Genomic DNA, 56454 nt, shown 5'->3' on the forward strand with positions numbered 1-56454 from the left:
CGCCAGCCCCGCCCCCAGCAGCGCCAACGCCTGCTCCCGCTGAGCCAACGAGTACGTCCCCGGGATTCCGCCCATGCCTGCCTCCACGCAATTCGTGTTGCGCAGACGATCTGAAGCCAAGAGGGGTGCGCGTCGGGAAGTGGGCACTCGACCGGGGGGGGTCATCAGGTCCGCGGTCGGCGGCCGGGCCGCGGCAGCGACGAGTGGACGGTCCCCGCGAGCGCCACGACGAGCGGCACGAACGCGAAGAGGTAGCGCGACCGCCCCTGCAGCACGAGGGTGAAGGCTGCGATCCCGAGCACCGAGACGGCGAGGAGGAGGGTCTCGCGCCGGTAGGGGGCGCGCAGCAGCCCGACACCTGCCACGAGCAGCACCGCCAGCCACAAGGCCTGCGTGAGGTCTACCCGCAACGGATACCCAGATCCGTGGAAACCGTTGAGCTCGTGGACGGCTCCCGTGAGGCCGGTCGCCGGCGCCAGGGCTCCCGGCAGGGAGTCCGGCCCCTCGCCCCACGCCCAGAACATCCCGTCGCCCCAGTTCCAGGCCGCCTTGTTGCCGTAGAAGGCGAGCGTGCCACCGAGACCGCGCTCGGCCCAGCGGTCGCCGAGGAAGCCCGCCGCATACGCCCTCATCTGCTCCTGGTCGCTGTGGGTCACGGCGTCGACCATCTGTCGGGAGTAGGCGCCGTAGTTCACGACCCCGCCGGGAGTGCGCTGCCCGTCGGCGCCGAGGGCGACCCACCAGAGGATCGGCGGTGTCGCGGTGGCGTCGATGCGCGACGAGTCGACCCCCGAGACCGTCGTGGCGGCGGCCGACAGGCCCAGACCGACCCCCGCGAAGGCGGCCATCGAGACGGCACACGCCGCGATGACACCCGCCCGTCGGCCGGGCAGCAGGTCGTGGTCGAAGATCGCGACCACTGCCGTCAGGACGCCGGCGATGGCGACGACCACCGGCGTCGTCTTGATCGCGTACGCGACCGCCACACAGACGACCGACAGGGACCACAGCACGATGCGGGACACCCGCGGGCCGGGAGCGAGTGCCTTCACGGCCAGGGCCACCCCACCGGCCACGAAGGGCATGGCGTAGAAGTCGGTGTAGGGCACGGCCAGCCACGGGCTCGTGCCGACGAGGACGAGCGTCGTGAGCTGGGCCGCGAAGGCCGGGCCCCGACCGGCCACGCGCACGACGACCAGGTGGACGGCATACAGGGTGACGCCGACGCAAGCGGCGTTGAGCGGAACGAGGATGGCATCAGGTGACAGTGAGAAGGCTTGTCCCACAGCGACGCCCACGCGGTCAATGGCAAGGAGGGGGACGTTGTTGGGGTACAGCGAGAGGTAGTCGTAGTCGTCGGTGGTCAGCGGGCGCCCGGCCTGCAACGCCCTCGCCATGTCCATCACGACGCGGGCGTCCCAGCCGTAGCGGTAGCCCGTCATCATCCCCACGGCACCTGCCACCACCGCCCCGCCGACGGCCGTTGCCGCCGGCAACCACCGGCTCTTCGCCCACCCGGGCACGCGGGCGAGCACTGCGAGCGCCAGCAGGCCCAGGGTGGCCGGGACGACGACGAGCGGACGGTGCGCCACGTTGACCGCGCGTGGGGCCACCACGCCCACGATCGCGACGGCGACGAGCGACACCCCGGTCAGCCTGAGCAGGGCTCGGCCGACCGGGGTGTCCATGGGGCGTGACGCTACCTCAGCGGTTCGTGTCGGCGGCAGCCGCCTCGTCGGCGACGCGGTCGCGGTAGGCACGGTTGCACGCCGACACGACGGCCTTGAGCGAGGCCGTGACGATGGACGAGTCGACCCCGACGCCCCAGAGCACCCGGGGGCCGATGGCGCACTCGACGTAGGCCGCGGCGCGGGCGTCGCCGCCGGCCGACAGCGCGTGCTCGGCGTAGTCGAGGACGCGCATGTCGGGGGCGCCCTCGATCGTCATGAAGGCGTCGAGGAAGGCCGCGATCGGGCCGTTCCCGCGGCCGGTGATGGTGACCGGCTCGCCGTTGTCGGTGATCGTCGCCTCGATCGTGGAGTCGCCGTCGACGGTCGAGTCGGTGACGACGTTGACGAGCTCGAAGCGACCCCACGGCTTCGCCGGGTCGGGCAGGTACTCGTCCTGGAAACGCGACCACAGCTCGGACGGGGCCACCTCGCCGCCGTCCTGGTCGACGCCGCGCTGCACGACCCCGGAGAACTCGATCTGGAGCCGGCGCGGCAGGTCCATCTGGTGCTCGGACTTCATGATGTAGGAGACGCCGCCCTTGCCCGACTGGCTGTTCACGCGGACGACGGCCTCGTAGGAGCGGCCCAGGTCGTGCGGGTCGACGGGCAGGTAGGGCACGCCCCAGACGAGGTCGTCGACGCTCGTCCCCTTGTCCTTGGCCTCGACCTCCATCGCCTCGAAGCCCTTCTTGATGGCGTCCTGGTGCGAGCCGCTGAAGGCGGTGAAGACGAGGTCGCCGCCGTAGGGGTGGCGCTCTCCGACGGGCAGCTGGTTGCAGTACTCGACGGTGCGGCGGATCTCGTCGATGTCGCTGAAGTCGATCTGCGGGTCGATGCCCTGGCTGAAGAGGTTCATGCCGAGGGTGACGAGGTCGACGTTGCCGGTGCGCTCGCCGTTGCCGAAGAGGCACCCCTCGATGCGGTCGGCGCCGGCGAGGTAGCCGAGCTCGGCGGCGGCGACGCCGGTGCCCCGGTCGTTGTGCGGGTGCAGGCTCACGACGAGGGACTCGCGCCGGTCGAGGTGGCGCACCATCCACTCGATCGAGTCGGCGTAGACGTTCGGCGTGATCATCTCGACGGTCGCGGGCAGGTTGACGATCATCTTGTGGTCGGGCGTCGGGTCGATGACGTCGATGACCGCGTTGCAGATGCGCATCGCGAAGTCGAGCTCGGTGCCGGTGTAGGACTCGGGCGAGTACTCGTAGTAGATCGTCGTGTCGGGGATCGTCTCCTCGAGCTTCTTGATGAGCCGTGCGCCCTGGACTGCGATGTCGATGATGCCGTCCTGGTCGAGGCCGAAGACGACGCGGCGCTGCAGGATCGAGGTCGAGTTGTAGAAGTGGACGATCGCCTCCTTCGCGCCCCGGATGGCGTCGAAGGTGCGCTCGATGAGGTGGTCGCGGCACTGGGTCAGCACCTGGATCGTCACGTCGTCGGGGATGTGGCCCCCGTCGATGAGCTCGCGGCAGAAGTCGAAGTCGGTCTGGCTGGCCGACGGGAACCCGATCTCGATCTCCTTGTAGCCCATCTTGACGAGCAGTTGGAACATGCGCAGCTTGCGCTCGGAGTTCATCGGGTCGATGAGGGCCTGGTTGCCGTCACGCAGGTCGACGGCGCACCAGCGCGGCGCACGCTCGATGCGCTTGGTCGGCCACGTGCGGTCGGGCAGGTCGAAGGGGATCTGCTCGTGGAACGGCACGTACTTCTGGAACGGCATTCCCGACGTCTGCTGCGGGTGGATCATCGTGCACTCTCTCTCATCTGCGTTTCGCTCGGTGTCCGGCCGGACACGGGAAACTCCGCGACGAGGAGGGCCGGGATCAGGCCTCGTCGCGGCAGAGAAGGAGGAGGCTCGCCGCACGCACGGCATCACCGTATGCCGCCGGGATCGCTCCCGTCCACAGGCTGGGCCGGGACGCCCGGATCCTGAGACCGGGTCCGGGCGGCCCTGCTGCGGTGGCGGCGCGGCCGGTTCGCGTCAGCCCTGTCCGTCGGCCGTCTCGGCACTCTGCGACGTGCCGGAGCCGTGCGCGTCGCCCCCGAGGAGCAGCATGCCGTCGGCAGCCACCCCGACGAGCGTCACGGCCACCATCGCCGCGATCACGAGGCCGGTGCGGTGGGCGCTCACCGTCCGGATCCGCACGGCGTCCTGGTCGTCCTGGTCGTCCTGGGCGCCCTCGCCGTCCCCTTCGGTGCTCTCGGTGGAACGGAGCGCCAGCGCGAAGGCGACCGCTGCCGCCTCCAGCGCGGCGCACGCGAGGTCGCTCATGCCCAGTGCCTCGGGCACGCCCGGCTCGGGCCCCAGCGGCAGGCCCACCGTCCTGCTCACGACCCAGAGGGCGATCGGCCCGGCCGCGGCCACGACGGCCGCGGCGCGCACCGCGCCCGTCGGCCGCACGAGCACGGCGACCCCGACGAGGAGCTGGGCCGCGGCGAGGGCGATGAAGAACAGGCCGGCGGCCGCCCACTCGGTGAGGTGCTCGGGCACGACCGCCACGTGGATGGCCGCGGCGCCGACGAGCGCTCCCACCAGCCCGAGGACCCGGTCGTCCGCGCGCCAGGCCCTGACTGCCCTCGGTGAGGTGACGCGGAGGCGCCCACCACGCATGGCGACCATCCAGCCCACGACGAGCACGTTGGTCAGGAGCACGAGGCCCGCGCCGTAGCCCACGGCGTGGGCCTGCAGCCAGAAGCTGTCGGACTGCAGGCGGGCGATGCAGTCGACACCGCACGTGGTGCTCATCGAGCCCATGTGCTCGATGAGGCCGGACTGGAGTCGGAAGTCCACCGCGGCGCTGACGAACAGGTGGGCCGCACCGACGAGCGAGGCGGCCAGCGTGACGAGCCAGGCGGACGCGACGACCGCGCGTGCGCCGCGCAGCACCGGCCCGAAGCGGCGCTTGGCCACGGTGAGGGCGGCGAGCACCCCCACGACGTAGAGCGGTGTCATGACGGCCGACTCGCGCAGCCACGTCGCGAACGGCTCTCCGGTGCGCTCGATCGCGCCGACCGCTCCGCGCACGGAGATGACCCAGAACCCGTCGGCGAAGGCGAGCACGACGGCGAGCGAGACGACGGTGAACCACGGGACGGCGGACGACGGCTCGGGCGAAGGAGCCGCCGGCCGTGCGGACGCCGCACCGGTCGACGTCGACGGCACCGGAGTCGGGCGCGTGCCCGCGCCGCCGGAGTGCGCCCGGAAGGGGTGGATGGGTTGAACGGAACGAGTCGCCATCGGGACCAGCCTCGAGTCTGCAGTGAAAAGGTAAGGGCTTCACGGCGATCGGGGTGGCCGCCCCGAAGGGCGACCACCCGCGGTCGGTGGTCCGGGCTACGTGATCTCCCAGCCGAACATCATGGCGTGGTCCTCGTGGGCGAGGTTGTGGCAGTGCGCCACGTACGGCCCGTGGAAGTCGCGGAAGCCGCGGTAGACGATCACGGACTCGCTCGGGTCGAGCGCCACGAGGTCCTCTCGCGACACGTCCTCCGGGTGTCCCGTGTCGGCCTTGAGCGACACGTCCTTGCCGTTTCGCATGACGGTGCGGTGCTCCTCCATGTGCAGGTGGAAGGGGTGCACCCAGCCGCCTCCGCCGTTGCGGATCTCCCACAGGTTGAAGCTGTTCATCTTCTGCGACGCCAGGGACGTCTTGCCGGCCGGGTTCTTCAGGCTGGTGGCGACGGTGCCCGGCTCGAACGGCTTGCCGTTGATGAGCCATTCGACGTCCGCGCCGGCGCTGCCCCGCTGGACCTCGAAGATCAGACGGTTGTCCATCATCGACTGCCAGTTGCTCGGCAGCGGCGGCAGGGCCCGCATGAGCCGGTTCGGCGGCGGCATGATGCTGTTGTCGGGCACGGTGTCACCGATGACGAACTTCAGCATCGGCACCTTGTAGTTGGGGTCGGACGAGAACCGCGAGGAGCTCGCCCACTTGCGGCCGTCGGGCATCTTCATGACGTTCGTCAGGTAGATGACGTCACCCTTCGTCGTGGGCGTGCCGTCCGCGTACTTTGTGAAGTCGATGATGACCTCGCGACGCTTGGCCGGCCACAGCTCGAACGAGCTCCGCGTGATCGGGAAGGGCAGGAGGCCGCCGTCGGAGGCGATCTGCACGAACTTCATGCACTCCTGGCCGTCCGGGATGCGGTACTGCCCCTGCAGCTCGTCACCCGAGTAGCCCAGCGACACAGAGGACTTCGGCCCCTTGGTCGAGCTCATGAGCTTGAACTCGTAGATGCGCGACACCGAGGCGTCGAGGAACCGGAACCGGTACTTACGGCGCTTGACGTTGAGCACCGGGTACGCCGTGCCGTTGACGGTGAAGATGTCACCGACGAAGCCGTGCGACGGGAAGTGCTTGAAGAACGTCTTGCCCCACCACTCGGGATGCGTCTTCGGGTTGTTGGCCGCCGGGAACTCCCCGAGGCCGTCGTGCACGTCCTTGTGGGTCGTCACGCCGTCGTCGAGACGCGTGTCGTAGAACGCCAGCGGGATGTCGTAGTCCACGTCGAACGAGCCGTCGTCGTGGTTGCGACGGACACCGGGCAGGCGCAGGCCGTAGCGCTCGTCGCCCATGTCGAGGTTGTTCTTCGGGTCGTAGATCGGGTAGAGGCCGACCATGCCCTTGTAGACGTTGGCGCCGGTGTGGTCCATGCGGTGGTCGTGGAACCAGAAGAAGCTCTGCTTCTCGCGGTCGTCGTTGCCCGCCGGCCAGTTGAGGTAGAGGTTGTCGCACCACGTCTGCGGGAGGTACCCGTGGGTCTTCGGCCCGTAGTTCATCGTGTAGTGCGGGTTGCCGTCGCTCTCGGGCGCGGTGTGACCGTTGTGCAGGTGGGTCAGGAACGACCAGTCCGGAGCACCGAAGTCCTGCCGGTCCAGGCCCAGCTCGTTCTCGTCGAGCCTGTTGATGAACCGCACGAGCGCGGGCTTGCCGTACTCGGCGTTGATCATCGGGCCCGGGAACGTCCCGTTGAAGCCGTAGATCGTGCTGGGCGGCAGGTCGCGGATCGTCCCCGCGGCGTACGTCTTGCCGGTCGAGTCGAACGAGACCGTCGGCTTGCCGCCGGCGTCGATGGGCAGCACCTTCGACGTCGTGAACGAGTGAGGCCGCACCTGCAGCTCGATCCGGTAGACGATCGGGTCCGGGCAGTTGATGGTCTTCGACCAGATCTGGTGCTGCTCGTTGCTCAGCGAGTTCTGCTGTCCCACGCCTGGTCCCGGCGGTGATGCCCACCCGCTGAACTCGGTCACCGGGATCGGGCGAAGTGCCTGCGGCACGATCAGCGCGTCCTTGAACGGTGACATGATGAGCGGGCTCGTCGGATAGGTCTCGATGTAGAACAGCAGGTCGCTGAGCGCTGTCGACGTGCCGGCGAATGCGCCGTCGGCGTTGAGCAGCCCACCCTTCTCGAGCCCCGGGACGGCGAAGACCTTGGCCCCGACCACCGCCGCTGTCAGCCCCCCGGCCGCCCCCATCCTCAGCAACGTCCGGCGCCCCAGTCCCCCTGGTTCTGCAGTTGTTTGCGTGTCCATGACACAGATCCCCTCTTACCTGGTCGTGCGGTGGAACCTCCCCGCGCACAACGATGAACCCCAGACCTAGGGGTCTTCTGGGGTTCCCGAAAAGTGGGCGCTCAGCGCGTCACGATTGTCCGGATGCGCGCAGAATGTCGTCCGAATTGCGTAGTGACACAAAGGGCCCCGTGGGGGTATGTCAAACCCCCGGGGGTGTCGCCCACCGCCCACCGGGCGGTGGGTCAGGCCGACGGCGTACCGGCGGGGTCGGCAGCAGCGGTTGTGGCCTCGGGCGCATCAGTGCGCGTCGAGGCGTCGGCGATCTCCTCCTCGGGGCGCGGTGGAACCGTCTGGTCGTCCTCGAGAACCTCGAACTCGTGGTCGTGTGCCGCAGTCTCGGACATCAGGGCCTCCTCGACCCGAGTCTAGGACCGGACGCGGGCCGCTCAGAAGCCCAGGCGCTGGAGCTGCTTCGGGTCGCGCTGCCAGTCCTTGGCGACCTTGACGTGGAGGTCGAGGAAGACCTTCTGGCCCAGGAGCGCCTCGATGCCTCGCCGCGCATTCGTGCCGACCTCGCGCAGGCGCGACCCGCCACGGCCGATGACGATCGCCTTCTGGCTCGAGCGCTCCACGAAGACGTTGACGCGAACGTCGAGCAGGGGCCGGTCCTCCGGGCGACCCTCGCGCGGCACCATCTCCTCGACCACGACGGCGAGCGAGTGCGGCAGCTCGTCGCGCACGCCCTCGAGGGCGGCCTCGCGCACGAGCTCGGCGATCATCACCATCTCGGGCTCGTCGGTGAGCACGCCGTCGGGGTAGAGCTGCGGCGACCGTGGCAGGAACGACGCGAGCACGTCGCGCACCTGCTCGACCTGCTCGCCGGAGACGGCGGAGCACGGGATGATGGCGTCCCAGGAGCCGAGCTGGTCGATGGCGATGAGGTGCTCGGCGAGGCGTTCCCGGTCGACCGCGTCGGCCTTGGTCGCGATGGCCACGACGGGCCGACGACGAACCGACCGCAGCTCGGTGAGCTCGTTGGCGATGAAGGTGTCACCAGGGCCGATGCGCTGGTCGGACGGCAGGCAGAACCCGATGACGTCGACCTCGAGGAGCGTCTCGCGCACGAGGTCGTTGAGCCGCTCGCCGAGCAGGGTGCGGGGCTTGTGCAGCCCCGGGGTGTCGACGAGGATCACCTGTGCCGTGGGCGTGGTCGCCACGCCCCGGATCGTGTGCCGGGTGGTCTGCGGCTTCGAGCTCGTGATCGCCACCTTCTGCCCCACGAGGGCGTTGGTGAGGGTCGACTTGCCGGCGTTGGGCCGGCCCACGAGACAGACGAACCCGGCGCGGTAGTCGTCACCGGCAGCACTCGCGCCGGCTGTCTCCGCCCCGTCGGGTCGACCCGGGTCAGCGTCCTGGGTGCCCATGGGCGTCCTCCGTCTCGGTGTGCTGTGGAGCGGGTTCTGGTTCTGCGGCGCGGTGCACGATGACGGACGCGACGCGGTGCCGGCGTCCGGCCATCCGCTCGGCCGTCAGCTCCAGTCCAGCGACGGTACCGGACGAACCGACGATGGGCACCCGGCCGATGACCTTCGTCAGGAGACCGCCGACCGTGTCGACGTCCTCCTCGTCGATGGTCACGTCGAAGAGCTCGGCGAGGTCGTCGATGTCCATCGTCGCCGGGACCCTCAGCGTGCCGTCCTCGAGCTGCTCGACGCCGGGACCCTCACGGTCGTGCTCGTCGGCGATCTCGCCGACGATCTCCTCGATGATGTCCTCGATGGTGATGAGCCCCGCGGTGCCGCCGTACTCGTCGACGACGATGGCGAAGTGGGTCTGGTCGCGCTGCATCTCCCGCAGCAGGTCGTCCACCGGCTTGCTCTCGGGCACGAAGTGCATCGGCCGCATCACCTCGGTGGCCGGGTGGCGCCCGTCCTCCGGGGCGGCGTTGAGCCGCCGAGCGACGTCCTTGAAGTAGAGCAGGCCGCGCACGTCGTCGCTGTCCTCGCCGACGACCGGGATGCGGGAGAAGCCCGAGCGCAGGAACAGCGACATCGCGCTGCGCAGCGTCTTGTCGGCGTCGAGGACGACCATGTCGGTGCGCGGCACCATCACGGCTCGCGCCACGGTGTCGCCGAGCTCGAAGACGGAGTGGATCATCTCGCGCTCGTCGGCCTCGATGACGTCGGACTCGCCGGCCATGTCGACGAGGTCACGCAGCTCGGACTCGGTCTGGAACGGTCCGTCGGTGTAGCCCTTGCCGGGCGTGACGGCGTTGCCGAGCACGACGAGCAGCTTGGCGACGGGCCCGAGGACCCGGCGCAGGCCGACCGCGAACGGGGCGCTCCACAGCGCGACCGTGTCGTAGTTCTGCCGCCCGAGCGTGCGCGGTGACACGCCGACGACGACGAACGAGACGACCGCCATGATCGCGATGCTGATGAGGGCTCGGCTCCACGTCGACTCGACCTGGCCGGCGACGGCCAGCGTCACGAGCACCGCGGCCGTGGCCTCGGCGACGACGCGCAGGAACGCGATCACCGACAGGTAGGCGGGTGAGTCGCCGACGACGGTCGTCAGCGACTTGGCGCCGGACCGCCCCTCGTCGAAGAGCTCCTGGGCGCGCACCCGTGACATGCGGAAGATGGCCGCCTCGGCGGCCGAGAGCAGGAACGCGACGACGATGCTGACGAGGGCCGGGAGGGCGAACTGCGGGAACATCTCGGTCTCTCGCCCTCGCTCAGGCGCTGGGTCGGTTGCGGGTGGCGAGGAAGGTGAGCAGGAGCTGTCGTTGCAGCTCGAACATCTCGCGTTCCTCGTCGGGCTCCGCGTGGTCGTAGCCGAGCAGGTGCAGGATGCCGTGCGTCGTCAGCAGCAGCATCTCCTCGATCGGCGCGTGCCCGGCCTCGAGCGCCTGCTTCGTCGCGACGGACGGGCACAGCACGATGTCGCCGAGGGTGCCCTCCTCGGGCTCCTGGCCCTCGCGACCGGGGCGCAGCTCGTCCATCGGGAAGCTCATGACGTCGGTCGGCCCGGGCAGGTCCATCCACTGCACGTGGAGCACCTCCATCGCCGCCTCGTCGACGAGCTTGATGCACAGGTCGGCCTGCGGATGGACCCGCATCTGCTCCATGACGTAGGCGGCGCAGGCGAGCAGCTCGAGCTCGTCGACGTCGTGGTCGGTCTCGTTGAGGACGTCGATGCTCACGCCGGGTCCTCCTGTGCCACGGTCGAGTCCACCGAGGGCGTATGCCGTGTGGCCGACCTGGGCGACCGCGTGGGCCCCGCGCCCGAGTCCTTGCCGGCCGCGCTGCGAGCGCGGCGCTGGGCCCGGTGGTCGTCGCGGTCGTAGGCGTCGACGATGGCGCTCACGAGACGGTGGCGCACGACGTCGTGCGAGGTCAGCTCGGCGAAGTGGATGTCGTCGACGTCGCCGAGGATGTCGCGCACGATCTTGAGGCCCGAGCGGGTGCCGCCCGGCAGGTCGACCTGGGTGATGTCGCCCGTCACCACCATCTTCGAGCCGAAGCCGAGGCGGGTGAGGAACATCTTCATCTGCTCGCTCGAGGTGTTCTGGGCCTCGTCGAGGATGATGAACGCGTCGTTGAGCGAGCGGCCGCGCATGTACGCCAGCGGCGCCACCTCGATCGTGCCGGCGGCCATGAGCTTGGGGATCGTCTCGGGCGACACCATGTCGTGCAGCGCGTCGTAGAGCGGCCGCAGGTAGGGGTCGATCTTGTCGTTGAGCGTGCCGGGCAGGAAGCCGAGGCGCTCGCCCGCCTCCACGGCAGGACGGGTGAGGATGATGCGGTTGACCTGCTTGGCCTGCAGCGCGGCGACGGCCTTCGCCATGGCGAGGTAGGTCTTGCCCGTGCCTGCCGGGCCGATGCCGAAGACGATCGTGTGCTGGTCGATGGCGTCGACGTAGCGCTTCTGGTTGAGCGTCTTCGGGCGGATGGTGCGCCCGCGGTTGCTGACGATGTTCATCGTCAGCACGTCGGCGGGCCGCTCGATGGTCTGGCTGCGCAGCATGGAGATGGAGCGCTCGACGGCGTCGCGGTTGAGCGGCTGCCCGGTCTCGACGATGACGAGCAGCTCGTCGATGAGCGAGTCGATGATCTCGAGCTCGCCCGCCGGGCCGGCGAAGGTCATCTCGTTGCCGCGCACGTGCGTGTCGACGAGCGGGAACTGCCGTTCCATCGTGCGCAGCAGCTCGTCGCGCGGACCGAGGAGCGTGACCATCTCGATCGGGGGCGGGATCTGCCGGGTCAGGACCGGCGCGTCCTCGGCGGAGCGGGCTCCGCGGGAGCGCTCGGGCCGTTCGGAGGTGGCGGGGCCGTCGGACTCGGATGGTCGGGGTTGCGCGTCATTCATCGTGCTGTCGAGTCTACGTGTCGCGACGCGAGCTCCTCACCACGAATTCCGCGAGGTCCTTGCTCTGCTGCACGCGGGACGGCTCGTGGACGTACATCATGTGTCCGGCCTCGTAGTAGGCGTGCTCGATGTTGGCGAGGAGCGCCTCGGGCAGCTGGAGGTGCGCGACGACGTCCTCGGCGGCGAAGTGCGGGGTGGCACCGTCGTAGTAGCCGTAGGCGATGTGGACCTTGAGGTGGGGGTTCTGCCGCATCGCGCGCTCGAGCTTCGGCGACACGTCGATCGGCCGTCCCTCGAAGTCCTTGAACGACCAGGGGTGCACGAGGCGCGAGATCTGCTCGTAGTGCAGGTCGCTGCCGTAGCCGAGCTCGTCGCGCACGTAGTGGTTCCAGGCGGCGGCATACGGGCCGGTGATGGCGTCGTGCGACGGGTCGGCGTCCATGTTCTCGGCGAAGGCGGCGGCTGCCGGGCCGGTGAACCGGGAGTCGAGCCGGCCCACGGACAGGCGCTGGTCGCGCAGCAGCTCGGTGAAGTAGCGCCAGTGCTCGATGCGCAGGTCGACGCGGTCGACGTAGTCCTCGGTGAGGCCCGAGAGCCGGGCCAGGGTCGTGACCGCCTCGGCGCGCTCGCCCTCGGTGAGTCGGTTGCCACGCGAGAGCACCCACGGGTAGTCGCGGGCGGCATATGCCTCGGCCTCCTCGAGGACGGTCCGCAGCGACCTCCGGCCGTGCTTGCCGTGGTAGTGGGCCACGGCGGCATACGTCGGCAGGTAGAGCGCGTGCGCTCGGTCGTTGCGCTGGTTCTCGAAGTCGACCGAGCTGAGGTCGAGCACGCTCGAGATGAGGACGAGCCCGTTGAGGTACATGCCGTAGCGCGACTGGAGGTGCTCGGCGAGCGCCGCACCGCGCAGCGTGCCGTACGACTCGCCGGCGACGAACTTCGGCGACATCCACCGCCCGTTGCGCGAGGTCCAGAGGCGGATCAGCTCGCCGACGGACTCGATGTCCTTCTGGTAGCCGTGGTAGTCCCCCGGCTTGCCGCCCTCCACGGCCCGCGAGTAGCCCGTCGACATCGGGTCGATGAAGACGAGGTCGCTCACGGCGAGGAGGGACTCGGGGTTGTCGACGAGGGCGTACGGCGGCGGTTCGAGGGCGCCGACGTCGCCGCTCACGACGCGCCGCGGGCCGAGGAGGCCGAGGTGCAGCCAGACGCTCGAGCTGCCCGGACCGCCGTTGAAGGCGAACGTGACCGGCCGGGTGCGCGCGTCGGCGTCGTCGAGCACGTAGCTCGTCATCGACAGCTCGGCGCGGGCCTTGTGGCCGCCGAAGGTGCCGTCCTTGTGCTCCTCCTCGCGCAGCACGACCCGGCCCGTGGTCGCCGTGTAGGCGAGCCGGCGGCGGCCCACCTTGAGCACGTGGTGGGTCGTGACGAGGTCGTCGACGGGATCGGGCTTGTCGACCTTCACCGGTGTGGACGCCTTCGCGTCGGCGGGCGCGCTCGGCCCTTCGTCGGTCTCGACGGGCGGTGCGGGCGCTGCTGGCGTCGCCGCAGTCTCGTCGCTCACACCATCCGCCCTTCGCTGAACGCAGCCCCCGCCAGCACGTGGACGTGCGCGTGGAAGACCGTCTGGCCGGCGGCGCTGCCGGTGTTGACGATCATCCGGTACGCGTCGGGCACGCCCTCCTGGTCGGCCACCTGGGCAGCGAGCCGGAACACGTCGGCGAGGTCCTCGTCGGACGCGGCGGCCAGCGCCCCGATCGTCGGCTCGTGCCGTCGGGGAACGACGAGCACGTGGACCGGCGCTGCGGGCTTGATGTCGCGGAAGGCGATGGACCGCTCGGACTCGGCCACGCGGTCGCCCGGGATCTCGCCGGCGACGATCTTGCAGAAGAGGCAGTCACTGGAGGTCTGCGAGGTCATGTCTGCACCCTAGGCATGTCAACCCCCACGTGCACGTGCGCGTCATTCGTCCGTGAGAGCGTTGGGTATGCCCACAGGCGAGGTGAGCGAGCCGAGGTCCAGGGGTTCCGCGGGCGGAGCGGGCTCTGCCGCGTCCCCGGGGGCGTATGCCGCCCTGGACCTCCCGAGCGATCCCGACGTCGCCATCAGCGAGCTCTACCACGCGCACTGGCACCGGCTCGTGCGCCTGGCCTGGCTCCTGCTGCGCGACCAGCTCGCGGCCGAGGACGTGGTCCAGGACGCCTTCGTGGCGACCCATCGCAGCTGGGCGTCCATCCGCGACGGTGGACGCGTGGTCGGGTACCTGCAGACGGCGGTCGTCAACGGCTGCCGCTCGGTGCAGCGGCACAACGTCGTGGTCGACCGGCAGAACGCCCGCGACGCCGCGGCCGCCGACGCACCGGGCCGCGGCACGCTGGGCAGCGCCGAGACCCAGGTGCTTCGCGGCGCCGAACGGGACTCCGTCCTCGACGCGCTGCGCACCCTTCCAACGCGCCAGCGCGAGGTGCTCGTGCTGCGCTACTACGGCGGCCTGTCCGAGGCCCAGATCGCCCAGTCGCTCGAGATCTCACCGGGCGCCGTCAAGACGCATGCCCACCGCGGGCTCACCGCCCTGCGTCACACCATCGACCCCCTGGAGCTGTCATGAACACCGACCCGAGGCGAGCGGGCGGACAGCCGCCCGACGACGAGCCGGTCGTCATCGGCGCGGGCCTGCGACCTGTCGAGGACCGGCTGCGGCACGCCCTCGACTCGGAGGCGCGGTCGATCACACCGGGCGACCGGCTCGGCGCCATCCTCACCGAGGCGCACGCGGCCGACGCGGGCAGCGGCTCCCGCCGCCACCGGTGGTTGCTGCCGTCAGCCGCCGCAGCCGCCGCGGTGCTGCTCGCCGGCACGGTGTGGGCGGTCAACCGCCCGTCGGGCTCGACGCCGCCCGTCGCTGCGACCTCGAGCACCTCCGGCACGCCGTCCCCGAGCGCTTCCAGCGGCGCACCGTCGACGGCGCCGTCGAGCGTGCCCACCCAGACCGCCACCGGCCCGACCACACCGGCCACCACGCCCCCGACCAGCGCCCCGCCGGTGACGGCCGCGACGTCGGTCCCGGTGTACTACCTCGGCCCGGTGCGCGAGGGCAGCGCCCAGGTGCGGCTCTTCCGCGAGTTCGTCTCGGCTCCGGTCGCCACGCCCGCCACCCCGGAGGGCAAGGCCGTCGCCGCGCTGCGTCTCGCGATGGGCGCTCCTCCGAAGGGATCGCAGTACCAGTCGGCGTGGGCCGGCGTGACCCCGCAGTCGGTGACCGTGGCGGCCGACTCCATCCGGGTGCGTCTCTCGTCGGGCAGCGACGCGGCCGGGCTCGCCACGGAGCAGCTCGTCTGGACGGTGCAGGCCGCCCTCGGCAAGTCGCTCCCGGTGCGCTTCGAGCTCGCCGACGGCGGCGCCGTGGTCTCGCCGGGGCACCCGGTCTCGGCTGCGTACAACCGGCCGACCGACCAGATGGCCGTGCTCGAGCAGGTCGCGCCCGTCTGGGTCGACGCGCCCGCCCGCAACGGTGTCGTCAAGGCCGGCGCGCCCCTGACGGCCACCGGCGTGGCGAGCACCTTCGAGGCCACCGTGGAGTGGGAGGTGCTCCGCGACGGTGTCTCCTTCGAGAAGGGCTTCACCACGGCGTCCGCCGGCGCCCCGGCCCGCGGCACCTACCGGTTCACGACGAAGAAGCCGCTCACGGCCGGCTCCTACGTGCTGCGCGTCTTCGAGAGCAGCGCCAAGGACGGCTCGCTCGCCGCAGAGCAGCGCATCCCCTTCACCGCCCGCTGAGACCCCACCGAGAGGGCAGTCCGTCCGGACGGACGGCGTTCTCGGTGTGGGAGGGGGTCAGCGCCAGCGGGCCCTGGCGCTGAGCACCGCGAGGCCCGCAGGACCGGCGGAGGACGCCCGCAGGATCGTCGAGCCGAGGCGCACGGGCCGCGCCCCGGCCCCACGAAGGGCCTCGACCTCGCGTTCGCTGATACCGCCCTCGGGGCCGACGACGAGGAGCACGTCGCCCTCATCCGGCAGCTCGACCGTGGCGAGCGGCTCCGTGGCGTCCTCGTGGAGCACGAGCGTCAGGGCCGACTCGCCCACCCGGGCCACGAGCGGTGCGAGCCCGACCGCGGGCGACGTGAGCGGCATACGTGAGCGGCGGGACTGCTTGGTCGCCCGGGTGACCACGGCCGCCCACTTCGCGAGCGACTTGGCGGCGCGTTCGCCACGCCACACCACGACGGAGCGTTCGGCCTGCCAGGGGACGATCTCGTCGACTCCGAGCTCGGTCGCCGCCTCGATCGCCTGCTCGTCGCGGTCGCCCTTTGCCAGCGCCTGGACGAGGACGAAGCGGGTCGCCGGCGCGGGCTCGTCGACGACCTCCAGCACCGTGCCGCGCACCGACGAACGGTCGACGTCGGTGGCCTCGAGCAGCACGCGGCGTCCGGCCCCGTCGGCGACGAAGTAGCGCTCCCCCACCCGCAGGCGCACCACGGCCCCCGCGTGCCGGCCCTCGTCGCCGTCGAGCAGCAGCGAGGCGCCCTCGACCGCTGCCGCGACCGAGGACGGCTCACCGAGGAAGAGCTGGTGCGTCACCGGGCACCCATCGCGCGGGTCACTTCTCCTTGAAGGCGTCGCGCAGCTTGCCGAAGAGGCCCTTGTTGGCGGGGGCGAGGCGCCCCTCGGGACGCTCCTCGCCGCGCAGCGCGGCGAACTGGCGCAGCAGCTCCTGCTGCTCGTCGGTGAGGCGCGTGGGCGTCAGCACGTTCGCGTGCACGAGCAGGTCGCCGCGCCCACCGTGGCGCAGGTGCGTGACCCCGAGACCGCGCAGCGTGAGGACGTCACCGCTCTGGGTGCCGGGCTTGATCTCGAGGTCCTGCATGCCGTCGAAGGTCGAGAGCTTGAAGCTCGTGCCGAGCGCGGCAGCCGCCATCGGCAGCTCGACGCTGCAGTGCAGGTCGTCGCCGCGGCGGGTGTAGGTCTCGTGGTTGACCACCCGGATCTCGACGTAGAGGTCGGCGGCGGGACCGTTGCCCGGGCCGACCTCGCCCTCGCCGGTGAGCTGGATGCGCGTCCCCGTGTCGACGCCGGCGGGCACCTTGAGCTTGAGCGACCGGCGGGTGCGCACGCGTCCGTCGCCGGAGCAGTCGTGGCAGGGGTCGGTGAGGGTCGAGCCGTAGCCCTGGCAGTTGACGCACGGACGCGAGGTCATGACCTGGCCGAGGAAGCTGCGCTGGACCTGCTGCACCTCGCCGGCGCCCTTGCAGATCGGGCAGGTCTGCCGGCCGGTGCCCGGCTCGGCACCGTCGCCGCCGCAGCGGTTGCACCCGACGGCGGTGTCGAGGGTGAGCTCCTCCTCCGACCCGAAGACGGCCTTGGCGAGGTCGATGTCGAGGCGCACGAGGGCGTCCTGCCCGCGCTGCATGCGCTGGCGCGGGCCTCGCGTTCCGGCGGCCGCCCCGGCTCCGAAGAAGGCGTCCATGACGTCGCTGAACGAGAAGCCGGCACCCGCGCCGAAGCCGGCGCCGCCGCCGCTGGCGAACGGGTCGGCGCCCATGTCGAAGGACTGGCGCTTCTGCGGGTCCGACAGCACGTCGTAGGCCTGCGACACCCGCTTGAACTCCTCCTCGGCCTCCGGGCCGGGGTTGACGTCGGGGTGCAGCTTGCGGGCGAGTCGACGGTAGGCCTTCTTGATCTCCTCCTGGCTCGCGTCGCGCGAGACACCGAGGACGGCGTAGTAGTCGTTCAAGCTGGGATTCCTTCGGTGCGTGGTGTTTTCGGGACGGCGCAGCAGTGCACCGGCGTGTGCGGTCTGGTGGTCGGGTCGGTCGGGTCAGGTGCCCGCGTTGTCGTCGAGGATCTCAGAGACGTAGCGGGCGACGGCACGGACCGACGCCATCGTCGTGGGGTAGTCCATGCGGGTCGGGCCGAGCACGCCGAGGCTGGCGACCCGCTCGGAACCGGACCCGTAGCCCATCGACACGAGAGAGGTGCTCTGCAGGCCGGTCACCGGGTTCTCGGAGCCGATGCGCACCGAGACGAGGTCGGGGTCGTCGCCGAGCTGACCGAGCAGGCGCAGCAGCGTCACGTGCTCCTCGAGCGCCTCGAGGATCGGCCCGATGGTGCGCGGGAAGTCCGCACCGGCCCGGGCGAGGTTGGCCTGGCCGGCGAGCACGACGCGCTCCTCGCGCTCCTCGACGAGGGCGTCACCGAGGGCCGAGACGACCGCCTTCATGGCGGCGCGGTCGGCCTCGTCGGTCTCGTCGACGAGGCGCCGCAGCTGCGTGGCCGCCACGGTGAACGGGACGCCCGCCGCGACGTCGTTGATGCGGGTGCGCAGCGAGGAGACCAGTGCCTCGCCGTCGGCGTCGGACAGGACGCGGCCGGTGTCGACCACGCGCTGCTCGACGCGCCCGGTGTTGACGATGAGGACGATCATGAGGTGCGAGGAGCCCATCGGCACGAGCTCGATGTGCCGCACCGTCGACCGGGTCAGCGACGGGTACTGCACGACGGCGACCTGACGGGTCAGGCTGGCGAGCAGCCGCACCGTGCGGTCGACGACGTCGTCGAGGTCGACGGCGCCCTCGAGGAACTGGCTGATCGCGCGCCGCTCGCCGGACGAGAGGGGCTTGACGGCGCTGAGCCGGTCGACGAAGACGCGGTAGCCCGCGTCGGTCGGAACCCGCCCGGCCGACGTGTGCGGCGCGTGGATGAGACCCTCCTCCTCGAGCAGGGCCATGTCGTTGCGCACGGTCGCCGCGCTGACACCGAGGTGGTGGCGCTCGACGAGCGCCTTGCTGCCGACGGGCTCGGAGGTGTGCACGTAGTCCTGCACGATGGCGCGCAGCACCATCAGCCTGCGGTCCTCGCTCATCACGTACCTCCTTCACGGTTCGGCCACCGGCGCGGACGTGTCGGCGGGCCGGTGTGCCACGGGGCCGGCCGCGGCACGCTGCAGCGGCACCTCGACTGGCACTCTCGGTCAGCGAGTGCCAAGTCTACGACGAGACGCGCCGATCTCCGATTTCATCCAACCGTATGCCGCCGGGGACCCGTCGACCGCCCGCGTGGCGCCCGGCGGTGGCCGACCCGGCGGCATACGCTCGCTTGTCGTGTCCCCCAACGACCGTTACGGATCCGACGTGCTGAGCGGTGACTGGCGTGCCCCGCGGCGCGGCCGGTCGACGCCGACCCCTGCCGAGCCCGACCTCGTGGTCGAGGAGGTCGAGACGGGCTGGGTCGGTGCCGTCGTGCGCGTCGAGAAGGCGGGCGGCATGCACCTCGTGCACCTCGAGGACCGGCGGGGCCGCACGAAGGCGTTCCCGCTGGGTCCCGGCTTCCTCGTCGACGGTTCGCCCGTCACCCTGACACCGCCCGTGGCCGCCGCCGGTGCGGCGTTGGCCGAGGCGCGCCGGGCCGCCTCGCGCACCGCGAGCGGCTCGGTGGCCGTGGCCGGGGCTCGGGCGAAGGTGGCGAGCGGGTCGCGCATCTACGTCGAGGGCCGCCACGACGCAGAGCTGGTCGAGAAGGTGTGGGGCGACGACCTGCGCGTCGAGGGCGTCGTCGTCGAGCTCATGGACGGCGTCGACGACCTGGCGGGCATCATCGCGGAGTTCCAGCCCGGCCCCGGCCGGCGCCTCGGGGTGCTCGTCGACCACCTCGTGCCCGGCACGAAGGAGGCCCGCATCGTCGAGCAGGCGAGGTCGCTGCCCGGCCTCGCGCAGCACGTGAAGATCCTCGGCCACCCGTACGTCGACGTGTGGCAGTCGGTGCGCCCCGAGCGGCTCGGGTGGCAGCAGTGGCCGGTCATCCCGCGCGGCACGTCGTGGAAGCACGGCATCTGCGCCGAGCTCGGCTGGGCGCACACGAGCCAGGCCGACATCGCGAACGCGTGGAAGCGCATCCTCGGCACCGTGCGCACCTACGCCGACCTCGAGCCCACCCTGCTCGCGAGCGTCGAGGAGCTCATCGACTTCGTCACCGAGCCGGGCGTCTGACCCCTACTTCTTCACGTAGCCCTGCACGTCGACGACGACGTTCGTCTGGGCGGTCGAGTGCACCGTGATGGTGCCGTCCGCCGCCACGGGGACGATGACCCAGTTGGTCCTCGTCCGCGCCGTCGGCACGGTGAGGCTGGGTGACGTGGGCCGGGCCGCGCCCGTCGGGTAGGCGGTGAGGGCCGTCGTGGTGGTCGGGCCGACGGCCGTGAGGGTCACCGAGACGGCGCCGACGCCGACCGTCGGCACCCCACCGCGACCGAGCACTGCGACGGTCGTCGTCGACCCGGCCGCCACCTTCGCGGCGGGTGCACCCACGCCGGTGCGGGTGTCGACGATGCGGGCCGGAGCGAGCGCCACGTGGTCCGCGCCGGTCCTGAACCAGCCCACGACGTCGACGAGCAGGTCGGTCTGGGCGGTCGAGTGGATCGTCACCTTGCCGCCGGTCCCGAGCCGCGTGACCACCATCCCCGTCATCGAGGCGGTCGCGTCGTAGCCGACGTGCGCGGTCACCGGCCGGGCCGACCCCGTCGGGTATGCCGTGAGCCAGCCGGCCGCGGAGGGTGCGGCGGCCGAGACGTCGAGGGCCACCGCGGACGCGCCGGTCGCGGGCACGACACCCGCACCGGCGACCGGGAGGTCGACCGTCCCCCCGGCCGGGACGCGCACCTTGGGGGCGCCCAGACCGCTGCGCGTGTCGAGCACGCGGGTCGGGGTCACTGGCACGAGGTGACCCGTCGTCGGGTACCACCCCACGACCTCGGCCAGCAGGTGCGTCGTGGCCGAGGCGTAGAGGCGCACCTTGCCGTCGGTGCCCAGCCGCGCAGGCACGAGCTCGCTGACGGTGGCCGCGGCGCCGAAAGACACGCTGCGTGAGCCGGGGCGCGCTGCACCGGAGGGGTAGGACGTGAGGTAGCCGGCGGCCGCCGGCCCGGTGACCGTGACGTTGAGCACGGCCGTGCCGACCCCGCCCGCCGGGATGCCCGCCCGGCCGCTCACCTGGACCGCGACCGACGTCCCGGCCGCGACCTTGGCCGCCGGGGCGCCGAGTCCGGTCCGGGTGTCGAGCACGCGGGTGGGCGCGACAGGCCGGTAGACGTCGGGGTCGACGACGGTGACGCCCTGGTCCTTGAGGTGGATGAAGCCGTTGGGCCACTTGCCACCGGTGCGAGTGACCTTGCGCCACCTGAACTCGCCGCCCCAGTTGTCCTCGGAGACGAGGATCTCGTCGGCGGAGTACACGCGCTCGACGTAGGCGACGTGACCGGTGGCCGAGAACGAGGTGTTCCACCAGGCGACGGAGCCGACCGCGGGGTCGTCGTTGGTGCGGTCGGCGAAGGCCGGGCCCCAGTTGTAGGCGTTGCCCGACAGCGTCGACGGCTTGACGTTCGGCAGGCCGTTCTGGACGAGGCGGTAGGCGACGTAGTTGGTGCAGTTGTGCCCGGTCGACTGGCGCCACCAGCTCGTCGTCGCGTTGGTCTTGTAGCCCGCCTGGGGGTAGCCGGCGGTCTGGCACGGGTCGTAGCCGGTGCAGAGGACGATCCACTCGGCCGAGCTGGCCGGGGCTGCGAGGCCCACGGAGCCGGCGAGCAGCGAGAGAACGGTCACGAGCAGTGCCACGGCCCTGGACCGGACGCGGCCGCCTGGCGTCGCGGGGCGACCGGTCTGCTCGTCGGAGTGGCGCGCCAGTCGCATGTGGGTCTCCCGTGCTCGCCGAGGCTGCTCCGGGAAATCTAGGACATTCGAGCCACGCGATCACTGGTTTCGCAGAAATCCCTCGCGACACGCGGGTGGATCTGCGCCCCATCAGTCACCGACTGTGCTAATGACAGCGCTGTCATTCGCAAGCCCGTCGCGCCGCCTCGGCCCTCAGCGGCGACGGCGCCCGGGTGACACCACCCGGTCGATGACCTGCTCCTTGAACCGGGTGAACGGCGGGCGGATCCACGCCGTCGTGTCGGGGCGCGTCGGCATCGTCAGCACGGCCTTGGCGTGCGAGAAGAGCTCGACGGACCGCTCCCCGTGGTAGGCGCCCATCCCGCTGGCCCCGACTCCCCCGAACGGCAGCTCCGGCACCGCGAGGTGCGCCAGCGGGATGTTGAAGCCGATGGCTCCCGAGGAGGTCTCACGCACGAAGCGCTCGCGCACGACGGCGGAGGGGGTGAACACGTAGAGGGCGAGCGGCTTGTCGCGGCCGTTGACGAGGGCGATGGCGGCGTCGAGGTCGGCGACCGGGACGAGCGGCAGCACGGGCCCGAAGATCTCGTCACGCATGACGGCCTCCTCGGGGTCATCGGGGTCGGCCACCTCCACGAGGGTGGGCTCCAGGTAGCGCGTGGCCGCGTCGGACCGGCCCCCCGCCACGACCCGGCCGCCGTCGAGCAGCCCGGTGAGCCGCTCGAAGTGCCTCCCGTCGACGATCCGGCCGTAGTCGGGCGACGACGCCGGGTCGTCGCCGAAGGCCTCGCGGATCGCTTCCACGAGAAGCGGCTTCAGCTTCGCGAGGGTCTCCGGAGTGGCCACGACGTAGTCGGGCGCGACGCAGGTCTGCCCCGCGTTGGTGAACTTGCCCCAGACGAGGCGCCGGGCCGTGACGGGCAGGTCGGCGTCGTCGGCGACGTAGGCCGGGGACTTGCCGCCGAGCTCCAGCGTCACGGGCGTGAGGTGCGCCGCGGCCGCCTCGAGCACGATCCGCCCGACCGTCCCGTTGCCCGTGTAGAAGATGTGGTCGAAACGCTCGGCGAGGAGCGCGGTGGTCTCGGGCACCGCGCCCTCGACGACGTGGACCGCCTCCGGGTCGAGGTGCTCGGGCACGAGACGGGCGATCAGGGCCGACGTCGCTGGCGCCAGCTCGCTCGGCTTGAGCACGACGGCGTTGCCGGCCGCCAGCGCCCCGACGAGCGGGGCCAGGCACAGCTGGAGGGGGTAGTTCCAGGGCGCGATGACGAGCACGACGCCGAGCGGCTCGCGCACCACCCTCGCCCGCCCGGGCGCCAGCGACAGCGGCACCGGGACCCGGCGGGGCGCCGTCCAGGCCCGCAGGTGGCGCAGTGTGTGGTCGATCTCGCGGACGAGGAAGCCGGTCTCGGTCACCCACGCCTCGGTGGCGCTCTTGCCGAGGTCGGCGTGCAGGGCTGCCGCGATCTCGGCCTCGTGGTCGACGAGGAGCACGCGTAGGGCCTTGAGCTGTGCCACCCGCCAGGCCCGCGCCTTGGTGCGCCCCGTCTCGAACGCCCGCCGCGCCGTCGCCACGGCCTCGCGGGGCTCGGCCGGACGTGCACCGGACGATCCCTCGACGACCGGAACCGGGGTGTTCGCGGTCGCCTCGGTGCTCTCGGCGCCACTCGTCATCGTCGACATGCTCTCGCTCATCTGCCTTCCGGGCCCCTTCTGCCGTGCCCCTCAGGACGCGAGGAGCCGGTGCACCACCGTGTCGGCGAGGAGACGTCCACGGAGGGTCAGGACGAGCCGGGAGTCCCGCAAGGCGGCCGGGCCGTCGACGAGGCCGTCGGCGATCAGACCCGCCACGGCGGTGCGCCCCGATCCTCGCAGATCCGCCACCGGCAGGCCGTCCGCGAGGCGTGTGCCGAGCAGCACACGCTCGTCGTAGCGCTGCTCGTCGGTGAGCCCCTCGCGCGCGTGCGCCGGCGACTCCCCCGCCCCGAGCCGGGCGGCATACGCACTCGGGTGCTTGACGTTCCACCAGCGCATCCCGCCGACGTGGCTGTGCGCACCCGGGCCGACGCCCCACCAGTTCGTGCCCGCCCAGTAGGCGACGTTGTGGCGGCACCGGGCCCGCTGCGAGCGGGCCCAGTTGCTCACCTCGTACCACCCGTAGCCGGCCGCGGAGAGCAGCTCGTCGGCCAGCTCGTACTTGTCGGCCTCGTCGTCGTCCTCGGGCGCCGGGACGACCCCGCGCCGCACCTGGGCAGCCAGCTTCGTCCCCTCCTCGACGACGAGCGCGTACGCCGACACGTGGTCGGGCTCGAGGGCGACGGCGGCCTCGAGGCTGCGCCGCCAGTCGGCGAGCGACTCCCCAGGCGTGCCGTAGATGAGGTCGACGCTCACCTGCATGCCCGCGGCCTTCGTCGCCGCGACGGCGCGCGCCACGTTCTCGGGGTCGTGGGTGCGCTCGAGCGTGTGCAGCACGTGCGGCACGGCCGACTGCATGCCGACCGAGACGCGCGTGAAGCCGCCGTCGGCGAGCTCGCGCAGCGACTCGGGAGTCACCGAGTCGGGGTTCGCCTCGGTCGTGACCTCTGCGTCGGGTGCCAGACCGAACCGCTGCCGTATGCCGTCGAGCACCGTCACGAGGTCGCGTGACCTCAGCATCGTCGGGGTGCCGCCACCGACGAACACGGTCGAGACCGGAGGCGCCGCGGGGCCCAGGACGCCGCGCGCGAGGTCGAGCTCGAGCAGGGCTGCGTCCGCGTAGCTGTCGACGCCGATGCTCGCGCCCGGACCGCCGAGCTCGGTCAGCGTGTAGGTGTTGAAGTCGCAGTAGCCGCAGCGGACCGTGCAGAACGGGACGTGCACGTAGATGCCGAGGTCGGTGCTCGCCACGTCGGCGAGCGCCGACGGTGGGAGCTCTCCCGTGCTGGGGGCGGGGTCGCCGTCGGGAAGGGCGGAGGGCGGCATACGCCCATTGTCCCAGCCGGAACGGGGTGGCTCGTCACCCCCGCAGACGTACGCTGCGCTCATGGTGGCTGCTCACCTGCGCGCCGGGCGGACCGGAGCGGTCGGCTCGACGGTGATCCCGCTCGTCGTGGGCCTCGCGACGGCCCTGGGCCTCGCGGCGTGCGACGGCTCGAGCCGCGATGCACGGACGGCCGGCAGCCGCGCCGGTGCGGGCGCGACCGTCCCGTCGAGCCCCGCCGCTGCGATCACGTGCGCGCCTCCCCCGCCGACCCCCACCGCCGTCCCGACCTTCTCGAGCGCCCCACCCGCGGGGGTCGCGGCGGACGCGACGTGGGACGTCACCGTCGTGACGACGTGCGGGGAGCTCCACCTTGCCCTCGACGGACGGGCTGCTCCGCGGAGCGTCGCCTCGTTCGTCACGCTCGCGCGCTCGGGCTACTGGACCGACAGCGTCTGCCACCGGCTCACGTCGCGCCAGGCACCCACGGCCTTCCTCCAGTGCGGCGACCCCTCCGGTCACGGCACCGCCGACCCCGGCTACGACCTGCCGCTCGAGCACGTGCCCGCCGACCGGACCTACCGCGTCGGCGACGTGGGCCTGGCCCGCGGCGACGACACGGCCGGGACGGCCGGTGAGTTCTTCGTCGTGCACCGCACCTTCACCGTGCCACCCGGGGGCGTCCTCTACTCGGTGATCGGACACGTCACGGCCGGACAGGACGTCGTCCAGCACGTCGCGGGCAAGGCCGGCGAGGACACGCGACCGGACGGACCGCCGTTCCAGTCCATCAGCGTCCACGCCGTCCGCGTCGCGCAGCGCTGAGCTGAGCTGCGACGGCCTGCGTCACCTGCGCCACGCGGCTCTGTCAGGTCATGCCCGGTGGCGGCTGCCAGACCCTCAGCACCGTCGCCTAGGGTGCAAGGGTGTACCGCCCCAACTGGATCGAGCTCGACGGCGTCGTCAACATGCGAGACCTCGGCGGGATGGTGACCAGCAGCGGCGACGAGGTGCGCCCGCACCGGTTGCTGCGTTCGGACAACCTCCAGGACCTGACGCCGCAGGCGGTCGACGCGCTCGTGCGGACCTACGAGGTCTCCGACATCGTCGACCTGCGCACCCACGTCGAGGTCGCGAAGGAGGGCGAGGGTCCGCTGCTCGCCGTCGACGGTGTGACGCACCACCACCACACGCTCTACCGCGAGGACACCGCCGAGTCGGGCATCCCCGCCGCCGAGCGCGCCCTGCCGTGGGAGACCGACGAGCGACGCGAGGCCGCCGCAGCGGCCGCAGCCGCAGAGGCGGAGGCCGAGCACCGGCGCAGCCACGAGCAGTTCTGGTCGGAGCACTACCTCGGCTACCTCGCCCAGCGCCCGGACTCGGTCCTGGCCGCCCTCCACGCGATCGCCTCGAGCCGTGGCGCCGCGGTGGTCCACTGCGCCGCCGGAAAGGACCGCACCGGCACCGTCGTGGGTCTCGCGCTCAAGGTGGTCGGGGTGCCCGACGAGCTCGTCATCGCCGACTTCGCCGCCTCCGCGGAACGGGTCGCCGCGATCATGGACCGCCTGCGGGCCAAGCCTGCCTACGCCGACAACCTCAAGGACAAGACGGTGGCGCAGCAGTCACCGACCACCGAGACGATGCGGATGCTGCTCGCGACGCTCGACGAGCGCTACGACGGTCCGCTCGGCTGGCTGAGCGCCCACGGCTGGACCGCGGCCGACACCGAGCGGATGCGGCGCAAGCTGCTCTCGACCTGACGACCCTCAGGAGCGCGGGCTCACGTAGAGGTGGATCGTCCCCTCGACCGTGACCACCCCGTCGGCACGCGTCGCCGTCACGGTGACCGGCACCTCGGACGAGGCGCCCTCGGCAGGCGCCCACGCCGCGGGATCGGTCACGGCCGTGCAGGTCAGGTCGCTGGTCGACTTCGCGAGGTAGCGCACGTCCATCCCCCTCGGGATCCAGCGGTGGGTGGGGGCGATGCTCGCCTCGGCGAGCAGGCCCATGGCCGCCTCCAGCCCGTTGCACGCGGCGATCGCATGCACGGTGCCGATGTGGTTCTGCACCCGGCGCCGCTTCGGCACGACGACGACGGCCCGGTTGGGCCCGACCTCGACGACCCGGGGCCGCACGGACCGGAAGTAGGGCGCCGCCGCGCTGAACGCGAGCGCAAACACCCGCTTGCCCAGTGGCACGTGCTCGAGACGGCGATACAGCGCGTAGGCGTCGACCATGGCGCAAGGTTACCGACGGGTAGGCTCGCGCGCCACGCAGCCGTCCGGGCGGCGGTCGGATCGCCGCCCAGACGGCCACGCGTACGACGCACCCACACTCCGGCCGTGGTATCCACGGTACGACCGTGAGCGCCCTTGTGCGCGCTACTTCTTCGTCTTGCCCGCGTCGCCGTCGCTCGAGAGGGCAGCGACGAAGGCCTCCTGCGGCACCTCGACCCGGCCGACCATCTTCATCCGCTTCTTGCCCTCCTTCTGCTTCTCGAGCAGCTTGCGCTTGCGGCTGATGTCGCCGCCGTAGCACTTGGCGAGCACGTCCTTGCGGATCGCGCGGATGTTCTCTCGGGCGATGATGCGCGAGCCGATGGCGGCCTGGATCGGCACCTCGAACTGCTGGCGCGGGATGAGGTCCTTGAGCTTGCCGGCCATCATGACGCCGTACGCGTAGGCCTTGTCCTTGTGGACGATGGCGCTGAACGCGTCGACCGACTCACCCTGGAGCAGGATCTGCACCTTGACGAGGTCGGCGACCTGGTCGCCGTCGGGCTCGTAGTCGAGCGAGGCGTAGCCACGCGTGCGCGACTTCAGCTGGTCGAAGAAGTCGAAGACGATCTCGGCGAGCGGCAGCGTGTAGCGCATCTCGACGCGGTCCTCGGAGAGGTAGTCCATGCCGCGCAGGTTGCCGCGCTTCTGCTGGCAGAGCTCCATGATGGCGCCGACGAACTCGCTCGGCGCGAGGACCGTGGCCCGCACGACCGGCTCGCTCACCTCGGAGACCTTGCCCTCGGGGAACTCGCTCGGGTTGGTGACGTGGATCTGCTTGCCGTCGTCCATCGTCACGTCGTAGACGACGTTCGGCTGGGTCGAGATGAGGTCGAGGTTGAACTCGCGCTCGAGCCGCTCACGCACGATCTCGAGGTGGAGCAGGCCGAGGAAGCCGCACCGGAAGCCGAAGCCGAGCGCGGCAGACGTCTCGGGCTCGTAGACGAGCGCGGCGTCGTTGAGCTTGAGCTTGTCGAGCGCCTCGCGCAGGTCGGGGTAGTCGGAGCCGTCGATGGGATAGAGGCCGGAGAAGACCATCGGCTTCGGGTCGCGGTAGCCGCCGAGGTCCTTGCTGGCCGGCTTGCTCGCGTTCGTGACGGTGTCGCCGACGCGCGACTGGCGCACGTCCTTCACCCCGGTGATGAGGTAGCCGACCTCGCCGACGCCGAGCCCCTTGGAGGGCACCGGCTCGGGGCTGATGACGCCGATCTCGAGGAGCTCGTGCGTCGCCCTCGTCGACATCATGACGATGCGCTCGCGCGGGTTGAGGTTGCCGTCGACGACGCGCACGTAGGTGACGACGCCACGGTAGGTGTCGTAGACCGAGTCGAAGATCATCGCGCGGGCCGGGGCGTTCGCGTCGCCCGTCGGGGCCGGGAGCTGGCGCACGATCGTGTCGAGCAGCGGCTCGACGCCCTCGCCGGTCTTGCCCGACACCTTGAGGCAGTCCTCGGGCTCGCCGCCGATGAGCTTGGCGAGCTCCTCGGCGTACTTCTCCGGCTGGGCGGCCGGTAGGTCGATCTTGTTGAGCACCGGGATGATCGTGAGGTCGTTCTCCATCGCGAGGTAGAGGTTCGCGAGGGTCTGGGCCTCGATGCCCTGGGCGGCGTCGACGAGCAGGATCGCGCCCTCGCAGGCGGCCAGCGAACGCGACACCTCGTAGGTGAAGTCCACGTGCCCGGGGGTGTCGATCATGTTGAGCGCGTACGTGGTGCTCTCGAGCTCCCACGGCATGCGCACCGCCTGGCTCTTGATGGTGATGCCGCGCTCGCGCTCGATGTCCATGCGGTCGAGGTACTGCGCGCGCATGGCGCGCGAGTCGACGACGCCGGTGAGCTGCAGCATGCGGTCGGCCAGCGTCGACTTGCCGTGGTCGATGTGCGCGATGATGCAGAAGTTGCGGATCAGGTCCGGCGGCGTTGCGTTGGGTGCCAACGCGGAGCGGGCCATGGGCGACACGTGGGACGAACCTCGCAGAGTCAGTGGACAGGTCAGGCGGATCGGTGGTGCCGGTCGGGTGGGGACCGAGCGCGCCGTCGCTTTGGCGACGCGCCGCCGAGATCAGCACAGTCTCCCATGCTTTGCGGGTGCACCGCTCACACCCCTCGCGTCGCGGTGACGGACAATGGCGCGCATGCGTGCCCAACCCATGCAGGTCCTGCCCGTGGCGCCCGGATCGCACCTGCCGCTGCGGCGTCACGTGCGCCACCCGCGCGAGATCCTCACGCTGGTCATCGCGATCATCACGTCGCTGCTGCTGCTCGTCGCGGCCTTCGGCGAGGTGCTCCTCGCCTTCGACGAGGACCGCACGCCCGACGTCTACGCCCTCGCCCTGATCTTCGCGCCGCTGCTCGTGTGGTTCGCCCGTGGCCAGCTGTGGGCCATGCAGCGCCTGAACGGCATCCGGCTGACGCCCGAGCAGTTCCCCGAGGCGTACGCGATGCTGCTCGACGCGGCGGCCCGCGCGGGCCTCTCGTACGTGCCCGACGCGTACGTCGTGCTCGGCAACGGGGTCATCAACGCGGCCGCCTCGGGCCACGGCTTCCGTCGCTTCGTCATGGTCAACAGCGACCTGCTGGAGGTCGGGGGCGCGGCGCGCGAGCCCGACGCCCTGCGGTTCGTCATCGCGCACGAGGTGGGCCACATCGCCGCCGGTCACACGAGCTACTGGCGCATCCTCGGCACCTTCGCGTCGCAGTGGATCCCGCTCGTCGGTGCGACCCTGAGCCGGGCCCAGGAGTACACCGCCGACAACTACGGCCACGCGCTCGTGCCGCACGGCGCGCGCTCGGCCATGGCGACGCTCGCCGGCGGCAAGTACCTCGGCCGGTCCGTCGACGTCGACGCGATGGCCGACCGGGCCGTCACCGAGCCCGGCTTCTTCGTGTGGGTCACCAACGCCGCCGCCAGCCACCCGGTGCTGCTCTGGCGCATGCACGCCCTGCGTGACCGGCGCCGTCCGGGCCGCCTGCTCTGGCGCCCCCGAGAGCCGTGGCTGTGGGGCGAGCCGGCCACTCCCGGCACGTACGCGCTGCCCGCGATGGTCGGCTTCACGCCCACGGCCCTCCCCGCTACCGCGCGGCAGGCGGTGACCGGCGGCTACGCCTACGCGGGGGCCGTCGGCTCACCGGTCGTCGACCACACGTCTCCCGTGGACGGCTCAGCACCGCCCCTCGGTCATGCCGTGTCGAACCACGACGCGTCGGTTCGACGTGAGGACGGGGCGGGCGACCCGCTCCCGACCGACCCCACGAGAGAGGACGACCGGTGGAGACCCTGATCAGCCGCGCCGACGGGCGCGAGGACGGCGAGGACTGGACCGAGAACTACGAGGAGCTGCCCGGCGGCGCCGGCATCAGCATCATCCTCGAGTCCACGACGCAGGCGGGCGTCGGCCCGCGTCTGCACCAGCACCCGTATGCCGAGACGTTCATCATCAGACGCGGCTCGGCCACCTTCACCGTCGGCGCCGGCGAGGACGCGCGCGAGGTCGTCGGCAGGGCCGGGCAGGTGCTCGTCGTCCCTGCCGACACCCCGCACCGCTTCCGCACCGGCTCGGGGGGCTACGAGGCAGTGCACATCCACGCGAACGAGCGCTTCGTCACCGAGTGGCTGGAGTGACGGCGGCCCGCTGAGCGGGTGCCACCGGGGCGACCGCGGCGCTGCCGCGCCGCTCCACCAGTGCCGAGGCGACGGCCACCCCGACGCCGAGCACCGCGAGACCGGCCCCGACGAGGCTCGGCGCGCCGTAGCCCCAGCCGGCGGCCAGCACGAGAGATCCCAGCCAGGCGCCGAGCGCGTTGGCCGTGTTGAGCGTCGAATGGTTGAGTGCCGCCGCGAGCGACTGGCCCTCGTGCGCCACGTCCATGAGGCGCGTCTGCAGCAGGGGCACGACGATCGAGGGCAGCAACCCCAGCACGAAGACGAGGGCGACCGCGAGCCAGAGCGTGCGGGCCGCGAACCCGAAGACACCCAGCAGGAGCGCGATGAGCCCGAGCGCCCCGATGATGCCGTTGAGCACGCCGACGCGGTTCGCCACGCGACCGCTCAGCACCATGCCGACGACCATGCCGACGCCGTAGGCCGCGAGCACCCACGGGATGTGGCTCTCCTCCAGGCCGGCGAGCTCGGTCATCGTCGGCGTGATGAAGGAGTACATCGCGAACATGCCGCCGAAGCCGACGACACCGACCAGCAGGGCCAGCCAGACCTGGAGCCGGCGCAGGGCCCGCATCTCGGTGCGCATCGACTCCTCGCCGCTCGGCGGCTGGTGGGGCAGCCAGATCGCGATCGCGCCCACCGTGACCGCGGCGACGAGGCCCACGAGCAGGTAGGGCAGGTGCCACGAGAAGCGCTGCCCGAGAAGGGTGGCCACCGGCACGCCCACGACGTTCGCGACGCCGAGACCCCCGAGGATCGCGGCGACGGCGGCGGTGCGCCGCTGGTGCGACACGAGCGAGGCTGCGACGACGGAGCCGATGCCGAAGAACGCGCCGTGCGGCACACCGGCGAGGAAGCGCGCGGCCATCACGGTGGGGTACGTGTCGGCCGCCGCGATCGCCAGGTGCGCGACGGCGAAGAACGCCATGAGGCCCATGAGCAGGCCCTTGCGCGGCACCTTCGCGAAGACGACGGCGATGAGCGGAGCCCCGACGACCACGCCGAGCGCGTACGCCGAGACGTAGTGTCCCGACGTCGCGATGTCGACGCCGGTGCCGTCGGCGATCTGCGGCAGCAGGCCCATCGTCACGAACTCGGTGGTCCCGATCGCAAAGCCCCCGACGGCGAGGGCGAGGATGGCGAGGGTGGTGCGGCGGGCGGCGGGGCTCACAGATGGTCTCCGGGGTCTCGGCAGGTCGGCGTCCAGCGGCGCGCGACGGCGCCTGGCGGTTGGTGTCTCGGATCGCCGTCGACCCGGTGTCGGCCCCAACGGTAACGGCGTCGCGGCTACGGTGATTCCCATGCCCACGACCTTCGAGCGCCTCCTCGGCCGGCTGCGCGGCCTCGTGCGCGGCACGTCGACAGCCCCTGCCAGACGCCAGGACGCGAGGGTCCGCGCAGGTCGGCCGTCGGAGGCCGGCTACCCGGGTGACGCCACACGGCTGCCCGACGCGGCCTACGCGCCGAAGCCCGACGGTCGCCCCGACCCCGGCGAGATCGTGTGGACGTGGGTGCCCTACGAGGAGGACCACTCCCAGGGCAAGGACCGGCCCGTCCTCATCGTCGGCCGCGACGGCGAGTGGCTCGTGGGCCTACCTCTGACGAGCAAGGACCACGACCGCGACGAGCAGCAGGAGCGGCGCTCGGGCCGCGAGTGGGTCGACATCGGCTCCGGTGCGTGGGACCGGCAGGGCCGGCCCAGCGAGGTGCGTGTCAACCGGCTCGTGCGGGTCGACCCCGACGGTGTCCGCCGCGAGGGTGCGGTGCTCCCCCGCGACCGCTACGACGAGGTCGTCTCCGCCGTCCGAGCGCACCACCGGGGCTGAGCGCCGGACGCGGTCGAGCCCGCCCTCCGTCCCCGAGACGCAGATCGGGCCCGTCACCGTGAGGTGACGGGCCCGATCACGCTGTGGGCGGCCGTGTCAGAGCGACGCGACCTTCTTCGCCAGCGCCGACTTCTTGTTGGCGGCCTGGTTCTGGTGGATGACACCCTTGGAGACAGCCTTGTCGAGCTTCTTCGAGGCGGTCTTGAGGGCCTCGGCAGCGGCGTCCTTGTCGCCGGAGGCAGTAGCCTCGCGGACCTTGCGGACCCAGGTGCGGAGCTCGCTCTTGACGGCCTTGTTGCGCTCGGTGCGCGTGCGGTTCGTCTTGATGCGCTTGAGCTGCGACTTGATGTTTGCCACGTGTGTTCTTTCGTTCGGTCGGATGGTTGCCGTTAGAGGGCGGCAAAGCTGCTCGGGACTGGGCGTGGGGACACCCTGCGTGAGCAGCTCTGGGTGCTGCAGACGTGCGCGCACGACCTGAGCGCGCACGCGACGCCCAAAGTTACCAGCGGCGGCCGTGCGCGACCAAACCGGCCGCCTGCCGTCGGGTCCGGGGCCGACGACCCCGCTCAGCGGGCGGCACGGGCCCGCGCGATCGTGAGGATGGCCCGCTCGACGGCATACACGGGGTCGCGGCCACCGCCCTTGACCTCGAAGTCGGCCGCCGCCACGGCCTGGACGGCGACCGCCAGGCCGTCGGCGCTCCAGTGACCCACGGCGCGTCGGGCCTTGTCGACCTGCCAGGGCGCCATGCCCAGGCTCTTGGCGAGCTGGCCCGAGCTGCCCCGACCGGCTGCGCCGACCTTGATCAGCTGGCGCAGCTGCGAGGCGATCACGGCGACGATCGGCACGGGGTCGACGCCGGTGGCGATGGCGTGCCGCAGCAGGCGCAGCGCCTCGCCGGAGTGCCCGGCGATCGTGGCGTCGGCGACCCGGAAGCCCGTGGCCTCGACCTTGCCTCCGTGGTAGGTGTCGACGACGGCGTCGTCGACGGTGCCCTCGGTGTCGGACACGAGCTGGGAGCAGGCGGCCGCGAGCTCGCGGACGTCCTTGCCGACCGCCTCGATGAGCGCGCGCACCCCCTCGCTCGTGATCTTGCGCCGGGCTGCCGCGAACTCCTTCAGGACGAAGTCGGTCTTGTCGCGGTCGGTCTTGACGGCGGGGCAGTCGATGACGCGCGCCCCCGCCTTCCTCATCGTGTCGAGGACCTTCTTGCCCTTCATGCCGCCGCCGTGGGCGACGACGAGCCCCACGTCGGGGTCGGGCGCTGCGAGGAGCGAGAGCAGGTCGAGCTGCAGCTCGTCGGGTGACTCGTGCAGGTCACGCACGACGATGGTCTTGGCGCCGCCGAAGAGGGACGGGCTGGCGTGCATCTGCAGCGCCCCGGACTCGTAGGTTGCGGGGTCGATGCGGATGACCTCGGCGTCGGCCTCGCGGGCCGCGTGCAGCACCGATGCGACGGCGCGCTCGACGAGAACTCCCTCCGGTCCGGTCACGAGCACGAAGGGCGGAACGGCCGGGTCGGTCATGGCGTCAACTGTGCCATGCGGTCCCGACAGCTGGGCCGCCCGTCCCCGTGGAAGTGAAGGTCATGTTCGCCCTCGTCCTCGCCCTCGTGCTCGCCGCCGTCGGTCTCGTCCTGCTCCGCCTCAAGGACCATCCGAAGAAGCTGAGCCGCTACGCCGTGATCCCCTTCGGGATCGCACTCTTCCTCGTGGCGAGCGCCTCGTACTACCGGCTCGACGCCGGCGAGGCCGCCGTGACCAAGACGTTCGGAACGGTAGGCGACGAGGCCATCAGCGCCACCGGCATCCACCTCAAGGCCCCGTGGCAGGACCTCATCAGGTTCGACATCCGCAACCAGACCATCTCGCTCGACGAGGACGGCGGCCGGGTCTCGACCGTGACGAGCGACAACGCGACCGTCGCCTACGACGTCACGATCCGCTACTCCCTCAACCCGGGCAAGCTGCCCGAGATCATCCGGCAGTACCCCGACCAGGAGACCTTCATCGCCCGTGCGGTGCTTCCGGGCGTCTCGTCGGTCACGCGCGACGCCCCGACGACGTTCGCCGCCGCCGCGGTGCGCCAGTCCCGTGGACAGCTCGCCCAGCGCATCACCGAGGGTCTCGAGAAGCGCCTCGGCGAGGTCGGCGTGACCGTCGAGCAGGTCGACCCGCGCGCGATCACCCTCGACCAGAACGTGCAGGCCAACTACGACAAGGTGCAGAGCTCGCTCGCCAACGCCGAGGCGGCCAAGGCCGACCTGCAGACCGCGCTCGCCAAGGCCGAGATCACGAAGACCGAGGCGCAGGCGACCTCCGACGCCGACCAGATCATCCGCTGCGGTGCCACCTCGACCCAGGTCAAGGAGGTCATCAACGGCAAGGAGGTCACGGCCGTCAAGGTCGTGCCGGTCACCTCGGACAAGTGCCAGAACCGCCTCAACGAGCAGGTCCTCATGAGCAAGTACATCGACATGCTCAAGGAGCACGGCGACTCGCTCATCGTCGTCCCGCAGGGCACGCAGAACCTGCTCCAGCTCCCGGCCGTCCCGGGATCGTCCACCAAGAGCCAGTAGCAGGCCTCAGTCGAAGAGGGCGCCCGAGGCGAGGGTCAGGCCGAGCTGCTCGACCCTCGCCCGGATGGTCTCCTCGGGCAGCTCGAAGTGGTCCACGAGCTCGTCGAGCTGCATGCCCGACTCCGCGGCGTCGCGCAGCTCCTCGTCCTGCTCGTCGGTCCATGCGTGGCCCGACGTCACGGCGTTGCGCGTCGACGGGGCGACGGGCGGCGGACCGGCCACCGGTCTCGGGTGCTCGGTGCCGTCGGCGTCGGCGCGAGCACCCGTGAGCGACCGCAGCGCCGGCTCCTCCACCGGGACCGGAGGGGGGGCCATCGCGTCGAGCCGCTCGAGCGCGGCCAGCACCATCTTCTTGTCGGTGGTCGGGTAGAAGGGCGGCAGCGAGCGCTGGAGGAAGCCGGCATACCTCGCCGTCATCATCCGCGAGTCGAGGAACGCGACGACGCCGCGGTCGTCGGCGCGGCGCACGAGCCGCCCGGCGCCCTGGGCGAGACGCAGCGCGGCGTGGGTCGCCGACACGGCCATGAAGCCGTTGCCGCCCATGCGGGCGATGGCCTGCGAGCGTGCCGACGCGAGTGGGTCGTCGGGGCGCGGGAACGGGATGCGGTCGATGATGACGAGCTGGCACGACGAGCCCGGCACGTCGACGCCCTGCCAGAGCGTCAGCGTGCCGAAGAGGCAGGTGCGCGGGTCGCGGGCGAACTGGCGCACCAGCGTCGTGATCTGGTCCTCGCCCTGGCACAGGACGGGGATGTCGTCACCGAAACGCGCCCGCATGACCTCGGCAGCGGTCTGGGCGGCACGCATCGACGAGAACAGCCCGAGGGTGCGCCCACCGGCCGCGCGGACCAGCTGCTCGATCTCGTCGAGGGTGTCGTCGCCGGCGCCGTCGCGGCCCGGCGGCGGCAGGTGGGCCGCGACGTAGGCGATGGCCTGCTTGGGGTAGTCGAACGGGCTGCCGACGTCGAGCCCCTGCCACTTCGGCGCCCCCTCACCCCGGAGGCCGATCGTGCCGGCGACCGCGTCGAAGGTGCCACCGAGCTCGAGGGTCGCCGACGTGAGCACGACGGTGCGCGCGTCGAACACCTTGTCGCGCACCAGCATCGCGACGCTCATCGGGGCAACCCGCAGAACCGGCCCGCGGCGCTGGTCGCGGTTCAGCCACACGACGTCGAGCTCGCGCTCCTCCAGGATGCGCTCGGCGTTCTCGTGCACCTCGTCGACGGCGGCGCGCGCGACCTGGCGCGCACCGTCGGACTCCTGCCCCGGCGGCGGCTTGAGGTCACTCTGCACCACGCGGGCCGTGTCGCGCACCCGCGCGAGCGCCAGACCCACGGAGTCGGGGACGCCGAGCATGCGCCCCTCCTCGAGGGGCTCGAGCGCCTGCGCGAGCAGCTCGCCCGCCTCGTCGAGAGCCGCCGTGTTGTCGGACATGCGCCCGGCCTTCTTCGCCGCGGTCATGACCATGGTGCCGGTGAGCTCGTCGGTGATGGTGGCGGTCACCCGGTCGACGAGCTCGTGGGCCTCGTCGACGACGAGCACGTCGTGCTCGGGCAGCATCTGGCGACCCTCGAACGAGTCGATCGCCATGAAGGAGTGGTTGGTCACGACGACGTCGACGTCCTGCGCGGCGGCCCGGGCACGCTCGACGAAGCACTCGGCGACGAGCGGGCACTTGCCGCCCATGCACTCGTGGGCCGACACGGACACCTGGCGCCAGGCCCGCTCCGAGACGCCGGGCACGAGCTCGTCACGGTCGCCGGAGTCGGTGGTCGAGGCCCACTCGCGCAGCCGCACCACCTCCTGGCCGAGACGGCCGACGCCGGCGTCGACCTGCCCGACCGAGAGCAGGCCGTCCTCCTCGTCGGGAAAACCGCCCTCGAGCTTGTTGAGGCACACGTAGTTGCGCCGTCCCTTGACCAGGGCGTAGGTGGGACGCCGGCCGAGCACGGGTGCGAGGGCGTCGGCGACCCGCGGCATGTCGCGGTCGACGATCTGCCCCTGCAGGGCGAGCGTGGCGGTCGCGACCACGGCCGGCTTGCCGGCCTCGAAAGCGTGCGCCACCGCCGGCACGAGGTAGGCCAGGGACTTGCCGGTGCCGGTGCCGGCCTGCACGAGCAGGTGCTCTCCGCTCTCGACGGCCTTCCACACGGCCTGCGCCATCTCGACCTGACCGGGACGCTCCGCGCCGCCGACCCCCGACACCGCGGCGTGGAGGAGTTCGTCGAGCGCGGGTCGCTGGGCCATCGGGAAAGCGTATGCCGCCGAGCCGGGCCCTCGTGCGCGGTGTCCCCCGTGAGTCGTGCGCGGAGGTCGACCCGGTCCGTCTCGCGCCCGTCCGGAGGGGCCGGGGCGAGCCGGTACTAGTACCAAGAGACAGTGACTGGGAGCGCCCCCACGGGCCTACCCTGAAGGTGTCAGTGATCCTGATGCTCCGCTCGACCTCGAGGGAGACACGCGATGGCCACGTCACCGACAGACGCCCTCCGCCGAGTCATGCAGCCGGCTCGACGCGAACCAGGTCACTCCCGCGTTGCTCCCGAACCGCTCCCCCACAGGTCGTGCAGGCCTCCCCGTCCCTGACGCTCGACGTGCGAGCTCGGCCCCTCGGAGCTCGGACCTCCCCGGCACTGCTCGAGCCCTCCCCCCTGGCTCACTCCCCCCGGTGAAGTGCCGGAGAACGGTGCCGGTTCCCGACCACCCCCCGCGGTCGGGAACCGGCACTCGGCTCCTCACTGGCGCGCACCGGCGGTGGGACCGACATCACGGCCGCGCATCCCCCGATTGCGCCCCACGAGCGGCCGCCCGGGAGTTCCATCGAGGTATGAGCGCAAAGATGCCCAGAGACCTCGACATCGCCGCCGCGGCGACCCTGCGGCCGCTCGTCGAGGTGGCCGCCGACCTCGGCGTGAGCGAGGAACACCTGGAGCCCTGGGGCCGCGACGTCGCCAAGATCGACCTCGGCGTCCTCGACCGATCGGCCCGGCAGGACACGTCGCCCGCGCAGCACCGGCCGGGCGAGCAGAACCGCGCGAAGTACGTCGTGGTCACGGCGATCACCCCGACGCCGCTCGGGGAGGGCAAGACCACGACGTCGGTCGGGCTGGCGCAGGCGCTGGCGAGCACGGGCAGCCGGGCCGTGGTGTGCCTGCGCCAGCCCTCGATGGGCCCCACCTTCGGCATCAAGGGCGGCGCCGCCGGGGGCGGCTACAGCCAGGTCGTCCCGATGGAACGCCTCAACCTGCACCTCACGGGCGACTTCCACGCGGTGACGGCCGCGCACAACCTGCTGGCGGCGATGGTCGACAACCACCTGCACCAGGGCAACAAGCTCGGCATCGACGTGCGCAACATCACCTGGCGACGCGTGCTCGACGTCAACGACCGCGCGCTGCGCACCGTCATCGTGGGCATCGGCTCGCGCGACGACGGGCTCGTGCGCCAGACCGGCTTCGACATCACCGCCGCCAGCGAGGTCATGGTGCTGCTGACGCTGGCCACCTCGCTCGAGGACCTGCGGCTGCGGCTCGGACGCATCGTGGTCGCCTACACGGTGGAGGGCAAGAGCGTCACCGCCGACGACCTCGGCGCGGCGGGAGCCATGGCGGTGATCCTCCGCGACGCCCTCAAGCCGAACCTGCTCCAGACGCTCGAAGGCGGACCGGCGATCGTGCACTGCGGTCCGTTCGGCAACATCGCCACCGGCACGTCGTCCGTCATCGCCGACCTCGTCGGGGTGCGCGGCAGCGACTACGTCATCACCGAGGCCGGCTTCGGGGCCGACATGGGCGCCGAGCGCTTCTTCGACGTCAAGTGCCGGGTCAGCGGCCTCGTGCCCGACGCGGCGGTTCTGGTGGCCACGGTGCGCGCGCTCAAGGCCCACTCCGGCCACTGGACCATCAAGCCGGGCCGGCCGCTGCCCGAGGGCCTGCTCGACGAGGACCCGCAGGAGGTCACGGCGGGCCTGCCGAACCTGCGCAAGCACATCGAGATCATCCAGCGCTTCGGCATCCGGCCCGTCGTCGCCATCAACGCCTTCCCGACCGACCACGACTCGGAGCACGACGTGGTGCGCGCACTGTGCGACGAGCTGGGTGTCCGCTGCGCGGTGACCACCCACGTCGCCGACGGCGGGGCCGGCGCGCGTGAGCTGGCGCGGGCCGTCGTCGACGCAGCCCACGAGCCCTCGGACTTCCGGTTCCTCTACCCGCTCGAGCTCCCGCTCGCCGAGAAGATCGAGGCGATCGCCACCGAGATCTACGGCGCCGACGGCATCGATGTCAGCCCCGCGGCCGCCAAGGCCCTCAAGGAGTACGAGCGACTCGGCTTCGGCAACCTCCCGGTCGTCATCGCCAAGACGCACCTGTCCATCTCGTCGGACCCGACGCTCAAGGGGGCGCCGACGGGCTGGCGGCTGCCCGTGCGCGAGGTGCGGGCCGCCGTGGGCGCCGGCTACGTCTACGCGATCTGCGGCGACATGCGGACCATGCCCGGTCTGCCGAAGTCGCCGAACGCCGAGCGGATCGACATCCGCGAGGACGGTTCGACGACGGGGCTGTCCTGACGACGCGCTGTGCTGACGACGCGCTGTCCTGACGACGGGCCGGCGGTCGCCACGCCGCTCAGCGGAGCGGGCCCCCGTCGACGCGACGGGCCATGGCGACGTCGTCGCGGTAGTCGGTGGCGCTCAGCCGCAGGCCCCTCGGGACGCGCCCGACCTCGGCCCAGCCGGCCTTCGCGTAGAAGGCGCCGAGGCCGAGCCCGTCGCGGTAGTCGAGCCGGAGCAGCTCGACCCACGGCAGCTCGCGGCGCGCGACGCCGACCATGCCGCCGAGCAGGATGCGGCCGAGGTTCCTGCCCTGCGCCGACGGGTCGACCATGAGCCGCTTCAGGCCGGCCACGTGGGCGTACGGGAAGCCGCGCGAGTGCTCCCAGAACCCGAGCCCGCGCAGGCTCCCGGAGCCGGGGTCGACGAGCACGCAGAGCAGCGAGCGCCCGGCCCTCACCTCGTCGAGGTGCCGGTCGAGCGCGGCGGCGACCTCGGTGGCCGGGGCGCCCGGCAGGAACCCGACGGAGCCGCCGGCGTCGTTGACGCGCACCCACAGGTCCACGACGTCGCCGCGGACGTCGTCGACCGCCGCTGCCGGCAGCACCCGCACCCTGGGGGCCTCGAGGTATGCCATCGGCTCTCCGTCAACGTCGTCCCTGGACGAACGAGTGCCCACCTGCACGAGCCCCGCGCGCGTGGCCGTGCGCAGCGAGGCCGTGTTGGCGGTGTCGACCATCGCGGTCACGACGGTGTCAGGACGGTGCTCGACACCCCACGCGACGAGAGCGCGGGAGATCTCCGTCCCGAGGCCCGAACCCAGCCGGTCGTGCGCGAGCCGGTAGTAGAGGTTGAGGGCGCTGCCGTCGGAGTCCTTGTGGCGCAGGCCCGCCCACCCGATCACCTCGCCGGTCGCGCGGTCGACGACAGCGGCATACCCCAGCTCGGCGGTCTCCCAGTCGGCCAGGTCGGCCGCGAGACGGTCGCGGCACCGCTCGGAGCTCGGCATGGTCGCCGGGGCGTGCGCGTAGGTGCGGGGGTCGGTGTGCAGCCGCACGTAGTCGTCGAGGTCGTCGGCCTGCGGCCGCCGCAGGACGACCCGCTCGGTCGTGACCCACGCTCCCGGTGGGTCCCCCGTCGCGGTCACTGCGACCGGCGCTCGGGCGCCCGCGTCTCGCAGACGGCCAGGGGGGCGCCGTCGCAGCACGGCTCGATGTAGAGGCACGCGGGACAGCGGTTGTGCGCCTGCTCGGCGTACATCTGCGTGCCGCAGTAGGGGCAGGGGATCTCGAGAGCCATGAACCCATCCTTTCCGACAGCACCGACGCCCGGCGGGTGACCCGCCGGGCGTCGTGTCGAGAAGGGCCGTGGTGCGTCGGCGGGCCGCTCAGCTCGCGACGACGACGTACGCCGTGAGGTCGGCCTCGATCTCCGGCGTGACCTTCGCGCGCACCCGGGTGCCGTCGGCGACGTGCTCGCTCTCGAGGATCTCGGCCTCGTCGTGCAGGCGCGAGACGAGGTCGCCGCGGTCGTAGGGCACGAGCACCTCGACCTCGATGTCGGGCTTGGGCAGCTCGTCGGCGATGAGCGCCCGCAGCTCGGCCAGACCCTCGCCGGTGCGCGCCGACACGGTCACGCAGTGCTTCTCGTGGCGGCGCAGTCGGTCGAGCACCTCAGGGTCGGCGATGTCGGCCTTGTTGACGACGATGATCTCCTTGATCTGGTCGCCACCGACCTCGGCGAGCACGCCCCGGACGGCCGTGATCTGCCCCTCCGGGTCGGGGTGCGAGCCGTCGACGACGTGCAGGAGCAGGTCGGAGTCGCCGACCTCCTCGAGCGTCGACCTGAACGCCTCGACGAGCTGGTGCGGCAGGCTGCGCACGAAGCCGACGGTGTCGGCCAGCGTGTAGACGCGGCCGTCCTCGGTCTCGGTGCGGCGCACCGTCGGGTCGAGGGTCGCGAACAGCTGGTTCTCGACGAGCACGCCGGCCCCGGTGAGCCGGTTGAGCAGCGAGCTCTTGCCGGCGTTGGTGTAGCCGGCGATCGCGACCGACGGGACGCCACCGACGCGGCGTGACTGGCGCCTCGTGTCGCGGCTGGTCTTCATGCCCTTGATGTCACGGCGGAGCTTGGCGATCTTGGTGTTGATGCGGCGCCGGTCGAGCTCGATCTTCGTCTCGCCGGGGCCACGGGAACCGATGCCCTCACCGCCGGCGACGCGGCCACCGGCCTGTCGGGACATCGACTCACCCCAGCCACGCAGGCGCGGCAGCAGGTACTGCAGCTGGGCCAGCTCCACCTGGGCGCGGCCCTCGCGGCTCTTGGCGTGCTGGGCGAAGATGTCGAGGATCAGCGCAGTGCGGTCGATGACCTTGACCTTGACGACGTCCTCGAGCGCGCGCCGCTGGCTGGGCGCCAGCTCACCGTCGCAGATCACGGTGTCGGCACCCTCGGCGACGACGATGTCGCGCAGCTCGACGGCCTTGCCCTTGCCGAGCCACGTGGCGGGGTCGGGGCGCTGGCGCCGCTGGATGACACCCTCGAGCACGGTCGAACCCGCGGTCTCGGCGAGCGCCGCGAGCTCGCGTATCGAGTTCTCGGCGTCCTCGGCGCTGCCCTCGGTCCAGACACCGGCCAGCACGACACGCTCGAGGCGCAGCTGGCGGTACTCGACCTCGGTGATGTCCTCGAGCTCGGTCGAGAGGCCCTGGACCCGCCGGAGCGCCGCACGCTCCTCGCGCTCGAGCTGGTCACCGTCGTAGAGGGGGAACTGGGCCCCGTCGGTCTCGAGGTCGTCAGCAGCCAGCGCGGTGGCGCGGGTGCCGAACAGGTGGCGCTCGCGGTCGGTGCCGCGAGCGGAGTCGCTGGTGTGGTTGCTGTGGTTGCTCGTCATGTTCTCCCTATGGTCCCAAAGGTCCAACGCCACGGGCCACTCGTTTGTGCCCGCACCTCGCACGAGAACGCCTCCCGCGCCGGGTACGGTGGCGGCGATGGCCGACCCCGGCCTGGCGTACACGCCGTACGCGTGGCAGCGCGGCGACGCGATGCTCGGCGCGCGCACGTGCACGACGGAGCAGGTGGGGGCAGCCCGCACGGACGCGTGCTTCGTGCCGGTGCCCGGCCGCGTGACCGGACGGTTCAGCCGCGGCGAGTGGCGCTTCACCCCCGATGCCGGTCGCCCGGACGCGTACGTGCGTTTCGCCGATGACAACCCCTACGACACCTCCCGGTGGCCGCCGGACCTTGCGCGTCTGCTCGGCGGCGAGCCCACGACAGCGCTCTACTGGGGGAAGGACCCGGTGGCGTTCATGGTCGGGGCGAAGCGGGTCGACACGCTGTCCTACGGATCCACCACGGTCATGGTCGGGCTGTGGGGCGGAGTCATGGGGCTGTCCTTCGGGGCGGCCTCCCTCCGGTCGCTGTTGCGCCGCCGGCCCGGACGCCTCGACGTGACCCTCGCGGTGTCGGGAGTCGTCGCCCTCGTGCTCCTCGGCGTGGACATCGGCGGCGCGGTGAGCTGGGGCGCCGAGGCGCTCTGGTGGGGCGCACTGGTCGCGGGGGTCCTGATGGCGCCGAGCCGCTGGACGAGGTCGTGGGCGGCGCTCGCCGCCCGGCGACGGAGCTGACCGCCGCCCACCGGAGCAGGTGGGGCGCGAGCGCACCCACGCCGATACGGTGGCCGTGATGAGCGAGCCGACCGACCACTACTTCAGCGCCGAGCCGGCTACGCCGGAGGAGCGGCGCAGCATCGAGGTGACCCTCGAGGGCCGCCGTCTCACGCTGACGACGGCGCGCGGCGTCTACAGCCCCGACCGCCTCGACCCGGGAACGACGGTCCTGCTCGCAGGGGTGCCGGACCCGAGCCCCACCGGAGACCTGCTCGACATCGGCTGCGGCTGGGGGCCCATCTCCATCTCCCTGGCGCTGCGCTCCCCCGGTGCGCGTGTCTGGGGCGTCGACGTCAACCGCCGCGCGCTCGACCTGGCCCGCGCGAACGCGGCGGCCGCCGGCGCCGACTCGATCACCTTCTGCGAGCCTGACGAGGTGCCGGACGACCTGCGCTTCGCCACGATCTGGTCGAACCCGCCCATCCACGTCGGCAAGGCCGCCCTGCACGCCCTGCTCGAGCGATGGCTGCCCCGTCTCTCGGACGACGGTGTCGCGTACCTCGTCGTGCAGAAGCACCTCGGCTCCGACTCCCTGCAGAAGTGGCTCAACGCGCACGACTGGGGCCTGGTCTGCACGCGCCTGTCGTCGGCGAAGGCCTTCCGCATCCTCGAGGTCCGCCGTGCCTGAGCCCACGGCGGCCGTCGACGACGCCAAGGCGCTCGTCGAGCTGTGGTTCCCCGATGCCCGGGCTGCCTGGCTCGGCGGCAGCGTCGTGCTCGGGTCGGCGACGCCCGGCTCGGACCTCGACGTCACGGTGCTCCTCGGCGGGCCGCCGGCGCCCTACCGCGACTCGCGACGGTTCCGGGGCTGGCCCGTCGAGCTCTTCGTGCACACGGACACCTCGCTCGGGCACTACCTGCGGCAGGACGTGCGCGCGGGCCGTCCGACGATGCCGCGCCTCGTCGGGCGCTCCGTGCTGCTGCGCGACACCGACGGCAGCGGCGCCCAGTGGCAGACCACGGCCCGCGCCCTCCTGGCCGAGGGCCCGTCCCGGCTCTCCGGGGACGACCTCGCGACCCTGCGGTATGCCGTCACCGACCTCCTCGACGACGTCACCCACGCGCACGACGGCCACGAGCGCCTGGTCAGCGCGACTCTCCTCGCCGACGAGAGTGCGCGGCTGCTGCTGCACGGCTCGGGCCACTGGTGGGGTCGGGGCAAGTGGGTCGCCCGCGAGCTGGCCGACCTCGACCGCACCGAGGACGCCGCAGGAGGCGGCGGCACCGGGGACCACAGGAACACCGGCTGGGCGGCCCGCCACGAGCAGGCGCTCGTCACGGCGGCGGCGGGTGACGTGTCGCTCCTGCTCGCGTTCGCCGACGAGGTGCTGGCTCGCCATGGAGGCCCGCTCTTCGAGGGTCACCGGCTGGTCGGCACCGATCCCGGAGCCCGGGACCCTGCGCAGCCCGCAGAGGCGACGGACGAGGCGGACGCCGCCGGGTCGCGGTGACCCGCCGCTCCGACGAGCCGTCGACCCAACGCCGGTCTGGGGTCCCGAGGGTCAGAGGGGGAAGTCGCCGTCGGCGACGAGAGCGGCTGGGCCGGCCAGCTCGACCCGCTGACCCGGCAGGGGCGTCACGGTCAGACGACCGCCGGGCACGTCGACCGTCCATGGGCTGAGGTCCTCGACCCCGGACCAGAAGCGCGTCGCGAGAGCCGCGGCCGCGGCCCCGGTGCCGCAGGACCGGGTCTCGCCGACGCCGCGCTCGTGGACGCGCATCTCGATGTGGCCCGGCCCGACCGCGCGGACGAACTCGACGTTCGCGCCGCCGGCCGGCTCGGGGTGAAGCTGCGGCGCCTCGGAGAGGTCGAGGTTCTCGAGGGCGATCCCCTCGGGCAGCATGACCACCGCGTGCGGGTTGCCGAGGTCGAGCGACAGGGCCGGCACGGGCTTGCCGTGGCGTGGACGCACCATGATGTCGAAGCCGTCGCGGCGCGCACCCTCCTCGTCGGCGAGGCGCCACGGGCCGAGGTCGACGGCATACCCCTGCTCGACGACGCGCACCGTCTTGACGCCGGCTCGGGTGGCGATGGAGAAGCTCGACCCGAAGGCCAGCCCCTCGCGACGGAGGAACTCGGCGAAGACCCGGGTGCCGTTGCCGCACATCTCGGCCAGGGAGCCGTCCGCGTTGCGGTAGTCCATGAACCACTCCGCCTCGGCCGCCTGGGCGCGGACGGCCTCGTCGGTGGCGTGCGCGGTGCGCACCACGCGGATGACGCCGTCGGCGCCGAGTCCGGCGTGGCGGTCGGCGATCCGCTGCACCTGGGCCGGCGTGAGCTCGAGCGATCCCTCGAGGTCGGGGACGAGGACGAAGTCGTTCTCGGTGCCGTGGCCCTTGGCGAAGCGTGTCATGTCAGCCATTCTCCGGCATGGCGTGCGACGCCTCCGCACCCGCCGCGCTGATCGCGCCCAGAGCCTGGTCGAGCAGGTCGTCGGCGAGCGCGTCGAGCCACACGATGCGCGGGTCGGGGCGGAACCACGACTCCTGCCGACGGGCATAGCGTCGGGTGGCCTGCGCGGTGTCGAGCCGGGCCCCGACCTCGTCGAGCCGACCGTCGATGACGGCGATCGCCTGGCTGTAGCCGATGGCCCGGCTCGCGGTGACCCCGCTCCTGAGCCCGCGGCCCAGGAGCATCTCGGTCTCGTCGCGCAGGCCCTGCTCCCACATGCGGTCCACGCGGTGGGAGATGCGTTCGTCGAGGACCTGCCGGTCGACGCGCAGACCGAGGAGGACCGCGGGAGAAAGCAGCTCGCGCTTCGGCATCGAGGCGCTGAACGCGCGACCGGTCAGCTCGATGACCTCGAGCGCGCGCACGACACGTCGCACGTTGCCGGGGAGGATCGTGGCGGCTGCCTGCGGGTCGGCGGCCTTGAGACGTGCATGCAGGACGTCACCGCCCAACGCCTCCGCCTCGGCCTCGAGCCGGGACCGCACCCCGGGGTCGGTCGGCGGGATCTCGAGCCGGTCGAGCGCGGCCCTGACGTAGAGGCCGGAGCCGCCGACGAGCACGGGTCGGTGGCCGCGTGCCGTGATGGCCGCGAAGTCACGACGGGCAGCCTCCTGGTAGGCCGCGACGCTGGCGTCCTCGGTGACGTCGAGGACGTCGAGCTCGTGGTGGGCGATGCCGCGCCTCTCGGCGACGGCCAGCTTGGCGGTGCCGATGTCCATGCCCCGGTAGAACTGCATGGCGTCGGCGTTGACGACCTCGCCGCCGAGGCGCTCGGCCAGGTCGAGAGCGAGGTCGGACTTGCCAGTGGCGGTCGCCCCGACGACCGCCACGATGGGTGCGGCCGGGTCGGCGAGGGGCGCAGTGCTCACCTGGGGCCTCGCAGGACGGCGGGCGTCAGACGGTGGACCACCGAGGGCACTCAGCCGATGAGCTCGTCGGCGTGCTCGTCGCTCTGCTCGTCGTCGTGCCCGAAGGGGTCGCGGTCGACACCGGGGTGCCACGACTGGCCGGGCTTGCCCCACCCGTTGCGCTTGACGGCCTTGCGTGCCTTCTTCGACTGGCGCTCGTCGAGCCGATCGACGTAGAGCGTGCCGTTGAGGTGGTCGTACTCGTGCTGCATGCAGCGCGCGAACCAGCCGGTCGCGTCGAACTCGACACGGTTGCCGTCGAGGTCGAGGCCGACGACGTGCGCACGGTCGGCGCGCTTGAGCGGGAACGCCTCGCCCGGCACCGAGAGGCACCCCTCGGTCTCCTCGTCGGGGTTGGGGCGCTCCTGCGGGATCTTCGACGTCGTGACGGTCGGGTTGATGACGTGGCCCTGCTCGGGCACGCCGTCCTCGTTGGCCATCTTCCAGATGAAGACCCGGAGCCCGACCCCCACCTGCGGCGCGGCGAGCCCGACACCGTTGGCGGCGACGTTCGTCTCGTACATGTCCTCGACGAGGGTCCTGAGGTCCTCGTCGAACTCGGTCACGAGGGCGGCCGAACGGTGCAGGACGGGCTCACCCGTGATGACGATGGGTCGCACAGTCATGCGCCAAGTCAAGCACGAGGGGGCGAGAGGTCCCGAACCGGCTCAGGCGATCGAGCACCCAGGCGTGACCGGCGCGGCCGCCGGACGGCCGATCGACGGCATACCGAGGCTGACCGCCGGCTTGCCCGAGCCCTGCGGGGCGTCCTGGAGCGCCGCCCACGCGTCGCCCCCGGGAGTGCGCCGGACGGCATACGTGCCCCCCTCGATGCCGGAGTCGGCGACGAGGTGGTGCGGCGCACCGTACGTCACGGCCACGGTGACCATGTCGCCGGGGCGCGGCACCTCCGCGCCCGCCGGCACCGCGAAGTGCACGAGCCGGTTGTCTCGTGCGCGACCCGACAGACGCTTGGTCTCGGAGTCCTTGCGGCCCTCGGAGGGAGCGACCAGCACCTCGACCCCACGGCCCTCGAGGGTGCGGTTCTCGGCCCAGCTGACCTCTTCCTGGAGCGCGATGAGGCGGTCGAAGCGCTCCTGCACCACCGGCTTCGGCACCTGGTGCTCCATCGTCGCGGCGGGCGTGCCCGGACGGATGGAGTACTGGAAGGTGAAGGCGCTCGAGAAGCGGGACTCGCGCACGACGTCGAGGGTGCCCTGAAAGTCCTCCTCGGTCTCACCGGGGAAGCCGACGATGAGGTCGGTCGTGATGGCGGCGTCGGGGATGTGGCGCCGGACGTTCTCGATGATGCCGAGGAACTTCGTGCTGCGGTACGAGCGGCGCATGTCCTTCAGCACCTTGTCGGAGCCGGACTGCAGCGGCATGTGCAGGCTCGGCATGACGTTGGGCGTCTCGGCCATGGCGAGGATGACGTCCTCGGTGAAGGCGGCCGGGTGCGGGCTGGTGAACCGGACCCGCTCCAGGCCCTCGATCTCGCCGCAGGCGCGCAGCAGCTTGCCGAACGCGAGGCGGTCGCCGAACTCGACGCCGTAGGTGTTGACGTTCTGCCCGAGGAGGGTCACCTCGACCACGCCCTGCGCCACGAGCGCCTCGATCTCGGCGAGGATCTCGCCGGGGCGGCGGTCCTGCTCCTTGCCGCGCAGGCTCGGCACGATGCAGAACGTGCACGTGTTGTTGCAGCCGACCGAGATCGACACCCAGGCGCTGTAGGCCGAGTCACGACGCGTGGGCAGCGTCGAGGGGAAGACCTCGAGGCTTTCGAGGATCTCGACCTCGGCACGCTTGTTGTGCGCCGCACGGTCGAGCAGCGCGGGCAGCGAGCCGATGTTGTGGGTGCCGAAGACGACGTCGACCCACGGCGCACGCTTGACGATCGTGCCGCGGTCCTTCTGCGCCATGCAGCCGCCGACGGCGATCTGCATGTCGGGGTTCGCGAGCTTGGCCGGACGCAGCTGGCCGAGGTTGCCGTAGAGCTTGTTGTCGGCGTTCTCGCGCACGGCACACGTGTTGAAGACGACGACGTCGGCGACCGCGGGCCGCTCCTCGGCAGGGAGGCTCGCGAGGTCGACGTAGCCGGCGGTCTCGAGGAGCCCGGCAAGGCGCTCGCTGTCGTGGACGTTCATCTGGCACCCGTGGGTGCGCACGTCGTACGTCCTGCCCGTGCGGCTCTCGGAGGTGACGGGCTGTTGCGCGGAGGTCTGCATAGTCATGGCACCGACAAGGGTACGGCGTGCGCCGGGAGACGACGGCCGGCCGCGGCGCATCAGCCGAGATGCGGCGGCACCGGGAATACCCCACGGGCCGAGCCAGTTGACCCAGGTGCTTGACAGTTCAACCAAACTTCGGCATCATAGTGATTGAACATTTAACCACCTACGTCAAAGGACGCTCCCCATGGGTCTCTTCAACCGCACCAAGTCCGACTCCAACGAGGCCGTCGAGCCTGCTGCCGTCGCCTCCGTCGCCGTCTCCGACATCTCCGGTGACTACACGCTCGACCCGAGCCACACCCGTATCGGCTTCTCGGCCCGTCACGCGATGGTGACCAAGGTCCGCGGCAACTTCGAGCAGTTCGAGGGCTCGGCCACGGTCGACACCGCGAACCCGGCCAACTCCTCGGTCAAGGTCGTCATCGAGGCCGCCTCCGTCACGACGCACAACGAGCAGCGCGACGGTCACCTCAAGACCCCCGACTTCTTCGACGTCGCCAACTACCCGCAGATCACCTTCGTCTCGACGAACGTCGAGCGCGACGGCTCCGAGTGGGCCATCACCGGCGACCTGACGATCAACGGCGTCACCAAGTCGATCACGGTGCCCTTCGAGGAGACCGGCTCGGCCAAGGACCCGTTCGGCAACACCCGCGTCGGCTTCGAGGGTGAGACCACCATCGACCGCACCGACTGGAACCTCTCCTTCAACGCCGCCCTCGAGACCGGCGGCGTCCTCGTGAGCGAGAAGGTCAAGCTCGAGTTCGACATCTCGGCGATCGCCGTCGTGCCCGCGCAGGCCTGAGCCTCCAGCACCACACCCGAAGGGGGTGGGGACCGAAAGGTCCTCACCCCCTTGTGCTCTCCCGGGACCCGCAGACCGTGCAGCGGCCACACGACCCCGCAGCGAGTCGCGCCAGAAGTCTCAGTCGCGCCGGTGCTCGGGCAGGCCGTCGACGCCGTCCCGGATGACCGGCCAGGCCACCTCACCGGAGTAACCCTTGCGCGCGAGCATGCCGGCCAGGCGGCGGGCCTGGACCTCCGGGGGCAGGCCGCGCATCGAGCGCAGCTTCTTGGCGACGAGCTGCTCGGCACGCAGGCGCTCGTCGTTCGCCCCGACCTGGCCGAGCGCCTCGTCGGCGACCTCCTGGTCGATGCCCTGCTTGCGCAGCTCGTGCGCCAGCGCCCGACGCGCGAGACCCTTGCCGGCCTGACGCGACCGCACCAGTATCTGGGCGTAGGCCTCGTCGTCGACGAGCCCCACCTCGGTCATGCGGTCGAGGACCTTGGCGGCGACCGTGTCGTCGCAGCCCCGCTGACGCAGCTTGCGCTCGAGCTGGGCCCGGCTGCGCGGCGCCATGCTCAGCTGGCGCAGCACGATGGCCCGGGCCACCGACTCCGCGTCGGCTTCGGGGACCTCGACCTCGACGTCGTCGGGCGGCGGCGTCCAGGGGCGCCGCTCCCCAGTCGGCGCGGTGTCGACGGGCGCCTCGTCCACGGGCACGGCCCAGTCGGGCCGCTCCGCGGAGTCGGCCGCAGCCCACCCGGTGCGGCGCGCGGCGCCGCCGCGCCGTGGTTCAGCGCGAGCAGGTCGCCGCCCGGCCCGGGCCGCCCCTCCCGTGCGCTTGCGCGACGGAGGAGGGTCGTCGGACGCGGCGGCCCGCGCCTCGACGACACCCTGCGCCTCGGCGAGGGCGGCCGCGGCGCGGGCCAGACGTTCCTGCGGTGACTCGTGTGCCGGCACGATCAGAAGTCGACGGGCACGTCCGCGACCTCGGCGGGCATGTCGACGCGCGGCCCGACGCCGAGCTTCTCCTTGACCTTCTTCTCGATCTCGTCGGCGAGGTCGGGGTTGTCCTTGAGGAAGTTGCGGGCATTCTCCTTGCCCTGACCGAGCTGGTCGCCCTCGTAGGTGTACCAGGCACCGGCCTTGCGGACGAAGCCGTGCTCGACGCCCATGTCGATGAGGCCGCCTTCGCGCGAGATGCCATGGCCGTAGAGGATGTCGAACTCCGCCTGCTTGAACGGCGGCGACACCTTGTTCTTGACGACCTTGACGCGGGTGCGGTTGCCGACGGGCTCGGTGCCGTCCTTGAGGGTCTCGATGCGACGCACGTCGAGGCGGACCGAGGCGTAGAACTTGAGCGCCTTGCCACCGGTGGTCGTCTCGGGCGAGCCGAACATGACACCGATCTTCTCGCGGAGCTGGTTGATGAAGATCGCCGTCGTGCCGGTGTTGTTGAGGGCGCCGGTGAGCTTGCGCAGCGCCTGGCTCATGAGGCGGGCCTGCAGACCCACGTGGCTGTCGCCCATCTCGCCCTCGATCTCGGCGCGCGGCACGAGCGCGGCGACGGAGTCGATGACGATGATGTCGAGGGCGCCGGAGCGGATCAGCATGTCGGCGATCTCGAGCGCCTGCTCACCGGTGTCGGGCTGGGACACGAGGAGGGCGTCGGTGTCGACACCGAGCTTCTTGGCGTAGTCCGGGTCGAGCGCGTGCTCGGCGTCGATGAAGGCCGCGATGCCCCCGGCCCGCTGGGCGTTGGCCACGGCGTGGAGCGCGACCGTCGTCTTGCCCGAGGACTCGGGGCCGTAGACCTCGATGATGCGTCCGCGGGGCAGGCCGCCGATGCCGAGGGCCACGTCGAGGGCGATCGAGCCGGTCGGGATGACCTCGATCGGCGGACGGACGTCGTCGCCGAGGCGCATCACCGCGCCCTTGCCGTAGTTCTTCTCGATCTGGCCCATCACCGAGGTGAGCGCCTTGTCCTTGTCCATCGCCTTCGCCTGGGGGGCTGCCATGTCGGGCTCCTAGTCTGCCGTCTGCGCTGCGGTCGTCTACCTACGACCCGGGCACGGATCGCACTGGGAGATCCGCTGTCAGGTCAGACGTTAGGTGCCGGCGCCGACATCGGGTGGGACCACCAGACGGCTTGTGGACGATGCGGGTGATGGCACAGGACCTGTGGAGAACATTACCGAACACGTGTTCGAAGTCGCGACGACACGCCGGTCACCTGCCGACCTGGCCTCCCTGGGCGCCGCGCGCCACCCGCACGTCACGGCCCAGCCTCCGCTCGGGCGGCACGTCCATGTCGACGCAGAGCGCCTCCCAGACCGCCCGGGGCGCCTCTCCGTCGTCGAGCGCCTGGACGACGGTGCGGTTGCCGAGCGCGCCGATGACGTGGTCACGCGCCAGCGACCCGGCATACGCCGGCCCGAACTCGTCGTCCATCAAGGTCCAGAAGTGGCTGATCCGCACCCCAGCAGTCTGCCACCCGTAGCCGCGGAACCCGTTGCGCCGAAACCGTCGTCGGAGCGTTATCTCAACCGCCCGCGCGGTCGCCGCACGACCGGTATCGTCCTCTCGTCCCGCGCCGAGCAGGGACCTCGACACTTCAGGGGAGCAACCATGACCGAGCCGAAGGATTCCGCCCTGCCCACCGGGCCGACCGACCACGCGGGCGACGCGACTGCGTCCGTCCCGCAGTACACCTACCCGGTGCCCTCGGGCAGCCACCCGGTCCCGTCCGCGACCGAGCAGGCGGGCGCCGCGGGCGCTGTCGGGGTCGACCTCGCCGACGAGCCGGCCTCCCCCGCCCAGCCCGGGCGCAAGCGCACCGGCCTGTTGGTCGGCGCCCTCGCCGGCGTCCTCGCCCTCGGCGGCGCCGGCGTCCTCGCCGTGCAGACCCTGAGCGGCAGCGGCGCTCAGCCGTCCGACGTGCTGCCCGGCGACGCGTACGCGTACCTCCGCGTCGACATCGACCCGTCAGCAGGCCAGAAGGTCGCTGCCGTCCGCTTCCTCGGCAAGCTCGACGCCGTCAAGGACACCCTCGGCAGCGACGACCCCCGCAAGAAGCTGTGGGAGATGGCCGCCAAGAACGCCGGCGACGACTGCATCAAGAAGTTCGCCTACGACAAGGACGTCGAGCCGTGGCTCGGCGACCGCGTCGGCGCCGCGATCCGCCCCGGCGGCACCAAGGACCAGCCCAACCTCGCCATCGCGATCCAGGTCAAGGACGAGACCGTCGCCAAGGACGCCCTCACCAGGCTCTTCGCCTGCGACAAGGGCTCCAAGACCGACGTGCGCACCAAGGACGGCTACGCCATCGTCACGCCCGGCGGCACCGGTGACGCGACCCTCGCCGCCGTCGACAAGGGCGCGCTGTCGGCCAACGCGAACTTCACGGGCGACATGGGCGCCCTCGGCGAGCAGGGCATCGTCTCCGCCTGGTTCGACATGACGACCGGCCTCAAGGAGCTGCCCAAGCTGGGCGGCGACGGCAACGGCATGGACACCGCCGGGCTGGCGAGTGCCAAGGGCCGTTTCGCAGCGGCGCTGCGCTTCGACGCCGACTACGTCGAGCTGGCCGGCATCGTCCGCGGCGCCGACGCGAGGACGTCCGTCAAGGGGAACGGCAGCGAGCTGGCCAACCTCCCCGCCAACACCATGGCTGCCGTGCACGTGGCGGGCGCCGACCAGATGCTCGGCTCGACGTGGCCGCAGCTCGAGAAGCAGATCAACGACCTTGCCGCCGCCGACGGCCAGGACGACGTCATCGCCATGGTCGAGGACCAGCTCGACGTCACGCTGCCCGACGACCTCAAGGTGCTCCTGGGCCGGTCGTTCACGGTCGCCATGCCCGACCAGGACCTCAAGGGCGACTCCTTGACGGTCGGCGCCAAGGTCGTCTCGAGCGACGCCAAGCGCGCGGACGAGATCATCGACCGGCTGATGCAGGCCTCGGGCGCCGACAGCGGCGTCCTGACGCACAAGGTCGAGGGAGACAGGGTCTACGTCGCCACGACCCCCGACTACGCCGACGACCTCAAGTCCGGCGGCAAGCTCGGTGACTCCGACGCCTTCAAGCTGGCGGTCGGCGACGTCACGTCGTCCAACAGCGCCGTGTTCGTCGACCTCGACAAGCTGGAGAAGCTCTACCTCGGCGAGGTCAAGGGCAACCAGAAGACGTTCCTCGAGTCGCTCCGCGCCGTCGGCGTCAACGCCAGCACCACCGGCAACGGGGAGGGCACGTTCACCCTCCGCGTCCTCGGCAACTGAGGGGCACCAGACAGCACGCGCAACACGAAGGGCCCCGCGTCAGGCGGGGCCCTTCGTCGTCTGCGTGCCGGCTCTCAGGTGTGCTGCGCGAAGGCCGAGATGCCGAAACCGGCAGCCGCAGGCACGCGGACCTCGTTGCCGGAGTAAGAGATTCCACCGACGACCGGTGAGGCGACGGACCACCACGCGGCGTCGAGATCGCTGACGGCGGTCGTCGGCTCGGCTGCGACGACGGCAGCCGCCGCCCCCACACCCACGTGGCTCTCCATCATCGAGCCGACGATGGTGCCGAGCCCGGCGTCGTGCGCACGGCGGAGCATGTCGCGCCCGACGGTGAGCGAGCCGCACTTGGCGAGCTTGACGTTGACGAGGTCGGCCGCGCCGAGCCGGATGATGCGCTCGAGGTCGTACGGGCCGTAGCAGGACTCGTCGGCCATGACCGGCAGCCCGACGCGCTCCCGCACCCAGGCGAGCCCCTCCACGTCGTCGGCGACGACCGGCTGCTCGACGAGCTCGACGCCGAGGTCGGCCACCTCGAGGGCGCGGATGACCTGCACCGCCTCCTCACGGGTCCAGCCCTGGTTCGCGTCGAGGCGAAGCGCGACGTCCGGTCCGACGGCGTCGCGCACCGACGCCACGCGCTGCACGTCGGTGCTGGCGTCGGTGCCGACCTTCATCTTGAGGGTGCGGAACCCGTCCGAGACCCGTGCCCGGGCCGTGTCGGCGAGGGCGTCGGCAGCGCCGGCCGAGAGGGTCACGTCGGTCGTGAGCACGTCACGTATGCCGTCCGCCCCCGACCCGAGCAGGGTGGCCACCGACGTGCCCTCCGCCTGGGCGACGAGGTCGTGGAGCGCCGCGTCGACGGCCGCCTTGGCCCCGAAGTTGCGGGCGACCGCGCGCTGCACGGCCGCGGCGGCCGCGGAGAGGTCGTCGCGGTCGTCGAGGGGCCGACCGACGACCGCGGGCGCCAGCATCTGCTCGATGCACGCCGTGGCACTCGCCAGGGACTCCCCCGTCACCTGCCACACCTGCGGGGCCTCGCCCCACCCGGTGCGGCCGTCGCTGTCGGTGACTCTCACGATGACCGTGTCGGTGGTCTCGGTGCGCCGCAGCGCCGTGACGAACGGCGTGTGGAGCGGCACGGACGAGACGGTGGTGACGACCCGCTCGACCGTCGTCATCGGCCGGCCACCGAGGTGGACGTGGCCTGCGCGTCGGGACCGGCCTGGGCGGCATGCGGCTCGGGATTCTCAGGGTGCTCGGGGTGCTCTGGGTGCTCGGCCCGCCACACGTCGCGCGCGATGCCGGCGACGAAGGCCGCGGCCTCCGTCTCGCCGAGCGCGATGGTGGTGCAGACGACGAGCACGAACGGCTCCTCACCGGGCGGGCGCACGAGGGCGACGTCGTGCGAGACGCCCGGGATCCACCCGGACTTGCTCGCCGTCGGGATGCCTTCGGGCAGCCCGGCAGGCACCTGGTCGACGTGGAGCTGGCGCGAGAGCAGCTCCTCGACCGGACCGAGCACCGGCTCGCCGCCGAGCGCGGGCTCGCGCCGCGCGACGGCTGCCATGAGCAGGCCGAGGTCGGCGGCCGCGACCGTGTTGGTGATGCCGGCTTCGCGGGCGCGGGCGTCCTCGATGCCGCGACCGACGACCGTGGTGGCCGAGCACCCGGTCAGGCGCAGCACCTCGGCGACCTCCGTGAGGCCGACGACGTCGACGAGCAGGTTGGTGGCGATGTTGCTGGACCGGGTGATGGCGCGGTCGGCCAGCTCACCGAGCGTGCAGGTGCCGCCGATGACGGCCCACGTCTCGGGGTCCTGGTCGTCGTCGGCGTCGAGGGAGAACGGCGACCCGTCGAGCACCGACGCGAACGTGGACGTCACGGCCACCGGCTGCGCGAGGTCCAGCTCACCCCGCGCCACGCGACGGAAGGCGGCGATGACGAGCGGGAGCTTCATCGTCGACGCGGCGTAGTGCGCAGCGTGCGCGTCGTGCGACCATCGCTCGCGACCGTCGATGCCGCCGAGCCAGACCGAGACCGTGGCGTCAGCTGCCGTGGTGACCTGGTCGAGACGGGCGTCGATCTGCGAGAAAGGCGTCGGCACCCTCGAGAATGTAGACGATCAGGCGGCGGAGGCCGACACCACGTCGCCCGAGGGGACGAGCAGCGGCACGGTGGGCGCGAGGCCCTCGCTCTCGGCCATGCGGTTGGAGACGTCGATCAGGACCCGCGAGAGGGGCAGGTCGAGGGCGCCGCAGATCGAGGCGAGCAGCTCGGAGCTGGCCTCCTTCTCACCACGCTCGACTTCGCTGAGGTAGCCGAGCGACACCGACGCGGTGGCCGACACCTCACGGAGGGTCCGGCCCTGCGCGCGCCGACGCTCGCGGAGGACGTCACCGAGCTCGCGTCGCAAGAGTGTCGTCATGCCGTCCTCCTTCAGGTCGCTGGTGCGGGGTCGTGCGGTTCCGGTGGACCGTGCGGGTGACCCGACACGCCTACCGTACCCCGAGGGTCCCCCGCCGGTGCCAGTGTTCGGCGCGTGGCGCCAGTCTCCTCGTCCGCGAGCCCGAGCACCGCGGCGACGGTGGCCGCCCGGATCTGGGCTCTGGTCCCGTTCAACTGCAGAGCCCGCGTCACTGTTCCCGAGGGCCCGGCGACGGCGACGTGGACGGTGCCGACCGGCTTCCCCTCGGACGGTCCGGGGCCGGCGACGCCGGTCGTGGACAGGCCCCACGTCGCACCGAGCCGACGGCGTACACCCTCGGCCATGGCGACGGCGACGTCGGGGTCGACGGTGCCGACGCGGTCGATCAGCTCGGCGGGGACGTCCAGGAGGGCGGTCTTCACCTCGGCCGCGTACGCGACGACACCACCGAGCAGCACCGCGGACGCGCCGGGTGTGTCGGCGACCGTCGCGGCCACGAGGCCGGCTGTGAGCGACTCCGCGCAGGCAAGCGTCTCCCGGCCCTCGGTCAGGCGCGCGACGAGACGCGCTCCCGGGCTCTCCGGGGGG

Annotated in this window: 52 protein-coding genes (1 of these 52 only partly in view); 15 read left to right on the plus strand and 37 right to left on the minus strand. The window is 71.8% G+C overall.

The genetic code is table 11. The features are described 5' to 3' along the window. Positions 1-164: 164 nt before the first annotated feature. From ACXR8F_RS11270 to ACXR8F_RS11320, 11 genes are all read right to left on the minus strand, one after another. A complete protein-coding gene (locus tag ACXR8F_RS11270) occupies positions 165-1688 on the minus strand; it encodes a glycosyltransferase family protein (protein ID WP_458800490.1) in 1524 nt (507 codons plus the stop codon). Positions 1689-1704: 16 nt separating this feature from the next. After that, positions 1705-3474, minus strand: coding sequence for a 2-isopropylmalate synthase (leuA, locus tag ACXR8F_RS11275; RefSeq protein WP_458800492.1), 1770 nt, complete (start codon positions 3472-3474; stop codon positions 1705-1707). Positions 3475-3708: 234 nt separating this feature from the next. Then, a complete protein-coding gene (locus tag ACXR8F_RS11280) occupies positions 3709-4965 on the minus strand; it encodes a hypothetical protein (protein WP_458800494.1) in 1257 nt (418 codons plus the stop codon). A gap of 96 nt (positions 4966-5061) precedes the next feature. Next, the gene (locus ACXR8F_RS11285; RefSeq protein ID WP_458800496.1) at positions 5062-7203 is read right to left on the minus strand and encodes a multicopper oxidase family protein; all 2142 of its coding nucleotides are present in this window, start codon (positions 7201-7203) and stop codon (positions 5062-5064) included. A gap of 281 nt (positions 7204-7484) precedes the next feature. Then, positions 7485-7646 carry a hypothetical protein gene (locus tag ACXR8F_RS11290; protein ID WP_458800498.1) on the minus strand — a complete coding sequence of 54 codons (162 nt, stop codon included), beginning with the start codon at positions 7644-7646 and terminating at the stop codon, positions 7485-7487. Between the two features lie 42 nt (positions 7647-7688). Further along, positions 7689-8666: a GTPase Era gene (gene era / locus ACXR8F_RS11295; protein WP_045190418.1), complete on the minus strand. Its 978-nt coding sequence runs from the start codon at positions 8664-8666 to the stop codon at positions 7689-7691. Next, positions 8647-9960 (minus strand): hemolysin family protein, encoded by a 1314-nt coding sequence (locus ACXR8F_RS11300; protein WP_045190419.1) that lies wholly within the window; start codon positions 9958-9960, stop codon positions 8647-8649. Before ACXR8F_RS11300 ends, era begins: the two co-directional genes overlap by 20 nt. Positions 9961-9979: 19 nt before the next feature. Continuing rightward, positions 9980-10447, minus strand: coding sequence for an rRNA maturation RNase YbeY (gene ybeY / locus ACXR8F_RS11305; protein ID WP_045190422.1), 468 nt, complete (start codon positions 10445-10447; stop codon positions 9980-9982). Next, positions 10444-11613 (minus strand): PhoH family protein, encoded by a 1170-nt coding sequence (locus ACXR8F_RS11310; protein ID WP_458800501.1) that lies wholly within the window; start codon positions 11611-11613, stop codon positions 10444-10446. The genes ybeY and ACXR8F_RS11310 overlap by 4 nt, the downstream gene beginning before the upstream one ends. 13 nt (positions 11614-11626) lie before the next feature. Then, positions 11627-13177, minus strand: a complete 1551-nt coding sequence (locus ACXR8F_RS11315) for a S10 family peptidase (protein WP_458800503.1) — start codon at positions 13175-13177, stop codon at positions 11627-11629. Continuing rightward, on the minus strand, positions 13174-13533 hold the full coding sequence (locus ACXR8F_RS11320; RefSeq protein WP_458800505.1) for a histidine triad nucleotide-binding protein: 360 nt from the start codon (positions 13531-13533) through the stop codon (positions 13174-13176). Before ACXR8F_RS11320 ends, ACXR8F_RS11315 begins: the two co-directional genes overlap by 4 nt. Positions 13534-13600: 67 nt before the next feature. On the opposite strand from ACXR8F_RS11320, the gene ACXR8F_RS11325 reads away from it, so the two are divergent. Together ACXR8F_RS11325 and ACXR8F_RS11330 are read left to right on the plus strand one after the other, a co-directional pair. Then, positions 13601-14221, plus strand: a complete 621-nt coding sequence (locus ACXR8F_RS11325; protein ID WP_458800507.1) for a SigE family RNA polymerase sigma factor — start codon at positions 13601-13603, stop codon at positions 14219-14221. Continuing rightward, positions 14218-15390 (plus strand): Gmad2 immunoglobulin-like domain-containing protein, encoded by a 1173-nt coding sequence (locus ACXR8F_RS11330; RefSeq protein ID WP_458800509.1) that lies wholly within the window; start codon positions 14218-14220, stop codon positions 15388-15390. Before ACXR8F_RS11325 ends, ACXR8F_RS11330 begins: the two co-directional genes overlap by 4 nt. 57 nt (positions 15391-15447) lie before the next feature. On the opposite strand, the gene ACXR8F_RS11335 is transcribed toward ACXR8F_RS11330, so the two are convergent. From ACXR8F_RS11335 to hrcA, 3 genes are all read right to left on the minus strand, one after another. Then, positions 15448-16191, minus strand: a complete 744-nt coding sequence (locus ACXR8F_RS11335; protein WP_458800511.1) for a 16S rRNA (uracil(1498)-N(3))-methyltransferase — start codon at positions 16189-16191, stop codon at positions 15448-15450. A gap of 19 nt (positions 16192-16210) precedes the next feature. Continuing rightward, complete coding sequence (dnaJ, locus tag ACXR8F_RS11340) at positions 16211-17344, minus strand: molecular chaperone DnaJ (protein ID WP_045190429.1); 1134 nt, start codon at positions 17342-17344, stop codon at positions 16211-16213. 84 nt (positions 17345-17428) lie between these two features. Next, the gene (gene hrcA, locus ACXR8F_RS11345) at positions 17429-18472 is read right to left on the minus strand and encodes a heat-inducible transcriptional repressor HrcA (RefSeq protein ID WP_045190430.1); all 1044 of its coding nucleotides are present in this window, start codon (positions 18470-18472) and stop codon (positions 17429-17431) included. A gap of 238 nt (positions 18473-18710) precedes the next feature. Between hrcA and ACXR8F_RS11350 the strand changes: the two genes are divergently transcribed. Then, entirely contained in the window at positions 18711-19595 is an 885-nt protein-coding gene (locus ACXR8F_RS11350) for a DUF3097 domain-containing protein (RefSeq protein ID WP_458800513.1), read from the plus strand. Between the two features lie 3 nt (positions 19596-19598). Here ACXR8F_RS11350 and ACXR8F_RS11355 read toward each other — a convergent pair whose 3' ends face one another. From ACXR8F_RS11355 to hemW, 3 genes are all read right to left on the minus strand, one after another. Beyond that, entirely contained in the window at positions 19599-21290 is a 1692-nt protein-coding gene (locus tag ACXR8F_RS11355; protein ID WP_458800515.1) for a CHAP domain-containing protein, read from the minus strand. A gap of 174 nt (positions 21291-21464) precedes the next feature. Further along, positions 21465-22967, minus strand: coding sequence for an aldehyde dehydrogenase family protein (locus tag ACXR8F_RS11360; RefSeq protein WP_458800517.1), 1503 nt, complete (start codon positions 22965-22967; stop codon positions 21465-21467). 30 nt (positions 22968-22997) lie between these two features. Then, the gene (gene hemW / locus ACXR8F_RS11365; RefSeq protein ID WP_458800811.1) at positions 22998-24233 is read right to left on the minus strand and encodes a radical SAM family heme chaperone HemW; all 1236 of its coding nucleotides are present in this window, start codon (positions 24231-24233) and stop codon (positions 22998-23000) included. 61 nt (positions 24234-24294) lie between these two features. Between hemW and ACXR8F_RS11370 the strand changes: the two genes are divergently transcribed. Further along, on the plus strand, positions 24295-25056 hold the full coding sequence (locus ACXR8F_RS11370; protein ID WP_458800519.1) for a peptidylprolyl isomerase: 762 nt from the start codon (positions 24295-24297) through the stop codon (positions 25054-25056). A 101-nt stretch (positions 25057-25157) separates the two neighbouring features. Further along, complete coding sequence (locus ACXR8F_RS11375; protein WP_458800521.1) at positions 25158-25991, plus strand: tyrosine-protein phosphatase; 834 nt, start codon at positions 25158-25160, stop codon at positions 25989-25991. 6 nt (positions 25992-25997) lie between these two features. Here ACXR8F_RS11375 and ACXR8F_RS11380 read toward each other — a convergent pair whose 3' ends face one another. Together ACXR8F_RS11380 and lepA are read right to left on the minus strand one after the other, a co-directional pair. Beyond that, the gene (locus ACXR8F_RS11380; RefSeq protein ID WP_458800523.1) at positions 25998-26468 is read right to left on the minus strand and encodes a hotdog fold domain-containing protein; all 471 of its coding nucleotides are present in this window, start codon (positions 26466-26468) and stop codon (positions 25998-26000) included. Between the two features lie 144 nt (positions 26469-26612). Further along, complete coding sequence (gene lepA / locus ACXR8F_RS11385; protein ID WP_458800813.1) at positions 26613-28457, minus strand: translation elongation factor 4; 1845 nt, start codon at positions 28455-28457, stop codon at positions 26613-26615. Between the two features lie 184 nt (positions 28458-28641). On the opposite strand from lepA, the gene ACXR8F_RS11390 reads away from it, so the two are divergent. Together ACXR8F_RS11390 and ACXR8F_RS11395 are read left to right on the plus strand one after the other, a co-directional pair. Continuing rightward, the gene (locus ACXR8F_RS11390; protein WP_458800525.1) at positions 28642-29787 is read left to right on the plus strand and encodes a M48 family metallopeptidase; all 1146 of its coding nucleotides are present in this window, start codon (positions 28642-28644) and stop codon (positions 29785-29787) included. Then, entirely contained in the window at positions 29775-30128 is a 354-nt protein-coding gene (locus ACXR8F_RS11395) for a cupin domain-containing protein (protein ID WP_458800527.1), read from the plus strand. The genes ACXR8F_RS11390 and ACXR8F_RS11395 overlap by 13 nt, the downstream gene beginning before the upstream one ends. Here the strand turns inward: ACXR8F_RS11395 and ACXR8F_RS11400 are convergent. Beyond that, positions 30109-31338 (minus strand): MFS transporter, encoded by a 1230-nt coding sequence (locus tag ACXR8F_RS11400; protein WP_045190441.1) that lies wholly within the window; start codon positions 31336-31338, stop codon positions 30109-30111. The two genes, ACXR8F_RS11395 and ACXR8F_RS11400, sit on opposite strands and share 20 nt — an antisense overlap. Before the next feature lie 130 nt (positions 31339-31468). On the opposite strand from ACXR8F_RS11400, the gene ACXR8F_RS11405 reads away from it, so the two are divergent. Further along, entirely contained in the window at positions 31469-31993 is a 525-nt protein-coding gene (locus ACXR8F_RS11405; protein ID WP_458800529.1) for a type II toxin-antitoxin system PemK/MazF family toxin, read from the plus strand. A 96-nt stretch (positions 31994-32089) separates the two neighbouring features. Here ACXR8F_RS11405 and rpsT read toward each other — a convergent pair whose 3' ends face one another. Both rpsT and holA read right to left on the minus strand, forming a co-directional pair. Then, on the minus strand, positions 32090-32350 hold the full coding sequence (rpsT, locus tag ACXR8F_RS11410) for a 30S ribosomal protein S20 (RefSeq protein WP_045190444.1): 261 nt from the start codon (positions 32348-32350) through the stop codon (positions 32090-32092). A 209-nt stretch (positions 32351-32559) separates the two neighbouring features. Beyond that, positions 32560-33519: a DNA polymerase III subunit delta gene (holA, locus tag ACXR8F_RS11415; RefSeq protein ID WP_458800530.1), complete on the minus strand. Its 960-nt coding sequence runs from the start codon at positions 33517-33519 to the stop codon at positions 32560-32562. Positions 33520-33581: 62 nt separating this feature from the next. Between holA and ACXR8F_RS11420 the strand changes: the two genes are divergently transcribed. After that, positions 33582-34571, plus strand: a complete 990-nt coding sequence (locus ACXR8F_RS11420; RefSeq protein ID WP_458800532.1) for a prohibitin family protein — start codon at positions 33582-33584, stop codon at positions 34569-34571. A gap of 6 nt (positions 34572-34577) precedes the next feature. Here ACXR8F_RS11420 and ACXR8F_RS11425 read toward each other — a convergent pair whose 3' ends face one another. Further along, complete coding sequence (locus ACXR8F_RS11425) at positions 34578-36818, minus strand: ATP-dependent DNA helicase (protein ID WP_045190448.1); 2241 nt, start codon at positions 36816-36818, stop codon at positions 34578-34580. Positions 36819-37395: 577 nt separating this feature from the next. Here ACXR8F_RS11425 and ACXR8F_RS11430 point away from each other — a divergent pair. Then, entirely contained in the window at positions 37396-39135 is a 1740-nt protein-coding gene (locus ACXR8F_RS11430; protein ID WP_458800534.1) for a formate--tetrahydrofolate ligase, read from the plus strand. Between the two features lie 58 nt (positions 39136-39193). On the opposite strand, the gene ACXR8F_RS11435 is transcribed toward ACXR8F_RS11430, so the two are convergent. From ACXR8F_RS11435 to hflX, 3 genes are all read right to left on the minus strand, one after another. Continuing rightward, a complete protein-coding gene (locus ACXR8F_RS11435; RefSeq protein WP_458800536.1) occupies positions 39194-40264 on the minus strand; it encodes a GNAT family N-acetyltransferase in 1071 nt (356 codons plus the stop codon). After that, positions 40261-40416 carry a hypothetical protein gene (locus tag ACXR8F_RS11440; RefSeq protein ID WP_458800538.1) on the minus strand — a complete coding sequence of 52 codons (156 nt, stop codon included), beginning with the start codon at positions 40414-40416 and terminating at the stop codon, positions 40261-40263. Before ACXR8F_RS11440 ends, ACXR8F_RS11435 begins: the two co-directional genes overlap by 4 nt. Positions 40417-40504: 88 nt before the next feature. Further along, complete coding sequence (gene hflX, locus ACXR8F_RS11445) at positions 40505-42010, minus strand: GTPase HflX (protein ID WP_045190453.1); 1506 nt, start codon at positions 42008-42010, stop codon at positions 40505-40507. Between the two features lie 97 nt (positions 42011-42107). Between hflX and ACXR8F_RS11450 the strand changes: the two genes are divergently transcribed. Genes ACXR8F_RS11450 through ACXR8F_RS11460 form a run of 3 tightly spaced genes read left to right on the plus strand, consistent with a single transcriptional unit; the run spans position 42108 to position 44236 of the window. Beyond that, positions 42108-42743 (plus strand): hypothetical protein, encoded by a 636-nt coding sequence (locus ACXR8F_RS11450; RefSeq protein ID WP_458800540.1) that lies wholly within the window; start codon positions 42108-42110, stop codon positions 42741-42743. A gap of 58 nt (positions 42744-42801) precedes the next feature. Then, a complete protein-coding gene (locus ACXR8F_RS11455; protein ID WP_458800542.1) occupies positions 42802-43413 on the plus strand; it encodes a class I SAM-dependent methyltransferase in 612 nt (203 codons plus the stop codon). After that, on the plus strand, positions 43406-44236 hold the full coding sequence (locus tag ACXR8F_RS11460; RefSeq protein WP_458800543.1) for a nucleotidyltransferase domain-containing protein: 831 nt from the start codon (positions 43406-43408) through the stop codon (positions 44234-44236). The genes ACXR8F_RS11455 and ACXR8F_RS11460 overlap by 8 nt, the downstream gene beginning before the upstream one ends. 51 nt (positions 44237-44287) lie before the next feature. Here the strand turns inward: ACXR8F_RS11460 and dapF are convergent, their stop codons facing one another. From dapF to miaB, 4 genes are read right to left on the minus strand one after another with little or no spacing between them, the layout of a single operon-like run. Continuing rightward, a complete protein-coding gene (gene dapF / locus ACXR8F_RS11465) occupies positions 44288-45139 on the minus strand; it encodes a diaminopimelate epimerase (protein WP_045190458.1) in 852 nt (283 codons plus the stop codon). A 1-nt stretch (position 45140) separates the two neighbouring features. Further along, the gene (gene miaA / locus ACXR8F_RS11470; RefSeq protein ID WP_458800545.1) at positions 45141-46106 is read right to left on the minus strand and encodes a tRNA (adenosine(37)-N6)-dimethylallyltransferase MiaA; all 966 of its coding nucleotides are present in this window, start codon (positions 46104-46106) and stop codon (positions 45141-45143) included. 50 nt (positions 46107-46156) lie between these two features. Further along, a complete protein-coding gene (gene def / locus ACXR8F_RS11475) occupies positions 46157-46771 on the minus strand; it encodes a peptide deformylase (protein ID WP_045190461.1) in 615 nt (204 codons plus the stop codon). A gap of 42 nt (positions 46772-46813) precedes the next feature. Then, on the minus strand, positions 46814-48376 hold the full coding sequence (miaB, locus tag ACXR8F_RS11480; protein WP_458800547.1) for a tRNA (N6-isopentenyl adenosine(37)-C2)-methylthiotransferase MiaB: 1563 nt from the start codon (positions 48374-48376) through the stop codon (positions 46814-46816). A gap of 184 nt (positions 48377-48560) precedes the next feature. Between miaB and ACXR8F_RS11485 the strand changes: the two genes are divergently transcribed. Next, a complete protein-coding gene (locus ACXR8F_RS11485) occupies positions 48561-49181 on the plus strand; it encodes a YceI family protein (protein ID WP_458800549.1) in 621 nt (206 codons plus the stop codon). Between the two features lie 120 nt (positions 49182-49301). Here ACXR8F_RS11485 and ACXR8F_RS11490 read toward each other — a convergent pair whose 3' ends face one another. The 3 genes from ACXR8F_RS11490 to ACXR8F_RS11500 form a co-directional block, all read right to left on the minus strand. After that, the gene (locus ACXR8F_RS11490) at positions 49302-50120 is read right to left on the minus strand and encodes a regulatory protein RecX (RefSeq protein WP_458800551.1); all 819 of its coding nucleotides are present in this window, start codon (positions 50118-50120) and stop codon (positions 49302-49304) included. Positions 50121-50122: 2 nt separating this feature from the next. Next, entirely contained in the window at positions 50123-51154 is a 1032-nt protein-coding gene (recA, locus tag ACXR8F_RS11495; protein ID WP_458800815.1) for a recombinase RecA, read from the minus strand. Between the two features lie 235 nt (positions 51155-51389). After that, positions 51390-51638, minus strand: a complete 249-nt coding sequence (locus ACXR8F_RS11500; RefSeq protein WP_082080858.1) for a DUF3046 domain-containing protein — start codon at positions 51636-51638, stop codon at positions 51390-51392. A 150-nt stretch (positions 51639-51788) separates the two neighbouring features. Here ACXR8F_RS11500 and ACXR8F_RS11505 point away from each other — a divergent pair, with 150 nt between their 5' ends. Beyond that, complete coding sequence (locus ACXR8F_RS11505) at positions 51789-53438, plus strand: DUF3352 domain-containing protein (RefSeq protein ID WP_458800553.1); 1650 nt, start codon at positions 51789-51791, stop codon at positions 53436-53438. A 74-nt stretch (positions 53439-53512) separates the two neighbouring features. Here the strand turns inward: ACXR8F_RS11505 and ACXR8F_RS11510 are convergent, their stop codons facing one another. The 4 genes in view from ACXR8F_RS11510 to ACXR8F_RS11525 are tightly spaced (at most 18 nt apart) and all read right to left on the minus strand, a layout consistent with a single transcriptional unit that may run on beyond the window. Next, entirely contained in the window at positions 53513-54619 is a 1107-nt protein-coding gene (locus ACXR8F_RS11510; protein ID WP_458800555.1) for a mandelate racemase/muconate lactonizing enzyme family protein, read from the minus strand. After that, the gene (locus ACXR8F_RS11515) at positions 54616-55545 is read right to left on the minus strand and encodes a serine hydrolase (protein WP_458800557.1); all 930 of its coding nucleotides are present in this window, start codon (positions 55543-55545) and stop codon (positions 54616-54618) included. The genes ACXR8F_RS11510 and ACXR8F_RS11515 overlap by 4 nt, the downstream gene beginning before the upstream one ends. An 18-nt stretch (positions 55546-55563) precedes the next feature. Further along, positions 55564-55866, minus strand: a complete 303-nt coding sequence (locus ACXR8F_RS11520; protein ID WP_045190474.1) for a helix-turn-helix domain-containing protein — start codon at positions 55864-55866, stop codon at positions 55564-55566. Between the two features lie 11 nt (positions 55867-55877). After that, positions 55878-56454, minus strand: partial view of a CinA family protein gene (locus tag ACXR8F_RS11525; protein ID WP_458800560.1) — the 3' portion only. Its footprint extends 32 nt past the window's final position; only the last 577 of its 609 coding nucleotides appear in the window; the start codon falls outside the window, past its right edge; its stop codon occupies positions 55878-55880.

The organism is Terrabacter sp. AAH1 (genome assembly GCF_054456855.1).

Bases quoted from the DNA above. Each gene is read 5' to 3' on its own strand.
- ACXR8F_RS11270 (WP_458800490.1), bottom strand. From the start codon at position 1,688: ATGGACACCCCGGTCGGCCGAGCCCTGCTCAGGCTGACCGGGGTGTCG.
- leuA (WP_458800492.1), bottom strand. From the start codon at position 3,474: ATGATCCACCCGCAGCAGACGTCGGGAATGCCGTTCCAGAAGTACGTG.
- ACXR8F_RS11280 (WP_458800494.1), bottom strand. From the start codon at position 4,965: ATGGCGACTCGTTCCGTTCAACCCATCCACCCCTTCCGGGCGCACTCC.
- ACXR8F_RS11285 (WP_458800496.1), bottom strand. From the start codon at position 7,203: ATGGGGGCGGCCGGGGGGCTGACAGCGGCGGTGGTCGGGGCCAAGGTC.
- ACXR8F_RS11290 (WP_458800498.1), bottom strand. From the start codon at position 7,646: ATGTCCGAGACTGCGGCACACGACCACGAGTTCGAGGTTCTCGAGGAC.
- era (WP_045190418.1), bottom strand. From the start codon at position 8,666: ATGGGCACCCAGGACGCTGACCCGGGTCGACCCGACGGGGCGGAGACA.
- ACXR8F_RS11300 (WP_045190419.1), bottom strand. From the start codon at position 9,960: ATGTTCCCGCAGTTCGCCCTCCCGGCCCTCGTCAGCATCGTCGTCGCG.
- ACXR8F_RS11310 (WP_458800501.1), bottom strand. From the start codon at position 11,613: ATGAATGACGCGCAACCCCGACCATCCGAGTCCGACGGCCCCGCCACC.
- ACXR8F_RS11320 (WP_458800505.1), bottom strand. From the start codon at position 13,533: ATGACCTCGCAGACCTCCAGTGACTGCCTCTTCTGCAAGATCGTCGCC.
- ACXR8F_RS11325 (WP_458800507.1), top strand. From the start codon at position 13,601: ATGCCCACAGGCGAGGTGAGCGAGCCGAGGTCCAGGGGTTCCGCGGGC.
- ACXR8F_RS11330 (WP_458800509.1), top strand. From the start codon at position 14,218: ATGAACACCGACCCGAGGCGAGCGGGCGGACAGCCGCCCGACGACGAG.
- hrcA (WP_045190430.1), bottom strand. From the start codon at position 18,472: ATGAGCGAGGACCGCAGGCTGATGGTGCTGCGCGCCATCGTGCAGGAC.
- ACXR8F_RS11355 (WP_458800515.1), bottom strand. From the start codon at position 21,290: ATGCGACTGGCGCGCCACTCCGACGAGCAGACCGGTCGCCCCGCGACG.
- ACXR8F_RS11360 (WP_458800517.1), bottom strand. From the start codon at position 22,967: ATGAGCGAGAGCATGTCGACGATGACGAGTGGCGCCGAGAGCACCGAG.
- hemW (WP_458800811.1), bottom strand. From the start codon at position 24,233: ATGCCGCCCTCCGCCCTTCCCGACGGCGACCCCGCCCCCAGCACGGGA.
- ACXR8F_RS11370 (WP_458800519.1), top strand. From the start codon at position 24,295: ATGGTGGCTGCTCACCTGCGCGCCGGGCGGACCGGAGCGGTCGGCTCG.
- ACXR8F_RS11380 (WP_458800523.1), bottom strand. From the start codon at position 26,468: ATGGTCGACGCCTACGCGCTGTATCGCCGTCTCGAGCACGTGCCACTG.
- lepA (WP_458800813.1), bottom strand. From the start codon at position 28,457: ATGGCCCGCTCCGCGTTGGCACCCAACGCAACGCCGCCGGACCTGATC.
- ACXR8F_RS11390 (WP_458800525.1), top strand. From the start codon at position 28,642: ATGCGTGCCCAACCCATGCAGGTCCTGCCCGTGGCGCCCGGATCGCAC.
- ACXR8F_RS11405 (WP_458800529.1), top strand. From the start codon at position 31,469: ATGCCCACGACCTTCGAGCGCCTCCTCGGCCGGCTGCGCGGCCTCGTG.
- holA (WP_458800530.1), bottom strand. From the start codon at position 33,519: ATGACCGACCCGGCCGTTCCGCCCTTCGTGCTCGTGACCGGACCGGAG.
- ACXR8F_RS11420 (WP_458800532.1), top strand. From the start codon at position 33,582: ATGTTCGCCCTCGTCCTCGCCCTCGTGCTCGCCGCCGTCGGTCTCGTC.
- ACXR8F_RS11425 (WP_045190448.1), bottom strand. From the start codon at position 36,818: ATGGCCCAGCGACCCGCGCTCGACGAACTCCTCCACGCCGCGGTGTCG.
- ACXR8F_RS11430 (WP_458800534.1), top strand. From the start codon at position 37,396: ATGAGCGCAAAGATGCCCAGAGACCTCGACATCGCCGCCGCGGCGACC.
- ACXR8F_RS11440 (WP_458800538.1), bottom strand. From the start codon at position 40,416: ATGGCTCTCGAGATCCCCTGCCCCTACTGCGGCACGCAGATGTACGCC.
- hflX (WP_045190453.1), bottom strand. From the start codon at position 42,010: ATGACGAGCAACCACAGCAACCACACCAGCGACTCCGCTCGCGGCACC.
- ACXR8F_RS11450 (WP_458800540.1), top strand. From the start codon at position 42,108: ATGGCCGACCCCGGCCTGGCGTACACGCCGTACGCGTGGCAGCGCGGC.
- ACXR8F_RS11455 (WP_458800542.1), top strand. From the start codon at position 42,802: ATGAGCGAGCCGACCGACCACTACTTCAGCGCCGAGCCGGCTACGCCG.
- dapF (WP_045190458.1), bottom strand. From the start codon at position 45,139: ATGACACGCTTCGCCAAGGGCCACGGCACCGAGAACGACTTCGTCCTC.
- def (WP_045190461.1), bottom strand. From the start codon at position 46,771: ATGACTGTGCGACCCATCGTCATCACGGGTGAGCCCGTCCTGCACCGT.
- miaB (WP_458800547.1), bottom strand. From the start codon at position 48,376: ATGACTATGCAGACCTCCGCGCAACAGCCCGTCACCTCCGAGAGCCGC.
- ACXR8F_RS11485 (WP_458800549.1), top strand. From the start codon at position 48,561: ATGGGTCTCTTCAACCGCACCAAGTCCGACTCCAACGAGGCCGTCGAG.
- recA (WP_458800815.1), bottom strand. From the start codon at position 51,154: ATGGACAAGGACAAGGCGCTCACCTCGGTGATGGGCCAGATCGAGAAG.
- ACXR8F_RS11505 (WP_458800553.1), top strand. From the start codon at position 51,789: ATGACCGAGCCGAAGGATTCCGCCCTGCCCACCGGGCCGACCGACCAC.
- ACXR8F_RS11510 (WP_458800555.1), bottom strand. From the start codon at position 54,619: ATGACGACGGTCGAGCGGGTCGTCACCACCGTCTCGTCCGTGCCGCTC.
- ACXR8F_RS11520 (WP_045190474.1), bottom strand. From the start codon at position 55,866: ATGACGACACTCTTGCGACGCGAGCTCGGTGACGTCCTCCGCGAGCGT.